This window comes from Neobacillus sp. NPDC093127 (assembly GCF_044754175.1).
GTDB lineage: Bacteria > Bacillota > Bacilli > Bacillales > Cytobacillaceae > Neobacillus.
The window spans coordinates 1-43,457 of sequence record NZ_JBIVOP010000033.1; the positions used below are offsets into that span (position 1 = coordinate 1).

The 43,457-nt window shown below is 41.2% G+C and carries 38 protein-coding genes and 4 tRNA genes; 9 read left to right on the forward strand and 33 right to left on the reverse strand.

What is annotated here, in order from left to right; all coding sequences use genetic code 11:
* Positions 1 to 538: 538 nt before the first annotated feature.
* The 6 genes from ACIQCO_RS26485 to ACIQCO_RS26510 form a co-directional block, all read right to left on the reverse strand.
* The gene (locus tag ACIQCO_RS26485) at positions 539 to 1,333 is read right to left on the reverse strand and encodes an MBL fold metallo-hydrolase (RefSeq protein WP_400434973.1); all 795 of its coding nucleotides are present in this window, start codon (positions 1,331 to 1,333) and stop codon (positions 539 to 541) included.
* A gap of 6 nt (positions 1,334 to 1,339) precedes the next feature.
* Positions 1,340 to 2,134 carry a two-component system regulatory protein YycI gene (locus ACIQCO_RS26490; RefSeq protein ID WP_400434975.1) on the reverse strand — a complete coding sequence of 265 codons (795 nt, stop codon included), beginning with the start codon at positions 2,132 to 2,134 and terminating at the stop codon, positions 1,340 to 1,342.
* Positions 2,121 to 3,443: a YycH family regulatory protein gene (locus ACIQCO_RS26495; protein ID WP_400434977.1), complete on the reverse strand. Its 1,323-nt coding sequence runs from the start codon at positions 3,441 to 3,443 to the stop codon at positions 2,121 to 2,123. Before ACIQCO_RS26495 ends, ACIQCO_RS26490 begins: the two co-directional genes overlap by 14 nt.
* Positions 3,440 to 5,266, reverse strand: a complete 1,827-nt coding sequence (walK, locus tag ACIQCO_RS26500) for a cell wall metabolism sensor histidine kinase WalK (RefSeq protein WP_400434979.1) — start codon at positions 5,264 to 5,266, stop codon at positions 3,440 to 3,442. The genes ACIQCO_RS26495 and walK overlap by 4 nt, the downstream gene beginning before the upstream one ends.
* Positions 5,267 to 5,274: 8 nt before the next feature.
* The gene (yycF, locus tag ACIQCO_RS26505) at positions 5,275 to 5,985 is read right to left on the reverse strand and encodes a response regulator YycF (protein ID WP_400434981.1); all 711 of its coding nucleotides are present in this window, start codon (positions 5,983 to 5,985) and stop codon (positions 5,275 to 5,277) included.
* Between the two features lie 215 nt (positions 5,986 to 6,200).
* The gene (locus ACIQCO_RS26510) at positions 6,201 to 7,649 is read right to left on the reverse strand and encodes a peptidoglycan DD-metalloendopeptidase family protein (protein WP_400434983.1); all 1,449 of its coding nucleotides are present in this window, start codon (positions 7,647 to 7,649) and stop codon (positions 6,201 to 6,203) included.
* 461 nt (positions 7,650 to 8,110) lie between these two features.
* Between ACIQCO_RS26510 and ACIQCO_RS26515 the strand changes: the two genes are divergently transcribed.
* Entirely contained in the window at positions 8,111 to 9,280 is a 1,170-nt protein-coding gene (locus ACIQCO_RS26515) for a uracil-xanthine permease family protein (protein WP_400434985.1), read from the forward strand.
* A gap of 106 nt (positions 9,281 to 9,386) precedes the next feature.
* On the opposite strand, the gene ACIQCO_RS26520 is transcribed toward ACIQCO_RS26515, so the two are convergent.
* The 16 genes from ACIQCO_RS26520 to ACIQCO_RS26595 all read right to left on the reverse strand — a co-directional run bounded on the left by ACIQCO_RS26520 (position 9,387) and on the right by ACIQCO_RS26595 (position 22,384).
* Positions 9,387 to 9,459: transfer RNA gene (locus ACIQCO_RS26520), tRNA-Phe, on the reverse strand.
* A 7-nt stretch (positions 9,460 to 9,466) separates the two neighbouring features.
* Positions 9,467 to 9,543: transfer RNA gene (locus tag ACIQCO_RS26525), tRNA-Asp, on the reverse strand.
* Between the two features lie 8 nt (positions 9,544 to 9,551).
* Positions 9,552 to 9,623, reverse strand: a tRNA-Glu gene (locus tag ACIQCO_RS26530).
* A gap of 13 nt (positions 9,624 to 9,636) precedes the next feature.
* Positions 9,637 to 9,712 (reverse strand) — tRNA-Lys (locus tag ACIQCO_RS26535).
* Positions 9,713 to 9,969: 257 nt separating this feature from the next.
* Positions 9,970 to 11,262 carry an adenylosuccinate synthase gene (locus tag ACIQCO_RS26540; RefSeq protein ID WP_400434987.1) on the reverse strand — a complete coding sequence of 431 codons (1,293 nt, stop codon included), beginning with the start codon at positions 11,260 to 11,262 and terminating at the stop codon, positions 9,970 to 9,972.
* A 190-nt stretch (positions 11,263 to 11,452) separates the two neighbouring features.
* Entirely contained in the window at positions 11,453 to 12,808 is a 1,356-nt protein-coding gene (gene dnaB / locus ACIQCO_RS26545; RefSeq protein WP_400434989.1) for a replicative DNA helicase, read from the reverse strand.
* Between the two features lie 146 nt (positions 12,809 to 12,954).
* The gene (gene rplI / locus ACIQCO_RS26550; protein WP_400434991.1) at positions 12,955 to 13,404 is read right to left on the reverse strand and encodes a 50S ribosomal protein L9; all 450 of its coding nucleotides are present in this window, start codon (positions 13,402 to 13,404) and stop codon (positions 12,955 to 12,957) included.
* Positions 13,401 to 15,374 (reverse strand): DHH family phosphoesterase, encoded by a 1,974-nt coding sequence (locus ACIQCO_RS26555; protein WP_400434993.1) that lies wholly within the window; start codon positions 15,372 to 15,374, stop codon positions 13,401 to 13,403. The genes rplI and ACIQCO_RS26555 overlap by 4 nt, the downstream gene beginning before the upstream one ends.
* Positions 15,375 to 15,399: 25 nt before the next feature.
* Positions 15,400 to 16,344 carry a YybS family protein gene (locus ACIQCO_RS26560; RefSeq protein ID WP_400434995.1) on the reverse strand — a complete coding sequence of 315 codons (945 nt, stop codon included), beginning with the start codon at positions 16,342 to 16,344 and terminating at the stop codon, positions 15,400 to 15,402.
* A 120-nt stretch (positions 16,345 to 16,464) separates the two neighbouring features.
* Positions 16,465 to 16,704, reverse strand: coding sequence for a 30S ribosomal protein S18 (gene rpsR / locus ACIQCO_RS26565; protein ID WP_024030263.1), 240 nt, complete (start codon positions 16,702 to 16,704; stop codon positions 16,465 to 16,467).
* Between the two features lie 54 nt (positions 16,705 to 16,758).
* Positions 16,759 to 17,274, reverse strand: coding sequence for a single-stranded DNA-binding protein (gene ssb / locus ACIQCO_RS26570; protein ID WP_400434998.1), 516 nt, complete (start codon positions 17,272 to 17,274; stop codon positions 16,759 to 16,761).
* A gap of 75 nt (positions 17,275 to 17,349) precedes the next feature.
* Positions 17,350 to 17,637: a 30S ribosomal protein S6 gene (rpsF, locus tag ACIQCO_RS26575; protein ID WP_024030261.1), complete on the reverse strand. Its 288-nt coding sequence runs from the start codon at positions 17,635 to 17,637 to the stop codon at positions 17,350 to 17,352.
* A gap of 200 nt (positions 17,638 to 17,837) precedes the next feature.
* Positions 17,838 to 18,938, reverse strand: a complete 1,101-nt coding sequence (gene ychF, locus ACIQCO_RS26580) for a redox-regulated ATPase YchF (RefSeq protein ID WP_400435000.1) — start codon at positions 18,936 to 18,938, stop codon at positions 17,838 to 17,840.
* Between the two features lie 315 nt (positions 18,939 to 19,253).
* Positions 19,254 to 21,251 (reverse strand): molybdopterin-dependent oxidoreductase, encoded by a 1,998-nt coding sequence (locus ACIQCO_RS26585; protein WP_400435002.1) that lies wholly within the window; start codon positions 21,249 to 21,251, stop codon positions 19,254 to 19,256.
* 42 nt (positions 21,252 to 21,293) lie between these two features.
* The gene (locus tag ACIQCO_RS26590; protein WP_400435004.1) at positions 21,294 to 21,494 is read right to left on the reverse strand and encodes a DUF951 domain-containing protein; all 201 of its coding nucleotides are present in this window, start codon (positions 21,492 to 21,494) and stop codon (positions 21,294 to 21,296) included.
* A gap of 26 nt (positions 21,495 to 21,520) precedes the next feature.
* A complete protein-coding gene (locus tag ACIQCO_RS26595) occupies positions 21,521 to 22,384 on the reverse strand; it encodes a mechanosensitive ion channel family protein (RefSeq protein ID WP_400435006.1) in 864 nt (287 codons plus the stop codon).
* Between the two features lie 169 nt (positions 22,385 to 22,553).
* Here ACIQCO_RS26595 and yyaC point away from each other — a divergent pair, with 169 nt between their 5' ends.
* A complete protein-coding gene (gene yyaC / locus ACIQCO_RS26600; protein WP_400435008.1) occupies positions 22,554 to 23,171 on the forward strand; it encodes a spore protease YyaC in 618 nt (205 codons plus the stop codon).
* Positions 23,172 to 23,219: 48 nt separating this feature from the next.
* Here the strand turns inward: yyaC and ACIQCO_RS26605 are convergent, their stop codons facing one another.
* The 11 genes from ACIQCO_RS26605 to rpmH form a co-directional block, all read right to left on the reverse strand.
* Positions 23,220 to 23,936, reverse strand: a complete 717-nt coding sequence (locus tag ACIQCO_RS26605; RefSeq protein WP_400435010.1) for a DUF554 domain-containing protein — start codon at positions 23,934 to 23,936, stop codon at positions 23,220 to 23,222.
* 90 nt (positions 23,937 to 24,026) lie between these two features.
* Positions 24,027 to 24,875: a ParB/RepB/Spo0J family partition protein gene (locus tag ACIQCO_RS26610; protein ID WP_400435012.1), complete on the reverse strand. Its 849-nt coding sequence runs from the start codon at positions 24,873 to 24,875 to the stop codon at positions 24,027 to 24,029.
* The gene (locus ACIQCO_RS26615) at positions 24,868 to 25,629 is read right to left on the reverse strand and encodes a ParA family protein (protein WP_400435014.1); all 762 of its coding nucleotides are present in this window, start codon (positions 25,627 to 25,629) and stop codon (positions 24,868 to 24,870) included. The genes ACIQCO_RS26610 and ACIQCO_RS26615 overlap by 8 nt, the downstream gene beginning before the upstream one ends.
* A 228-nt stretch (positions 25,630 to 25,857) precedes the next feature.
* Positions 25,858 to 26,721, reverse strand: coding sequence for a nucleoid occlusion protein (gene noc / locus ACIQCO_RS26620; protein ID WP_400435016.1), 864 nt, complete (start codon positions 26,719 to 26,721; stop codon positions 25,858 to 25,860).
* 98 nt (positions 26,722 to 26,819) lie between these two features.
* A complete protein-coding gene (gene rsmG / locus ACIQCO_RS26625; protein WP_400435018.1) occupies positions 26,820 to 27,536 on the reverse strand; it encodes a 16S rRNA (guanine(527)-N(7))-methyltransferase RsmG in 717 nt (238 codons plus the stop codon).
* A gap of 12 nt (positions 27,537 to 27,548) precedes the next feature.
* Entirely contained in the window at positions 27,549 to 29,438 is a 1,890-nt protein-coding gene (gene mnmG, locus ACIQCO_RS26630) for a tRNA uridine-5-carboxymethylaminomethyl(34) synthesis enzyme MnmG (RefSeq protein ID WP_400435020.1), read from the reverse strand.
* Positions 29,439 to 29,530: 92 nt separating this feature from the next.
* Positions 29,531 to 30,916, reverse strand: coding sequence for a tRNA uridine-5-carboxymethylaminomethyl(34) synthesis GTPase MnmE (gene mnmE / locus ACIQCO_RS26635; protein WP_400435022.1), 1,386 nt, complete (start codon positions 30,914 to 30,916; stop codon positions 29,531 to 29,533).
* Positions 30,917 to 31,373: 457 nt separating this feature from the next.
* Positions 31,374 to 31,997 (reverse strand): RNA-binding cell elongation regulator Jag/EloR, encoded by a 624-nt coding sequence (gene jag / locus ACIQCO_RS26640; protein WP_400435024.1) that lies wholly within the window; start codon positions 31,995 to 31,997, stop codon positions 31,374 to 31,376.
* Positions 31,994 to 32,764, reverse strand: a complete 771-nt coding sequence (gene spoIIIJ / locus ACIQCO_RS26645; RefSeq protein WP_400435026.1) for a YidC family membrane integrase SpoIIIJ — start codon at positions 32,762 to 32,764, stop codon at positions 31,994 to 31,996. The genes jag and spoIIIJ overlap by 4 nt, the downstream gene beginning before the upstream one ends.
* A 169-nt stretch (positions 32,765 to 32,933) precedes the next feature.
* Positions 32,934 to 33,281 (reverse strand): ribonuclease P protein component, encoded by a 348-nt coding sequence (gene rnpA / locus ACIQCO_RS26650; RefSeq protein WP_400435028.1) that lies wholly within the window; start codon positions 33,279 to 33,281, stop codon positions 32,934 to 32,936.
* A gap of 50 nt (positions 33,282 to 33,331) precedes the next feature.
* Positions 33,332 to 33,466: a 50S ribosomal protein L34 gene (rpmH, locus tag ACIQCO_RS26655; RefSeq protein WP_035446353.1), complete on the reverse strand. Its 135-nt coding sequence runs from the start codon at positions 33,464 to 33,466 to the stop codon at positions 33,332 to 33,334.
* Positions 33,467 to 34,139: 673 nt separating this feature from the next.
* On the opposite strand from rpmH, the gene dnaA reads away from it, so the two are divergent.
* The 7 genes from dnaA to gyrA all read left to right on the forward strand — a co-directional run bounded on the left by dnaA (position 34,140) and on the right by gyrA (position 43,090).
* On the forward strand, positions 34,140 to 35,486 hold the full coding sequence (gene dnaA, locus ACIQCO_RS26660; RefSeq protein ID WP_400435030.1) for a chromosomal replication initiator protein DnaA: 1,347 nt from the start codon (positions 34,140 to 34,142) through the stop codon (positions 35,484 to 35,486).
* A 184-nt stretch (positions 35,487 to 35,670) separates the two neighbouring features.
* Positions 35,671 to 36,807, forward strand: a complete 1,137-nt coding sequence (gene dnaN / locus ACIQCO_RS26665) for a DNA polymerase III subunit beta (protein WP_400435032.1) — start codon at positions 35,671 to 35,673, stop codon at positions 36,805 to 36,807.
* Positions 36,808 to 36,952: 145 nt separating this feature from the next.
* A complete protein-coding gene (gene yaaA / locus ACIQCO_RS26670) occupies positions 36,953 to 37,168 on the forward strand; it encodes a S4 domain-containing protein YaaA (RefSeq protein WP_024031126.1) in 216 nt (71 codons plus the stop codon).
* Between the two features lie 16 nt (positions 37,169 to 37,184).
* Positions 37,185 to 38,300, forward strand: a complete 1,116-nt coding sequence (recF, locus tag ACIQCO_RS26675) for a DNA replication/repair protein RecF (RefSeq protein WP_400435035.1) — start codon at positions 37,185 to 37,187, stop codon at positions 38,298 to 38,300.
* Between the two features lie 12 nt (positions 38,301 to 38,312).
* Positions 38,313 to 38,561, forward strand: a complete 249-nt coding sequence (gene remB, locus ACIQCO_RS26680; protein WP_400435037.1) for an extracellular matrix regulator RemB — start codon at positions 38,313 to 38,315, stop codon at positions 38,559 to 38,561.
* 58 nt (positions 38,562 to 38,619) lie between these two features.
* Entirely contained in the window at positions 38,620 to 40,542 is a 1,923-nt protein-coding gene (gyrB, locus tag ACIQCO_RS26685) for a DNA topoisomerase (ATP-hydrolyzing) subunit B (protein WP_400435041.1), read from the forward strand.
* 25 nt (positions 40,543 to 40,567) lie between these two features.
* Positions 40,568 to 43,090, forward strand: a complete 2,523-nt coding sequence (gene gyrA, locus ACIQCO_RS26690; RefSeq protein ID WP_400435039.1) for a DNA gyrase subunit A — start codon at positions 40,568 to 40,570, stop codon at positions 43,088 to 43,090.
* Positions 43,091 to 43,457 lie beyond the last annotated feature (367 nt).

A 43,457-nucleotide genomic window follows, 5' to 3' on the forward strand; every position in this document is an offset into this window, starting at 1 on the left:
TTTATAATTTTATTATAAAACAAAAAAGCAGTTTAAAGGTCGATAAAATCTACCTTTAAACTGCTTAAAAAGTGGACTTTTTCAGTGGCCTCGCTTAAGCGCCTGCGGGGTCTCACCTGTCCCGCTGCTCCCGCAGGAGTCTCGCGCCCTCCACTTCAATCAACTTTGTGGCAATAATCAACCTTAAGCTTTAACATAGCTAAAATTTTTAAAAAATGGCTCTGTTTTACCTGAATGGTGATTTCACTTTGTTTGAAAAATAAAAGGCATTATTCCGCTTAAATTGGGAAATACCCATATTTCCTTAAAAATAAAAGGAGTTTTTCCGTTTATATTATCCAAATCATTGGATTTTGCCTTATTTAGAGCAGTTTATCGGAATATCTCCGCTTATCTGCTTCTTTAGCTTCCTCTATATACATTAGCCGGAAATTCTCCGCCTATGAATTCTCATACCTACACGAAAAAATCAACAATGAATAATAACAGAGCAAAAAAAATAAAGCACCAGGTAAATGGCGCTTCTTTTCATTAAAATCTATACCGCTGTTAAAGTTGTTGGTGTTTTTGGGTCGGTGTCGTAAAGCCCGAATTGTTCGCCAACAATCAATCCCTGGCTCTCGAGGGTTTGCGTCACCGCCATCTTCGCTAAATCCTTCATATTATTATCTAAGCTAAGATGGGCAAGATAGACCCTTTTGGTATTGTCTCCAACCACATCGCTCATCGCAATTGCTGCATCTTCATTGGACACATGGCCGACATCACTGAGAATTCTCCGTTTGATGTTCCAAGGATATCTCCCCATCCGGAGCATTTGCACGTCATGATTGGATTCAAAAATATAAACATCGGCATTGGAGATGGTCCCCTTCATCCGGTCGCTTACATAGCCTGTGTCGGTTATCAGCACAAGCTTTTTCCCTTCATTATGAAAGACGTAAAACATCGGTTCCGCCGCATCATGCGATACCCCGAACGATTCTATATCAACAGAACCAAAGCTCTTTACCGTTTCCATATTGAAAACAAACTTTTGCTCCGTTGGGATGGTTCCCACGGAATTGTCCATTGCCCGCCAGGTTTTTTCATTCGCAAACACAGGCAAATGATACTTACGGGCAAGCACCCCAATCCCTTTAATGTGATCACTGTGTTCGTGAGTAACAAAGATTCCAGAAAGCTTACTAAGGTCACGGTCAATCTGCCCGAAGAGAGACTCCATCTGCTTGCCGCTAAAGCCGGCATCCACTAGGAAGGAATGTTCATCAGATTCGACATAGAGGGCGTTCCCCGTACTCCCGCTTGCAAGAATGCTATATCTTAACGACATACTGCTTCACTCCACTTTACTATTTTCATCGCTGTTAAATTGAATAATCTGGCCCTCAAACGCATTCACAAATAAACTTTCCTTATCATTGACGACAAAACGCCAGGTTGGTGCTAATACTTGAGAAGCAGCCAGTTGAATAAGGGTCGAATAGCCAAGCTCTACCTTGGTAATTTTACTCTTCGGTTTCAATATCCCCTTTTGATGCAGGGTTTCAATTGCCTTTAAAGGAAGCAGAATTTCTTCTGCCGTCAGTTTTTCGATCTCCTCCAGATAGGTTTGTTGATAAGAAACAATTTGATTATCTGAATTATAAGTGAAAGTTATCATCCCATTAATATTTTGATAAAACGTGAAATTATCATATTGTTGAAAGAAGGTGATGGTATTTTTTTTGTCATCCTTCTCCCAAAATTGATAATCCTCACTATTAAGGACATTATCCTTTAAAAAGCCCGATAGTTCAGCCGGTTCGAACTTTGAACTTAACTGCAATGGCTTCTCAAGTGTTACTTGAAGCTTCGAACCTTGGTCCATAATAGTGGCAGACTGACCTTTTAATTTCGCAAGATCGCCTTTATTAAATATCTTTGGCTTTGCACTTAAATATTGATCCTTGATTGGTGCCTTGGGCAGGTCGTTATATTGAATTTCATCCGCCTTCAGTTTTTCTTCAAACGAAGCCTCATTTGCGACCTCGTATTTATTGGCATCACGGATTTTCATAAATTGAAATAAGAGATAAACATCCAATATCAGAAAGGTTATAATAAAAATCGTTTTAATTTTACTCCAATCCATGCTGTAATCCTCCCAGGTCATCCATCGTGATCTGCCCCCATGCTTTATCATAGCGATAGAACCAGGTAGGCTCTAAGAGAATAAGCTTATTCTGATCTGAATCCCTTTCCATCCGATAGCCTAATATCATTTCTTCGAGAAGCTCTGGTTTAAAGTTTTTTTGCTTTTGTAAAAATTCCAATGCGTCGTGTCCTGATGGCCGCGATACTTTTTGCATTTCGGTCGTTAATGGCAGCTCCAAGGAAATATTAGGGCGTACATATTTATTAATGGTATCCCGGCCCCAAACCTCTTTGATTTCTGAAAGGCCATTATCGTTAAAAACGGGATACCCTTCAATGCTGTATAAACGAAAGGTAACGGACCGGCTAAATTCACTTTTTGACACAAAACGATACGAGTCCGTCCATCCACCGTGCTCATTGACAAAATCAATGCTTCGCTTGACTAAATCGTACGAGTTATCAATAAAGTCATCATCTGCCGTTGGATTGACATATGAAAGCATATTGGTATTATAATTCACGGTCATTTTACTGTAACCATTTGTGTATTCTTCACCTTGCGATATGGTGCTTTTTTGAACAAAGCTGGGATCACTAAAAAGCGCCTCTTTAAATTCCTCAGAAAAAGGGTTACCAGGTATATACTTATAAGTCATCATTTTCGTCTCGTTTTCAGGCAGGAAAAGCGTATGTTTCTCAGATGTTTTATAGGCAAAGAATTCAGGATACCGAACAGCATTTTTAAAGAAATCACGGTTAAACGCGCTTAAATTGGCCGCTGATATGTGACTTATATGGACTTGCTGGTTTTCGGTTGAAACAAAGTAAACAATCCCATCTTCCTTTTCTGAGTCCTCGACATTAATAATAATTCGATTGAAGTTGAAAGATGGCAGCTTCTTTCCTTCCATAGTTAAGACACTGCGGTATAATTCAATTGGGACTTCCCCTGGAAAAATAATTTCAGCATTACCGCTTCCGTGCGATAATTCTTCTATATTTCCGACTTTGTCGGTCACACTTTTCACATCGTAAAAGGCCCAGCCGCTTAATTCTTTGATTACCTTTTCAAGCTCTTCTGTATTATTGGTTCCGTAATGCTCACCTTTAACATGAAACAATATCCGGTCAGGCCGAACAATCTTTTGAACCTCCTGTTTTTCACTTACAGTGACCTCTTCTACGATCTTGCTATTTTCCATGGTCTCGTAATTGGGCTGGTATGTCCAAAGATTCCAGGTTAACAGGGCGCTGACCATGACTAATATCGTTAATATCCATGATTTAATATTTTCGTATCTCATGACCACTCATCCTCTTCAGAACGCTCATACGGTAATGAAAAGGAAATCACCGTTCCCTTTCCTTCTTTACTTGTCGCCCAAATAGCCCCGCCATGAACATTGACCATTTCCTTGGCAATCGCCAGCCCCAGTCCCGTACCGCCCAATTTTCGGGTTCTCGCTTTATCCACACGATAAAAGCGGTCAAATACTTTGGCAATATTCTCTTTTGGAATCCCCATCCCTTGGTCCGCGATGCTGACGATAATCTTATCTTCCCGTTCTTTGATGGAGAACGTGACCTGTCCGCCTTCCGGTGAATACTTTAACGCATTTGAAATTATATTGTATAAGACCTGAGTCATTTTATCTTCATCAATTTCAACAAAAATGGCATGGTCAGGAAGCTTACGATTGAAGGTAACATTCTGCTCCTTGGACATTTCAAAGCGGTCAATGATGCGATGATAGAAATTGACAAAGTTCACCCATTCCTTATTTAGCTTGTAATCCGTACTATCCATTTTCGATAGCTGCAGGAGGTCATTCACAAGCCGAATCATCCGTTCCGTTTCTGTCCGCGTCACTTCCAAAAAGTTTGGCGCAATTTCCGCGTCTTGCCATGCCCCGTCAGCAAGTGCCTCTAAATAACTTCTCATGGTTGTTAACGGTGTTCTTAGTTCGTGCGAAACATTGGCGACAAACTCTCTTCGTTCAGCATCAATTTTTTCCTGTTCTGTGATATCATGCAGCACGGCAATCAAACCGTTAACAAAGCCAGTTTCTTTTTGAATGACAGAAAAATTGGCGCGAAGAATATAGCTTTTTGTATTTGTACTATAGTCTAAGATTAACGAATCCTTCTCCTCTAATAGATCCTCAAAGGAATTGGTATCATCCAAACTCAATAACGACACAATCGGCTGGGAAAGAACTGTTTCACGTGAAACATTCAGCATGTCGGCTGCAGGCTCATTGATTAAAATAACTCGTCCTTTTCTGTCGGTAGCAATGACGCCATCGGTCATATACGATAACACCGATGACAGTTTTCTTCGTTCCCCTTCGGTCATGGCCTGCGCTTCTTGAAGCTTCTTCGTCAGGTTGTTAAAGGCGACCGCAAGCGTACCGATTTCATCATTGCCATATACTTTAACCTTGCGGGAAAAGTTCCCTTTTGCCATCGCTAATGCCTGCTTCTTCATATCCGATATTGGCCTTGTGATGGTTTGGGCCAATAAAATTCCGAGAATAGCCGTAATCGATAAGGCAATCGCTGTTCCGGTCGCAAAGATTCCATTAATTGTTTTCATTTGTTCAAAGACATTTTCAATTTTTGCGACTAGATCGATTGACCCAATCACTTTTTTACCGGACTTAATCGGGGTAGAGAGGACCCAAATCCGATGTGTGGTTTGCGGATCAATCTTAATTGCACTTTGGTCCTCTTCTAACACCATCGATTGCTTTATCCTCAGCTCTGTTGTCCTTTGTCCGACCACTCCTTGATTACTTGATTGAGAAGTCCCAAGAATTTTAAGGGACCGGCTTTCAATGACGCGAACTTCAGAAATATCACCTGCATTAAAATCTCTAAGGATTTTCTTAATATCGTCTTCAAGTGTCGGGTCTTCAGGTGTTCTTTCCTTTTCCATTTCCTCACGCACATTATAGGCAAGCAAATTAACACGCTGCTTTAACGATGTCTGGAAATTTGCTCGTAACGTTTCTTCCAGCTGGCGGACAAAATAAACACCGATAATTTGCATCGCCACTAAAATAAGGAGGACATAGATGATAACAAACTTTACATGTATTGAGCGAAAGAAACCAACCTTTTTCATCAAAGAAATTACTCCTGTTCAGGATTCCGCAAGTAATATCCAACCCCGCGGCGAGTGACAATCCACGTTGGATGACTAGGGCTATCCTCAATTTTTTCACGCAGGCGTCTAACGGTTACATCCACTGTCCTGACATCGCCGTAATAATCGTAACCCCATACCGTTTGTAAGAGGTGCTCTCGTGTCATTACTTGGCCGATATGCTTGGCCAAATAGTAGAGCAGTTCAAACTCCCGGTGTGTCAGTTCAATCGTTTCACCGCGTTTTGAAACGACATAGGCATCAGGATGAATCACTAGCGAACCGATTTCAATTTCATTCGTTTCATTCTCAGCATCTGGCTGAGCCAGAATCTGTTGGTGCCGGCGTAAATTGGCTTTAACTCGGGCTATGAGTTCCCTTGTACTAAATGGCTTGGTTACATAATCATCGGCACCCAGTTCAAGACCTAAGACTTTGTCAATTTCAGAATCCTTTGCCGTCAGCATAATAATCGGCATTTCATATTTCTTGCGGATTTCCCGGCAGACTTCCATCCCGTCCTTTTGTGGAAGCATTATGTCTAAGAGAATAAGGTCAGGCTGAATCTCTTCTACTAATTGCAGCGCTTCGTTGCCATCATAAGCACAATAGACAACGTAACCTTCTTTTTTTAAATTAAATTGCAAAATATCTGCAATCGGTTTTTCATCATCAACAACAAGAATCTTCTTCTCCATACAATTTCTCCTTTTTAGTAAAATAATCTATACAATCAATAGCTGCTAAAAGACATAACTATACTATCTTACTTTACCATTTTATTAGCTTTAATTCACCTATAAGTAGCATTTGGCAGGAATGGAATAACATTTTTTACCTTTAGATACTAGTGATTCCAAATGCAATTAAAAGGAAAAGCCTCTAGTTCCAACTAGAGACTTTTGATTCGTAATTACTTTAAATAGGAAAGCGGGTTTACCAAGCTGCCGTTTTTATACACTTCAAAATGCAAATGGACACCGGTAGAATCGCCTGTAGAGCCCATTATTCCAATTTGCGTGCCTTTTGAAACCGTTTGGCCGGCTTTTACATTAAGCGATGACATATGGCCATATAAAGTGCGGAAGCCGTTTTGATGGTCGATGACCACTTTATTTCCATAGCCGCCGCCCCATCCAGCAGAGACAACGACGCCATTATCAGCAGCCTTGATCGCTCTATTGCTTGGGCCGGCAATATCAATTCCTTTGTGCATCTTGCCCCAGCGATAGCCCATTTGACTGGAAACATAACCGCCAACAGTCGGCCAGGCAAAGCTGCCTTCACCACGAGAAGGAATCGCTTTTGTTCCCTTGATGACAATATGATCTACTGCCTGCTGCAGGATTTGTTCGCTAGACTTATCCTTCTTAACGGTTACACCGTTTTGTTCTGTAATTGCATAAGTTACCGAGCGCGATCCGTTTTGACCCTTTTGTTTTTCCTTTGTATCGCCCTTCGGCATCGAAGAATCCTCAACTACTTGATTGGCAAAAGGAATTTCTTCCTTTTGATTTAATTCTTTATCAACGATTACTTCAATATACGGTTTTAGGGCCGTTATATTGATTTCCTGACCAATCTTCAAAAGTGCTTCCTCAGTTAGGCCTGGGTTTAATGCCAGGATATCAGCTAACTTCAAATCATAATCCTCGGCAATCGTTTCGAGGACATCCCCCTCTTGGATGGTATATTTCTTTTCTTCTAATGTGCCCTTTTGTAAAAAAGTAACAGCGTCCGCAGCCGACATAATTTTGTCAGGGGCTACATTTACAGTTTCAACTGAAACTTTTTTCGATAGATGGACGTCTAAAAGACGAGTCACATTTTCTTGCAATGGCGGCAATGCCTTTTCCGCAGATGCCTTTCTTGTTTCAAGTTCTGTTAGTTGATCCTCAGTGACATATTGCAGCTTGAGATTCTGTATTACTTGTTCGGCTGTTTCTTTATGATCCAAGTAAACAACTGGTATACCGTCGATGACGATAGCAGATGCCTCAGCCTGGATTTGAAAAGAGTTTTGTATATTTTGGACGGCTTCCTGATTATTTTCTGCTGAACGGAAAACCTGCTCAGGGATGTATTGAACCTGAGGACCTATTTTTATATTGACGTCCTTAAAGGATTTCTTTGCTGTGTCTACTTTATCTGTAACGAGTTTATCGATGATATCTTTATCCGTGACATTTCCAATGTATGTACCATTAAGATAGACGTGATATATGGTTGTTAACTTTGGTGATGTGGCAAATGCAACTGGACCGTTACTAAAGGCAATAACGGATGCAGCCATGGTTGTAATAACGGCTGTTTTTAAAAATAAAAACCTTTTTGACTTCGAAACTTTATTCGAGAATAACATTCTTTCCTCCTAAACCACGGTAAAAACCTCTTAATCTTGAGTTGTTGACAAGTAAGGAATTATCCAGAATTTTAGACCTTCTTTACCTTATCATAATTTTATTTGAAAAGTTTAATAGTCTCTATAATGTAACAAAACTGTATAATTACTGACATTTTCCTACTGTTTTTGAAATATGCTAGTCATATTTTCGTAGTTTTTGTTTGGTTTTTTTAAAAAAACGGGGAGGAATTCCTATTATATCAAGGGTTTTACTAGTTCGAGAGTAATAGATTCTTATTATACAAAATAGGACAAACTTCGGGGATTATTTGTAAAATAAAGGGAGGTTTGTTTCATTTTTGTAACAATACCCATTGATTTAAAATCGAAATATATAGAAAATACTTTTTAAATTTATTCTAAAAATAAATAGTAAAAATATATGATATATGAAGGAACTATTAAAGGGGGGAAAACGATTGAAAAAATTTTTAAGCGCAATACCATTATCATTCCAGCATTTGTTTGCGATGTTTGGTGCAACAATTTTGGTGCCGGCACTAACTGGGCTTGATCCAGGAAGTGCACTTATTGCCAGTGGTTTAGGAACATTGGTTTTCCATCTAATTACACGCGGAAAGGTTCCTACGTATCTAGGTTCATCTTTTGCCTTTATTGCTCCGCTTGCGTTGTATGTGGGGGAGTTACATTCACCTGGTCAAGCCGTTGCAGGTCTTATAAGCGTTTCCATTGTTTATGCCATTGTATCTATGATCATTTCCTTTGTCGGTTTTGAAAAAGTCCGCAAAGTAATTCCTGCAGTTGTCGTCGGACCTGTTGTAAGTATTATTGGTCTTTCGCTAGCAACCACGGCGGTGACCAGCATGGCTTCAACCCATTGGGATGTCGCAATCGTCAGCCTTCTGGCAGCGGTCATCGCAACGCTTGCGGGCACAAAGGTGATCCGCCTCTTTCCACTCATCATCGGTCTTGCAGTAGGGTATGCATATGCTGCGGTGCGTGGGTTTGTTGAATTTCATACCATTGCCACTGCACCGACCTTTGCTCTTCCGCATGTTGTCATGCCGGAATTCACGTGGGTCGTGATCCTCGGAATGGCGCCGATAGCACTGGTTACCATCATCGAAGACCTTGGACATATGTTTGTGCTAAATGAGATTACAGGAAAAGATGTGACAAAGAATCCTGGATTTTCAAGCATCCTATGGGGGAATGGCATTGCAACATTAATCTCGGGCTTCATCGGCGGACCTGCACAAACAACTTACGCGGAAAACCTCGGAGTTCTAGCCATCACACGCCAGTTTTCCAGTCGGATTATTCAAGGCGCTGCTGTTATTGCCATTCTTCTTGGCTTGTTCGCTAAAGTTGGAGCTGTTATTCAATCCATTCCAGTTGCAGTGATGGGCGGCATATGTATCCTGTTGTTTGGTATGATTGCTGCAATGGGGATCCGTCATCTCATTGAGGAAAAAGTGAGTCTGGCGAATATGAAAAATTTGGTCATCGTCGCGATCATCTTCATTATCGGGGTTGGCTATGCCCATAATGGTATCGCCTATGCTACCATTGCCGGATTGCTCATCTATTGGCTCGTACCCGATTTTACGACAAAGAACGAACGGTAAAATGAAATAAACATAATTTCAAGTAAAGTTTGCAAATCAAATATAAAAAATGGCTTAGTTCAAGTGAACTAAGCCATTTTATGTTTATTGAATGCTTCTTTTTTTATGGCTCAGGACGGAATCGAACCGCCGACACAAGGATTTTCAGTCCTTTGCTCTACCGACTGAGCTACTGAGCCACTTTAGTGGCGGTCTGGACGGGACTCGAACCCGCGACCTCCTGCGTGACAGGCAGGCATTCTAACCAACTGAACTACCAGACCAAAACCAATGACCCCTACGGGATTCGAACCCGTGTTACCTCCGTGAAAGGGAGGTGTCTTAACCACTTGACCAAGGGGCCATATTTTTAAAAATGGTGAGCCATGAAGGACTCGAACCTTCGACCCTCTGATTAAAAGTCAGATGCTCTACCAACTGAGCTAATGGCTCGTACACAAATTGTTACCTAAACTTCGATTTCTGCCGGATGCTCAAAATCCCTTGCGGAATTTCTCGCAGATTGCCCGCGGAAGCCTATTCAAGAAGTCCGCAATCTGCTCTACCAACTGAGCTAATGGCTCGCTTTATGTCGTATTGTGACGACGCTTTTTATAATAGCATGGATAATAGATTTAAGGCAATACTTTTTTTAAAAAATTTTTAAAATAAATGAAAGCCCCCAAAATGAGGGCTCCTTTAAAATTGATTTAGATCTGTCTCCAAGGGCTGCGGACGACGTTTGTTTGGTTTCGATCTGGGCCGACAGAGAAGGTTGTCAGCGGAACTCCTGTAAGCTGGGTGACACGCTCAATATAATGGCGGGCATTGGCAGGCAATTCATCTAATGATTTAACGCCTGTAACATCCTCCGTCCAGCCTGGAAGTTCTTCATAAACAGGTTCACACTCCGCCAATACCTTTAAGCTCGCCGGATACTCTGTAATGAGTTCGCCTCTATAGCGATAGGCCGTACATATTTTCAACGTTTCAATACCAGTTAAGACGTCAATCGAATTAAGGGAAAGATCCGTTAACCCGCTGACACGGCGGGCATGACGAACGACGACGCTATCAAACCAGCCGACACGGCGCGGACGTCCTGTTGTAGTACCGTATTCACGCCCAACCTCACGGATGCGATTTCCCGTTTCATCATGCAGCTCAGTAGGGAACGGTCCGTCCCCGACACGGGAAGTGTAGGCCTTACAAACGCCAACGGCATGGGTGATTTTAGATGGTCCAACACCTGAACCAATCGTCACTCCTCCAGCAACCGGGTTAGACGATGTAACAAACGGGTACGTACCTTGGTCAATATCTAACATAACACCCTGAGCACCTTCAAAGAGGACCCGCTTACCTTCATCTAGGGCATCATTTAACACGACTGATGTATCACAGACATATTGCTTAATCTGCTGCCCATACTCAAAATATTCATCTAAGATTTCTTCTTTCTTAAAGCCGGCAGTCTCATAAATCCGTTCAAATAAGCGGTTTTTCTCAGCAAGGTTCCGCTCCAGCTTTTCCTCAAACACATCACGCTCAAGCAAATCAGCAATCCGGATTCCGACGCGGGCGGCCTTGTCCATATAGGCAGGGCCAATTCCCTTTTTCGTCGTACCAATCTTATTAGCGCCCTTACTTTCTTCTTCCACTTCATCCAATTTTAAATGATAAGGAAGGATCACATGGGCACGATTACTTATCCGAAGATTCTCAGTTGTAACGCCCTTTTCATGTAAATAGGCCAATTCCGTAACCAGCGCTTTGGGATCAACAACCATTCCATTACCGATTACGCTTATTTTTTCTTTATTAAAAATCCCCGACGGAATTAAGTGTAATTTGTAGGTTTCTCCGTTAAATTTGATGGTGTGGCCTGCATTGTTTCCACCTTGATAACGCGCAATTACCTCTGCATTTTCAGACAAAAAGTCAGTAATCTTTCCCTTGCCCTCGTCTCCCCACTGCGTACCAACAACCACTACTGATGACATTTAACGCACCTCCGAAATTTTTGTTTCCCGTTTTTATTTATTAACACCACCATAGTTTAACAACTTCCCACTTAAAAATCAATAAAACACGAACATTTTATATAAAAATACTAAATATGTTCGTATATATAGCAATCTATAAAAATAAAAAAAGCCAGCCATAGTATTAGGCTGACTTTTCATATCGACTTTATGCTCCTGGAGGAGATTCATAACGAGTCTCAATGTTGACGAATTTATTATATTCCTTCACAAAGGCTAGTGAAACAGTACCAGTTGGACCGTTACGCTGCTTAGCAATGATAATTTCAATAATATTCTTATTCTCTGATTCTTTATCATAGTAATCGTCACGATATAAGAAGGCAACGATATCGGCATCCTGCTCAATACTTCCTGATTCACGAATATCAGACATCATCGGGCGTTTATCCTGACGCTGCTCGACACCACGGGAAAGCTGGGAAAGGGCAATTACAGGGACTTGCAGCTCACGAGCCAATTGCTTAAGCGAGCGGGAAATTTCCGATACTTCCTGCTGACGGTTTTCACCAGAACGGCCGCTCCCTAAAATAAGCTGCAAATAGTCAATTAAAATCATCCCTAAGCCATGCTCTTGCTTTAAGCGGCGGCATTTAGAGCGAATATCACCGACGCGAACGCCGGGGGTATCATCAATAAAGATTCCCGTGTTTGACAAGCTTCCCATCGCCATCGTCAGCTTTCCCCAGTCATCCTCTGTCAGCGATCCGGTACGAAGCCTTTGCGCATCGATATTCCCTTCAGCGCACAAGAGACGCATGACAAGCTGCTCAGCACCCATCTCAAGACTAAAGATGGCAATATTTTCACCCGTTTTTTTGGCAACATTTTGCGCAACATTTAAGGCAAATGCTGTTTTACCAACGGAAGGACGGGCACCAACAATGATTAAGTCATTGCGCTGGAAGCCTGCTGTCATCCGGTCAAGTTCAACAAATCCGGTCTCAAGTCCTGTTATTTCGCCAACGCGGTTGTGCATCTCCTCAATATTGTCATACGTCCTAACAAGGACATCTTTAATATTGTGGAAGGCACCGGCATTCTTTCTTTGCGCAACCTCAAGGATACTTTTCTCCGCTTCGCTCAAAAGCGCTTCGACTTCATCCTCACGCGAATATCCATCAGTGGCAATTCCCGTTGCCGTCCGAATCAACCTTCTTAATAAAGACTTTTCTTCTACGATTCTAGCATAATACTCTATATTTGCGGCTGTTGGAACCGAACCCGACAGCTCGTTTAAATAACTAACCCCGCCTGTATCCTCAATAAGCTTGGCTGCTGCCAATTCTTCTGTAACCGTAATTAAGTCTACCGCTTTACCGTCATCGTTTAGCTTCAACATAACATTAAAGATTTTTTGATGGGAGGCACGGTAGAAATCCTCAGGAATTAATATTTCTGAAGCTAATGTTAAGGCAGATGGCTCTAAAAAAATCGCCCCTAAAACGGCTTGTTCCGCTTCAATGTTTTGCGGCGGCATGCGATCCGCATATAAATCACTCATCTATTCAAAACCTCCTATATGAGAGGATGATTTATAAATATCAATCTTATAAAGAAAAAAGTGACCAGTCAATACCGATCACATCCCGTTGCTTACTTTTCTATTCTATCATGTTTATCCTAAAATTGAACTGGCAAATTTTTATCTTATTTTATTTCCTTCACTGCAACAGTAAGGGTTGCAACTACTTCATGATGAAGCTTCACTGGAACCTTCGTATGGCCAAGGGTGCGGATGGCATCTGTTAATTCCATTTTCCGCTTATCAATTTTAATCCCATGTTTCTTTTGCAGCTCTTCGGCAATTTGTTTCGTGGTAATCGAACCGAATAGTCTGCCGCCCTCTCCTGCTTTGGCCAATAACTCCACCGTAATTTGATCCAATGTTTCTTTCAGCTTTTTCGCTTCAGCGAGCTCTTCAGCAGCAGCTCTTTCCTGCTTCTTCTTTTGTGCATCTAATGAACTAATGCTGGCATTATTTGCTTCTACCGCTAATCCTTGCTTAATTAAGAAGTTTTGCGCATAGCCGTCAGCGACATTTTTAACTTCGCCTTTTTTTCCTTTTCCTTTAACATCCTTGAGAAAAATAACTTTCATTCCTTTTTCACTCCTTCAAAATAATCATCAATCGCTGTTTTTAATTGTGCTTCCGTTTCGTCAATTGACAGCCCTGTCAGCTGGGTGGCCGCATTTGTTAAGTGACCGCCGCCCTTTAGGCTTTCCATAATCACTTGAACATTGATGTTTCCGAGGGACCTCGCACTAATACCAATGACTCCTTCGCTCCGTTTTGAAATCACAAAGGAAGCAAGGACACCGTCCATCGTTAACAAAGTATCGGCCGCTTGGGCAATAATCACTTGATCATTAAGCTCATCTTCAGTTCCTTTGGCAATCGCAACCCCTTCACGGTAAAAGGTAACTGATTCTATTAACTTCGACCTTTTGATATATGTATCGACGTCCTCTTTCAAAAACTTTTGCACGAGAACGGTATCAGCACCGTGTGCCCGCAGGTAGGAGGCAGCATCAAATGTTCTTGCGCCAGTTCGTAATGAAAAGCTTTTTGTATCAACGATGATTCCTGCTAACAGCGCCGTCGCTTCAATCATTTCAATTTTAGCTCGTTTCGGCTGATATTCCAAAAACTCTGTTACTAACTCCGATGTAGAAGAGGCATATGGCTCCATATAAACGAGCAATGGGCCCTCAATAAAATCTTCACCGCGGCGATGATGATCAATCACCACAACATGATCAATTTTGTTTAACAGCCGTTCTTCCATAACGAGAGAAGGTTTATGGGTATCAACAACAACAAGCAGCGTCTTATCCGTGGCAATTTCAAGCGCCTCTTCAGGGCTGATAAAGTGAGAAAACAATTGCTCTTGATGGCGGATTTCATTCATCAGTCTCGTGACACCATTGTCCATTTCCTGCGTATTAACAACGATATAGGCTTCCTTCTGATTCATTTGCGCTACTTTATAAATGCCAATGCTTGAGCCAATCGAATCCATATCAGGATTTTTATGCCCCATAATAATCACTTTATCACTGGCAGTAATTAAATCCTTCAAGGCGTGGGAGATGACCCTTGCTCTGACTCTTGTCCGTTTTTCAATTGGGTTTGTTTTGCCGCCAAAGAACTTCACTTTCCCATTTGGCAGTTTAATCGCTACTTGATCTCCGCCTCTACCTAAGGCCAAATCGAGACTTGATTGCGCCAGGACACCTAATTCAGGTAAGGATGCGACCCCGGTTCCAACCCCAATACTCAAGGTAAACGAGACATTCTGCTTTGAGGTCATTTCCCGCACCTCATCGAGGATGGCAAATTTTCCTTTTTCCAGCATATGAAGAATACCTTCGCTAAAAACAGCCATAAAGCGTTCCGAGGAAATCCTTTTTAAGAAAATACCATTATCAGTTGCCCATTTATTTAGGATGGACGTAACTAAATTATTGATACTGCCGCGCATCTGGTCGTCCATTCCCTGGGTTAAGTCATCATAATTATCTAAAAAGATTGTCGCAATAACGGTCCGTTCTTCATGATACATTTTCTCAATCTCTTTTTGTTCGGTTACATCAAAAAAGTATAACAGCCGTTCTTCACGTTTATGGATGACACGGAATTTCCGGTCATGCAGCGTGATGATTTCCGTTTCTACTTCCTGCTTAATTAACGGTACCAAAGTGTCTGCTACGTCATAAAGCGACCTTCCGACAAGCGTGTCCTCATCAAAACAAGAGGATAGAAACGGATTTGCCCATTCAATATAATACTCATCATTAATAAGCATAATTCCGATAGGCATCCCCAGAAGCGCTTCTTCGCCCACTCTTTTTACCCGGTAAGAAAGTGTCGAGATATACTCCTCCATTTCCACCCTCTGGCGACGGTCGATGACAAACATATAGTAGATAGGGATAAACATTAATAACAGCCCGGCCACACTTATGATCCAATTATATAAAAATAGGACAATGAGCACGACCACTGTCACGCCTATTAACCCATAAAAGGGGTAACGAATTGACCGCTTTTCTAAAAATGCAGGCAAAGTTTTCAGCTCCTAGTCACAAGTCTTACTCTTTCTTCTTAAAACGCTTTCGATAATCGAATCCTAAATCCATAATTCCCAACATTAATATTATATAATGAACAATTGGAATCATGAAAGCAAGAATTACCACAAGAGCGTTAAAACCCTTGGAAACGGACTTTTGATAAAAAATAAAAAAGATAAACGCAAGACCTTGAATTAGCAAAAACATATTCAATATATAAGTCGCATTAGTGACGACCGTATATAGGTAGGTTCCCTCTTGGGGATGGGCCAGTATATTCACTCCCAAAGCAATTAAATAGTACCATAAAAGACTTCTTGGCAGGGTAAGATTGCGAAAACTGCCCCACGGCTGAACACTCACACCAAACCGCTTTAATATTGGGAAGCTGACCCACTGGATAATAAACACAGACGTAATTGACATCATAATCAAAAAGTAGGGGACCAGCGTTTCAAGCATTTTAAGCAGGTCTGCATTTTGCTTTTTTATCTGTTCAATTTGATCTTCTTGTCCAAGGGCTTTAAGGATATCTTGAGAATTATTGACGGCGTCATTTAATGCTGCAGTCAGCTCATGAATGATATTTAACTTCAAAAAGGCGACAGAAATTACATAATAAATGACCAGGCCTGCCATAAAGATCAGCGAATTTAAAATTAATATCGATGTCCGGCTCTTATTTTTTTGAATCATAAACCCGATGACGACTCCGATTGTCCCATAAAGAAGCATAAGTCCAAGTCCCAAGAACGAACCGGCAAGAAAGGAAAGGAATATCGCTGCTAGAAAGAAGGCCAATATATTTTTCGGCTGGTTTTTTGCCGAAAACAACATGAACGGCAACGGTAAGACCAAGTTTAAAAAGGCTCCAACAGGCGGTATGTATATGGTGATTAATAATAGAACGGTAAATACCGCTAAAAGAATAGCACCTTCTGTTAATTTACGAACATTTTTCACTTCTTCACCTCTAATTTTCTAACCCTATCTCCTTATATTAGCTAGTTACGCGTAAGCTTTCAAGCTAAGGAAATTAAAAAAGGCAGCAAGGGCGTGCGCCCCTGCTGCCTTTCACTTAAATTACTCACCTGCAACGAATGGTAATAATGCCATTTGACGTGCACGTTTGATAGCAACTGTTAGTTTGCGTTGATATTTAGCGCTTGTACCAGTTACACGACGTGGTAAAATCTTTCCACGCTCAGAGATGAATTTTTTAAGTAAATCCACATCTTTATAATCGATGCGAGAGATGCCATTTGCTGTGAAATAGCACACTTTACGGCGCTTCGCGCGTCCGCCTTTACGTCCTCCTGCCATGAAAATTCCCTCCTTTTGATATATTTTTATATAAACGCGTTCAAAAAGGTTTGTTTAAAATGGCAGATCGTCATCAGAGATGTCGATTTGACCATTTCCTGCGAATGGATCTTCATCCATTTTGGTAAAACCTTTATTTTGGTTCTGATTCTGGCGTTGATTCTGATTGCTGCTGCCATATGGATTACCTTGTGGTTCCATTGGAGGAGCTCCGTAATAATCGTTGCTTCTTCCACCGCCTCCGCCAGAAGAGCCCTTAGGTTCAAGAAATTGAACGCTATCCGCTACAATCTCAGTAAAATATTGACGTCTTCCATCTTGCTCGTAAGTACGAACTTGAATTCTGCCGTCTACACCTGCTAAGCTGCCCTTCTTCAGGAAGTTTGCAACATTTTCAGCAGCCTTACGCCACACAACAATGTTAAGGAAGTCTGCTTCACGTTCACCTTGCTGATTTGAAAATTGACGATTTACTGCAAGAGTAAAGGTAGCAACTGCAATGCCGTTTGGAGTGAATTTCAATTCAGGGTCTTTTGTTAAACGGCCAACAAGCACGACACGGTTTATCATCAGAATCAACTCCTTTTCTTTCGGTGGATGTTTCATGTGAAACATTCTGCACCAGAAAAATTTTTTATATTAATATTAAGCTTCTTCTTTAATAACTAAATGGCGAATGATATCTTCGCTGATTTTTGCAAGACGAGAAAACTCTTGTACTGCAGCAGCTGAAGATGTTGTTTTAGCGATTTGGTAGTATCCGTCGCGGAAATCGTTGATTTCGTATGCTAGACGGCGCTTACCCCAATCCTTTGTTTCAGCAGTTTCCGCACCATTGTCAAGAAGAATTGTGTTAAAACGCTCAACAAGAGCCTTTTTCGCTTCATCTTCAATATTTGGGCGGATGATGTACATGATTTCGTACTTATTCATCACAGTCACCTCCTTTTGGTCTAAACGGCCCGAATGGGCAAGGAGCAATTATTCATTACTCACAATTTGAAATTATAGCACACAAATATAAGTAATGCAATATTGTTCACAGGAATGTGATTTTTTCCTCTCATTACATAAAGGATCAGCCCCCACTGCCATTGATAGACTAAGGGGAGCTGACCCTTTTAAAAATTCTTTTATACGTTAAAACGGAAATGGATGACATCGCCGTCTTTTACTTCGTATTCTTTTCCTTCTAAGCGTACTTTTCCTGCTTCTTTTGCAGCATTGTGGCTGCCAGCTGCAAGTAAGTCATCATAAGAAACTGTTTCTGCGCGAATGAAGCCGCGTTCGAAGTCTGAATGGATAACGCCGGCACATTGCGGTGCTTTCATGCCTTTTCTAAATGTCCAAGCCCGAACCTCTTGTACACCTGCTGTAAAGTAGGTAGCTAAACCGAGCAAATGGTAGGCAGCACGGATTAATTGGTCAAGACCGGATTCCTCAATGCCAAGTTCTTCAAGGAACATCTGCTTTTCTTCGCCTTCAAGCTCAGCAATTTCTTCTTCAATTTTGGCACAGATGACGATAACCTCAGCATTATCAGCATCGGCGAATTCACGAACCTTTTGAACATATTCATTTCCTGATGGATCTGCTACATCATCCTCGCTAACGTTTGCCACATAGAGGACAGGTTTGATCGTCAAAAGATGCAGTCCTTTTACCAATTTCATTTGCTCTTCGGTAAAATCAACCGTACGTGCAGGCTTTTCAGCTTCAAAGGCATCACGCAGCATCGCAAGGACTTCAAATTCTGCTGCCGCATCCTTGTCTTTTTGCTTGGCCAATTTTTCAACACGGCCAATTCGCTTTTCGACGGATTCCATGTCAGCAAGGATTAATTCAAGATTAATCGTTTCAATATCATCGATTGGGTCAACTTTCCCTGATACATGGGTGATGTTTTCATCGGCAAAGCAGCGAACTACCTGGCAAATGGCATCCACTTGACGAATATGAGAAAGGAACTTATTTCCAAGTCCTTCTCCTTTACTTGCACCTTTAACAATCCCGGCAATATCGGTAAATTCAAAAGCCGTTGGCACGGTTTTCTTCGGCTGCACAAGTTCCGTTAATTTTTGCAGGCGGTGGTCAGGAACCTCAACAATTCCGACATTCGGGTCAATCGTACAGAAAGGGTAATTCGCTGATTCTGCCCCTGCCTGTGTTATTGCATTAAAAAGAGTAGACTTACCAACGTTCGGTAACCCTACGATACCAGCTGTTAAAGCCATTCACGTTCACTCCTCAATAAAATTGATCTATTTAAATAAATGGTTGTGTTAAAGGGGGATGTTGATTTCCGTTCCAGGCGCTTCGCTTTCCGCGGGGCGGGCGGTGAGCCTCCTCGGCGCTAAAGCGCCTGCGGGGTCTCACCTGTCCCGCTGCTCCCGCAGGAGTCTCGCGCCTTCCACTCCAATCAACATTGTACTCAAAATCAACAATGTGCTTTAACACAGCCAAAAAAATAAAGTTCAGAAATTTAAAATGCCTTCCACAATTATAGGCATTTGTTAGGAAAAAAACAACTGCCGCCGTATTGGCGACAGTTATTGAACCTTTTCTAGATTTACAAGACAATCGTATAACGTGCTTCCGAGACCATTATCGGATTCACCACTTGAAGTCAGCTGATTGACAGGCCCTCCAAACTCTTTCCAAATACCTTCATCGATATTAATCGTGTCCGGGTGGGCACGAGCTAAAATCGAAATAAACCCTTTTATTTCACCGCGGTCATTCCAAACCTTGACGAAATCACCATTTTCCAGGCCCAAACCTTCGGCAATATTTGCGGCAATCTCCACTTTTAGTTTTGGCTTTGATGCCAACAGGTGATAGTTCTGCGAGTGATTTGAGCGCAGCGGATGAATCGTGAGCAAATGATACGGATATTTCACTGCAAGCTCGGGATTTTCCCATTTCGATTCATCCGGGACGGCTAAAGTTAACTGCCCTTGATGACCTTCTTTCTGGGCAGTAAATTCGTACTTACCGGTTGGCGTTTGAAATTGATGGTCATGCCATGGGATTTTTTCAACTGGAAGTTCCATTGTATGCTGCGACTTTAATTTTTCAAGCGTCAAACCCTTATCCGCTAACGGTTTAAGTACCATCTGAAACCATTCATCTCTTGAAAAATCAAAATCCTCACCAAAGCCAAGCCGCTTTGCCAGCTGTGTCCAAATCCATAAATCTGGCTGTGCCTCACCAGGGGCTGAAACAAGTTTCGGACCGTAGTTTAAATAGTGATGATACATCGATGAATAGTAGAGATCTTCTTCTTCAAAGGCAGTTGTCGTCGGCAGCACATAGTCCGCAAGCATGGCTGTATCGGTCATAAATTGTTCCATCACGACAAGCGTCGGAGCAGAAGCAAAGGCCCGTTCGACCACATGGGTATCAGGCACCTGTGTCAATGGATTGCCGCAGCTCACGATAATCATCTTTATTGCTGGGTCATGTGCGGCAAGCACTTCTTCCGCTTGCTTCATGATGGAGAATCGCCTATGGTTTTGCCGGCGCTCCGGAAGTGTTAATTCCTCAAACGTAAAGCTTTGCCCAACCTGGAGATTTGCATAATTAGCCCCGCCGCCGGCAATGCCAATATTCCCGCTGATGGCAGCTAGGGCATCAATTAAGCGGATGGTATTACCACCGTTTTTATAGCGCTGCAGTCCTAAGCCCATATAGGTTGCCGCCGGCTTCTCTCCATAAACACGGGCTAATTTTGTCATAACCTCACAGGCGACTTCCGTCATTTCACTAATTTTTTCTAAGGAAATGCTATCAACCAGCCGCACTACATCAGCAAACCCGTGGGTAAATTGATCAATAAAAACGCGGTCCTCTAAGCCTAGTCTCAGCATTTCCTTGATAATTCCAGCCGCCAATAATCCGTCCATACCAGGTTTAATCGTAATATATTCATCAGCGATTTTGGCTGTCGCATTATAAAGCGGGTCAATGACGTAAAGTTTGGCACCATGCTGCTTAGCTTCCAAAAGCTTTTCATAAAAATGCATATTAGTCCGGGCCACATTTCTTCCCCAAATGACGATATTTTTGCTATTGAAAATATCATCAGGTTCATGGCTCCAAGCATTGCCAAAATCCCACTTCTGCGCTTCAATCCCAGCCCCCCAGCAAAGCGAGCCGTAAAGCTCGGTTACACCGCCATAGCAATTAAAAAAGCGCTGATCTAGATTTTTCAAGATCCCGTTATTGGCATAATCATGACTGTGGAGGACGGCAGTGGTCCGATATTTTTCTTTAATATCTGTTAATTGAGCAGCTATTTCATCGAGCGCCTGCTCCCAGGAGATTGGCACAAATTTCCCGTTTACCTTTTTTAAGGGATGCAGCACCCGCGCAGGCGAGTTGGTTCTAGTTTCAAGCATCCGGCCCCGGCCGCAGATTTTCCCCTTGGTAATTGGATGGGAGGGATCACCGTCCACTTTTGTCACTCGATTATTTTCTACTGTTACATGAAAGCCGCAGCTATCCCAGCAATTTAACGGACAGGCCGCCTTTCGTACCTCAGCCAAAATCGTTTCCCCCTCTTAACGCAATCGTTCTATTTCTACTTATTATTCACCCTCATGCTTGACCAAGATTTTCTTCATCTTGCGCGAAAACTCCCTTCTTGGAATCAAGACGCTATGGGCGCAGCCTTCACATTTAATTCGTATATCCATTCCTAAACGGATGATTTTCCAGCGATTTGTTCCGCACGGGTGCTGTTTCTTCATTTCAACAATATCATTTAAGGCATATTCTTTTTCTTCCATAACTTTCACCACCATTTCAACTTAGATTATGAGGAGCCATTTTTGTACATATAAAGTCTTGGATCTGGAGCTTTAATGCCATTCTCGTCCAATAATAGCTTGATATCTTTCCGAATCGCCCGGGTTACTCCGAACTGCTTCATTGGCAATGTTTCAGCTACAATTCGAAAAACGATTTCGGCTGGGTCCATTGTTTGAATCCCTAACAGCTCAGGTGCTTTCGTTAACTCTTCATATTTCAATGGCATTGTTTGAAGAGCCTCGCCAATCACTTTTTCCGCCCGAACAATGTCTTCTCCAGAGGAAATCGCAATATCAATCATTGCCACGCTATTATTTAATGAAAAATTGGTTACTTGGGTAATGCTTCCGTTCGGTAAAATATGAACCTCGCCTGTCCCGCTTTTTATTTTTGTTGTCCGCAGCCCAATTGTTTCGACTTTTCCTTCTAATACTCCAACTCGAATTTGATCACCGACTGAAAATTGATCTTCAAAAATAATAAAGAAGCCGGAAATTACATCTTTCACAAGACTTTGGGCACCAAATCCGACCGCTAAACCAACAACCCCGGCGCCGGCAATAAGCGCCTTTACATCAATCCCTAATACAGAAAGAATCATCATAAACGCAATAAAATAAACGACATACGAGAGAATGTTATCGAGAAGCTTAGAAAGCGTCTCTTCCCGTCTTACCGAAGTATTAAGCGGTGAGAGGTTTCTAATTTTAAACATATTATGAATGGCTACTTTTCCAATTCGAATTAAGATATTTGCAATGACGATAATCGCAATTATTTTAAGAAGGCCTTCACCGATAGTGAGCCATGTGCTTTGATCTTGAAATTTAGTCACTTGTTCCTGAATATTCTTTTCATTAATATCCATTTTCCACCATCCTCTTAACAAGCATATAAATTAACATCTATTTTAACAATTTTTTTCTGTTCTTGATAGCCATCTGAATTTTTCTTTTTCTTCCAATACTCATGTATACATTTCCTGAATTTTCCGTATACTAGTAAGACTTATTTACGGTATGGGAGTGGACCTTTATATGAATCTTAAATCAGGCCTTTTTGAGCGGAGGGCAGGGAAACAATTTTTTTATGATGATACACAGGCAGCTGAAAATCTTGCGGCGGAACTGCTTTCCACTATTCCTAAAGTGACAAGCCGGCCCATTGTATTTGTTTGTATTGGAACGGACCGCTCTACAGGGGATTCATTAGGACCGCTTGTCGGGACACTTTTAGAAGAAAAAGAGCTGAAATCGTTTTATGTGTACGGGACATTAGATAAGCCGATCCACGCCGTTAATCTGGCTGAAAAAATCGCTGAAATCCATACAAAACATGTTCATCCCTATATTGTCGGAATTGATGCCTGCTTAGGGCGGATCAAAAATGTTGGTAACATCCAGGTTGGAAATGGTCCCGTTAAGCCGGGAGCAGGCGTTAACAAAGACCTGCCCGCTGTAGGAGATATACATATTACTGGCATCGTTAATGTCAGCGGGTTTATGGAGTTTTTCGTTTTGCAAAACACCCGCTTAAATCTTGTCATGAAAATGGCCAAAACAATTGCCAGCGGCATTTACGAAGCAAGCCTGCTTTACCCAAAACTATCCTGGAACGACCTAAAATGGTTAGAAGAAGAAGAGAAGACCAATTAAAAAAGAGCGTAAAGTGTTAATGACTCCGTACGCTCTTTTTATTTCCATTTATAGGAAAAATATATTATAAATATAAACACCCGTTACAATCACTCCCGTTACGACAATCCCCGGAAGCAGGTTGGCAACCTTTATCTTTACCATTCCCGTAAGATTTAAACCTATTGCAAAAATCATGATTCCGCCCGCAGACGTCATTTCAACAATAAATTGATCCATTAATGCCTGAGGAACAAACCGGTCAATCTGGGTAGCAAATAAAGCGATTAACCCTTCATAGAGAACGACAGGTATCACAGAAAAAATCACGCCAATTCCAAGGGTAGTCGTTAAAATCAACGCTGTAAATCCGTCAATAAAGGATTTCATGTACAAAACATCATGATCGCCGCGAATCCCGCTGTCAAGGGCACCAAGAATCGCCATTGCTCCAATCACAAAAATTAATGTAGCGTTCACAAACCCTTCTGATATGCTTCCTTTTCCGCTTGAACCAATCTTCCGCTCAAGCCACAGACCCAACTGATTTAATCGATCTTCTAATCTTAACAGTTCCCCGATTACCGCTCCGGCTACGAGGCTGATGATGACAATGATGAAATTTTCACTCTTAAATCCCATCTGTAAGCCTAAGACCATCACAGACAGTCCAATCGCATACATTACCGTCACTTTCATACCTTCAGGGATGCGGTTTAGCAGCTTTCCGATCAAAGATCCAATAATAATTAATAGTCCATTTACAAGTGTTCCTAGTAAAAACATCGTGTTTTTCGCCTTTCGAAATAGTAATAGTATTAACCTATCATGTTTTCCTTCTATTGGAAAGAAAATAAACCATCGACGCACGATGGTTTATAATGAATCCTCTTGATTGAGCATTTCTAAGATGCGCTCCAGATCCTCTTTTGAGAAAAATTCAATTTCAATTTTCCCTTTATTTTTGTTTTGTTTAATATTTACAGTCGTCCCAAAGCGTTCGCGCAGGAAATGTTCCCTTTCTTTGATGAAAACATCCTTTTTCTTTTCCGGCTTTTTTGTTTCACGTGAAACATTTTCATTTAATTGCTGAATTAATTTTTCTAATTGACGGACATTCAGCCCTTCATTGACAACCTTTTCAACTAAAACTGGCACCTTTGCCTTTTGCCTAAGCCCTAATAATGCTCGGCCATGGCCCATTGATATTTTCCCAGCTGAAATCAGTTCCTGAATATTTGCCGGAAGGGACAGAAGCCGAATGTGATTGGCAATATGCGGCCGGCTTTTCCCTAACCGCTTTGCTACTTCTTCCTGTGTCAGTTTCAGCTTTTCCATTAACGTTTGATAGGCTTGTCCTTCTTCAATCGGGTTTAAATCTTCCCTTTGCAGATTTTCGAGGACCGCTAATTCCATCATTTTCTGTTCAGAAAGTTCACGTACTACTGCCGGAACTGTTTCAAGCTTCGCTTCTTTAGCTGCACGAAAACGCCGTTCCCCCACTACAATTTCGTAGCCCTTAATACTTTTTCTCACAACGAGAGGCTGTAAGATTCCATGTTCTATAATTGAATCCTTTAATTCATCTATTGACTCTTGTTGAAAGGTTTTGCGAGGCTGGTAGGGGTTGGGACGCAGATCCTTAAGTTTGATCTCTTGGACAGTTTCTTCCTTACTGACATCATTAAAAAAAGCATTTAGGCCCTTTCCTAAACCTTTAGCCATTCGCTACCACTTCCTTTGCTAAATCTAAATACACTTCAGCACCGCGGGATCTCGAATCATAGGTAATGATTGGTTCCCCATGGCTTGGAGCTTCACTTAGACGCACATTTCTTGGAATAATGGTTTTATAAACTTTATCTTGGAAGTATTTTTTCACTTCTTCAATGACTTGGATGCCGAGATTTGTTCGTGCATCAAGCATTGTTAATAATACTCCTTCAATTTTCAAGTCCTGATTTAAGTGTTTTTGTACTAGTCTAACCGTGTTTAATAGCTGACTTAAGCCTTCCAGCGCATAATATTCACATTGAACAGGGATTAACACTGCATCAGAAGCTGTTAACGCATTGATTGTCAACAAGCCTAATGATGGCGGGCAATCAATAATAATGTAATCAAACTGATCTTTGACTTCTCCAAGAGCCCGTTTTAGGCGGACTTCTCTTGAAATAGTGGGAACCAATTCAATTTCTGCGCCTGCTAACTGAATAGTAGCCGGAATAGCATATAAATTCTCAACAGATGTTGGCTTAATAACAGCTTTCGCTTCGACATCGTCTACTAAAACATCATAGATACATTGTTCTACTTCTGCTTTTTCAATGCCGATGCCGCTGGTTGCATTGCCTTGAGGATCTGTATCTACCAGTAAGACCCGTTTCCCAATATAGGCTAAGCAAGCGCCTAGGTTGACAGAGGTAGTTGTTTTGCCGACTCCGCCTTTTTGATTCGCGATTGCAAGGATTTTGCCCACGTTGTCACCTACCCTTTAATTCTCAAAAGATATTATTCTCAAATTCTATCAAAAGTGTCGAATATCACCAATTATCTACCATAAAACAAGGAATGTAAAATTCCATTCCTCTATTTTATCATGAAATGAATGAGTTGTTGTTTTTTTTCCAAAATAATTATAGCTTGCTGAGCCACGCAAAAACAGGGGAGCAGACTAAAAGTCGTTTGCTCCCCTGATACTATTTATCTATTTTTTCTTTGGAATCCGAATGGTAAATTGGTAAAATTCGTCAAATTCTTCTTCCTCAGCATCCAAGTTAATGCCGCTGTCCGTTACCATCGTTAACGATTGACGAATGGTATTGACAGCGATTCTCATATCTTTACTGAAGGCCTTCCTTTTCGGCTTAGGTTTTTCATGCTTTTGTTCAAGCATCCTGGCAACCCGTTCTTCAGTCTGCTTAACATTCCAATTCCGTTCCATCACTTCTGTTAAAAGAGTCACTTGTTTTTCCGGATCTTTTAATGGGATAAGTGCTCGGGCATGACGTTCAGTAATGATCTTATTTAATAAGGCATCCTGAACCGGCTGCGGTAATTTAAGAAGCCGCAGTTTATTGGCAACAGTCGACTGTCCTTTACCAAGGCGCTGTGCTAAAGCCTCCTGTGTCAAGTTGTGAAGCTCCAGCAGCTTTCCGTAGGCGTGAGCTTCTTCGATTGGGGATAGCTCTTCCCGCTGTAAATTCTCGATAAGGGCCACAGAGGCCGTTTCCGTATCGGTTAAATTTTTAATAATGGCTGGCGCTTCGGCCCAGCCAAGTAATTTCATCGCACGCCAGCGGCGCTCCCCTGCGATAATTTCATACTTATCGGCAGCAAACTCTCTGACGACAATCGGTTGAATAATACCGTGTATATGAATCGTTCTCGATAACTCTTCAATTTTATCTTCATCAAATACCGTCCGCGGCTGGAATCGATTGGGCACAATCTGATCAATCGGTATTTTTTTTATTTCCTCGTTTCGTTCGATATCCAGCTCTTTCTCAAGCTCAACCTCTTGTTCTCCCTTATCGCCGAGGCCAAAAAAGCGTGTAAACGAACTCTTCATCCCCCAACACCACCTTTACGAAACTCCCTATTACTTATTCTCTATGCAATCTAATTCTTCCTGCCAAGGATAACATTTTTGTCTTAAAATTGTAAGCTTTATTCGATTGGCATTTTACCGGGTGTTCCTGGCTTCCGGGGGTATTTCTTTGGTGTCTTACCATCTTTTTTTATGATTAGGATTGTTCGTTCGCTTTCCTCCATTGGCAGCGTAAAGGTAAACTCCTTTTCCACCTTACCACCTAGAGTGGATATGGCCTTTTGACCCACTTCTAATTCATCCTTGGCATGGGCTGCCTTCATAGCAATAAAATGCCCTCCTACTTTTACAAGCGGTAAACAGAATTCACTTAATACGGACATTCTTGCCACTGCCCTTGCGGTTACGACATCAAATCTTTCCCGGTAGTTTGGATTCACCCCAAAGGTTTCCGCCCGATCATGAACAAAATGAACGTTTTCCAAATTTAAGATGTCAGCAAGATGATTTAAAAATGAAATTCGCTTGTTTAATGAATCGACAATGGTCACTTCGATATGTGGATAAATGATTTTTAACGGAATGCTTGGAAATCCTGCACCCGCCCCGACATCACAAAGATGAAAGGGCTTGGTAAAATCAAAATAAAACGAAGCTGTAATCGAATCATAGAAATGCTTTAAATACACATCTGCTTTTTCCGTTATTGCGGTTAAATTCATTTTTTCATTCCACTCAACCAAGGTTGAATAGTACTTTTCAAACTGCTCCAGCTGCTTTTCAGAAAGGAAAATCCCTTTTTCCTTTAAACTCGCTTCAAATTGTTCGATATTCATTGATAAATCTTCCTATTCATTTGAGATTCTGGCCACGCGACCTTGCTCCAGGTAGACAAGGAGAATCGAAATGTCGGCTGGATTTACCCCGGAAATTCGCGATGCTTGGGCTAGTGATAGCGGTTTGATTTGCTTTAATTTTTGCCTTGCCTCGGTTGCGATTCCTGAAATTGCATCGTAATCGATATTCTCAGGGATTTTCTTATCTTCCATTTTCTTTAAGCGCTCAACCTGCTGCAATGATTTTTCAATATAGCCCTCATACTTAATTTGGATTTCTACTTGTTCCTTGATTTCATCATCCAAAGGATCATTTGATTTCGTAAGAGTCTCCAGCAATTCATAGGACATTTCCGGTCTTTTTAACAAATCAGAAGCACGGATCCCATCCTTCAATTCACTGCCGCCAATACTGCGGATTAGTTCTTGGACTTCGGCAGAAGGTTTTAAAATGACTGACGATAATCGTTGCTTTTCTGCTTCAATCGCTGCCCTTTTCACTAAAAATGATTGATAACGTTGTTCACGGATTAGGCCAATTTCATGCCCTGTCTCTGTTAACCGGAGATCGGCATTATCATGACGTAATAAGAGCCGATATTCCGCTCTTGATGTTAACAAACGATACGGTTCGCTTGTTCCTTTTGTAATTAAATCATCAATCAACACACCAATATAGGCATCGGAACGGCTTAACACTAATTGTTCGCGGCCGAGTGCATTCAAACCGGCATTAATACCGGCCATTAACCCTTGACCTGCGGCTTCTTCATAGCCAGAAGTACCATTAATTTGACCTGCTGTATATAAATTTTTGACAACCTTTGTTTCCAGTGTCGGCCATAGCTGTGTCGGTACAATCGCATCATATTCAATCGCATAACCGGCTCTCATCATTTGGGCATTTTCAAGGCCGGGAACCGTTTTGATGATTTGCTGCTGTACGTCTTCCGGCAGACTTGTTGATAATCCTTGTACATAGACTTCCTTTGTATTTCGTCCTTCAGGTTCGAGAAAAATCTGATGGCGCGGCTTGTCATTAAACCGAACAACCTTATCTTCAATTGACGGACAATACCTTGGTCCTGTGCCTTTAATCATTCCAGAAAACATTGGTGAACGATGGAGGTTCGCGTCAATTAATTGATGGGTTCGGTCATTTGTATAGGTCAGCCAGCATGGCAGCTGGTCGGTAATATATTTTGTTGTTTCATAGGAAAAGGCGCGTGGCATTTCATCACCAGGCTGGATTTCCGTCTTGCTATAATCAATCGTGTTGCTATTTACCCGTGGCGGTGTCCCCGTTTTAAACCGCACTAGTTCAAAGCCAAGCTCCTCTAAATGCTCCGAAAGCTTTATCGATGGCTGCTGGTTATTCGGACCGCTTGAATATTTTAATTCACCAAGAATGATTTCGCCGCGCAAGAATGTTCCTGTAGTAATAATGACTGTTTTTGAACGGTAAATCGCACCTGTTTTGGTAATGACACCTTTTGAAACACCGTCCTCGACGATCAATTGCTCGACCATGCCTTGGATTAAGGTTAAATTTGCCTCTTCTTCCAAAGTCTTTTTCATTTCATGCTGGTAGGCAAATTTATCAGCTTGTGCTCTTAGGGCGCGGACAGCCGGCCCTTTACCGGTGTTCAGCATCCGCATTTGGATATAGGTTTTATCGATATTCTTTGCCATTTCGCCGCCAAGGGCGTCGATTTCCCGAACGACAATCCCTTTTGCCGGACCGCCGACAGATGGGTTGCATGGCATAAAGGCAACCATATCTAAGTTGATCGTAATCATTAATGTTTTTGCGCCAAGCCGTGCCGCCGCAAGGCCCGCCTCACAGCCAGCATGGCCGGCACCAATGACAATGACGTCATAATTTCCTGCTTCGTATTGCATGTATTTCCTCCTTTTCCGTATAAAACGGAAAAAATTGCGTTAAATAATAAAATGTCCAGCTCCAGCGCCGCAAACAGGGCGCTTCCGCTTTTCTATTTCCCTAAACAAAACTGCGCAAATAACTGGTCAATTAGACTTTCATGGACGCTTTCGCCGATAATTTCGCCAAGCAGTTCCCATGTTCTTGTTAAATCAATTTGGATAATATCAATCGGAGTGCCGATTTCCACCCCTTCAAGCACCTCTTCAATTGCATGAAGACTTTGATGCAGTAAAGCAATATGGCGGCTGTTGGAAACGTATGTCATATCTCCCGCTTCAATCGAACCAGCAAAGAATAACGAAGCAATTGCTTCCTCGAGCTCATCGACACCGCGATCTTCTAATAGTGATGTCGTCACAACTTTATGTTCCATTGCTAATTCACGAACGCGTGTCATATCAATTTGCTGCGGCAGGTCTGTTTTATTAACAATGACGATTGTGTCCATTCCTTCAACAACCTTAAAAAGATTTTCATCCTCTTCTGATAGCTGATCAGAATAATTTAATACAAGTAAAATTAAATCTGCCTCTTTCAATACTTGACGGGAACGCTCGACACCAATCCGTTCGACGATATCCTCCGTTTCTCGAATACCGGCTGTGTCCAATAGTCTGAGCGGTACGCCCCGGACATTGACATACTCTTCAATCACATCACGCGTTGTTCCAGGAATATCGGTAACAATTGCTTTGTTTTCCTGGACAAGGCTATTTAATAAGGACGATTTCCCGACATTTGGGCGTCCGACAATGGCTGTAGATAAGCCTTCTCGTAAAATTTTCCCTTGCTGTGATGTTTGCAGCAGCTTATTTATTTCTTCGTGAACGAAATGAGCCTTTTCATTAAGCATTTTATGGGTCATTTCTTCGACATCATCGTATTCAGGATAATCAATATTTACCTCAACATGGGCGAGGATTTCTAAGATTTCCTGGCGGAGTCTGCGTATCAGCTTCGATAAGCGTCCGTCCATTTGCCCGAGAGCCACGTTCATCGCCCGATCTGTTTTCGCTCTGATTAAATCCATGACCGCTTCTGCCTGCGATAAATCGATGCGTCCATTTAAAAAAGCCCGTTTCGTAAATTCACCGGGTTCAGCAAGTCTGGCGCCATTCGTTAATACATGCTGTAATACTCGATTCACGGAAACAATTCCGCCATGGCAATTTATTTCAACTACATCCTCTTTCGTAAACGTCTTCGGTCCTTTCATGACAGAGACCATTACCTCTTCCACCACTTGCCCGCTTTTCGGATCTACAAGATGCCCATAGTGAATCGTATGGGTTGCCACTTCAGCTAGCCTTTTGCCCCCGATACTCTTAAATAGCTTATCTGCTATTTGAATGGCCTCTTCACCGCTCAAACGAATAATCGCAATGGCACCCTCCCCCATCGGCGTCGATATCGCTGCAATCGTATCAAATTCCATTTTCTTCACCTCACAAATAAAAAAATCCATCTATATTTTAAAAATAACTTTTTCTCCAAATTACTAGAATACCACATGAACTTTTATTTTTACTACGGAAATTATCCACAACCTGATCATGTCCTTGTATTATTTTAACTTATCCACATGTGAATAACAATAAAACAAGAAACGAAACAAAGTTATCGACAGATGAATTATTTAATTAAGGCAAAGGCTGTGTTAAAAGTGAATGTTGATTTCCGTTCCAGGCGCTTCGCTTTCCGCGGGGCGGGCGGTGAGCCTCCTCGGCGCTAAAGCGCCTGCGGGGTCTCACCTGTCCCGCTGCTCCCGCAGGAGTCTCGCGCCTTCCACTCCAATCAACATTGTGCTCAAAATCAACAATGTACTTTAACACAGCCAAAGCAAAAAAAAGACACTCTGCTTAAATATAAGCTGGATGTCTTTTTTTAAAAATTTACTTTCTCACTGGTGTAATCACAATAAATCGATGTGGTTCGGAGCCATCTGAAAATGTTTTCACCCGTTTGTTATCGGCTAAAGCGGTATGAATCACTTTACGTTCATAGGATGGCATTGGTTCTAATGGCACATCTTTTCCTGACTTAACAGCCTTTAGCGCCAGGCGGTGTGCTAATTGAATTAGCGTTTCGCTGCGTCGATTGCGGTAATCCTCAGCGTCTAAAATAACCGTTAAATATTGATTGGAAAAACGATTAATGACGAGCTGTGTCAAATATTGCAGCGAATTTAGTGTTTGACCTCTTTTCCCAATCAAAAGAGCAATCTTTTCCCCCGTCATTACAAAGTGAACCTGTTTGCCGTCACGTTTGATTTCGATTTCCACCGGAGCGCCCATTTGTTCACTCACTTGGGTTAGAAATTTCTTTGCTTCCTCAAGTGGATCGATGATGACTGTTACTTTGACGACAGCCGGACGTGAACCAAAAATACCGAAAAGCCCTTTTTTTCCTTCGTCTATGATGTCTACCTCGGCGCGGTCTTTTGTTGTCTGTAATTGAGCTAAAGCTGATTCTACTGCTTCTTCGACATTTTGTCCTGTAGCAGTTACCTGTTTCACTTCTTTTCCCCCACTTTACCGGTTGCAGTTGCCCGTAAATCCGGTCCTTTAATAAAATAGGTTTGCACAATCATAAATATATTTCCGACAACCCAGTACAAGGAAAGAGCTGCTGGGAAACTAAACGCGAAAAAGACAATCATAATCGGCATCATCCATAACATCATTGCCATTTGCGGGTTTTGCTGCTGACCAGCCATCATCATTTTTTGCTGGATAAAGGTGGTGATACCGGCAACAATCGGCAAAATATAATATGGATCTGAATGACCAAGCTCAAACCAAAGGAATGTTCCTACCTTAAGCTCTGGTGTTCTAGAAATGGCATGATAAAAACCAATTAAAATTGGCATTTGCACGATTAATGGGAAACAGCCTGCCATCGGATTAACGCCATGCTTGGAAAACAGCGCCATTGTTTCTTGCTGCAGCTTTTGCTGTGTCTTTTGATCTTTAGAGCTGTATTTTTCTTTCAGTGCCTTCATTTCTGGCTGCAGGGCCTGCATCGCCTTTGAGCTCTTTGTCTGCTTAATCATCAGCGGCAATAGCACTAATCGAATTAAAATCGTAACGACAATAATCGAAAAGCCATAGTTGTCTCCTAGAAAATGAGCAACCTCCTTAATCAGCCAGGACAATGGATAGACAATGTACTCATTCCAAAAACCTGTGCTCTCTGACGTAATCGGCTTCTTAATCTCACTGCATCCTGCTAAAAGAAAGAATACAGAAAGCATGCCGAATAAAAGTAATATTCGCTTTTTCAACCAAATTTTCCTCCTCACGATCGTCTACTTATTGAAAAATCGCTGTTATCAAAAACTCTATGTATCCGTTTTCTAAAGAAAACAATATTTCATTGGTATTTTATCATTTTCCCAACTGAATTGTCTTCAAAACGGAGCTATATTTTGACTAAATCGTAAACATTTACCTTCATCTGCTTTTCTTTAGGACCTTACCCACTTTAAGGACATGAGTGATACTTTTTTTCACCTCAAAAAAGTCCATCTCGGCCGTTGGCTTCCTGGCAATAATCACATAATCATTCCCGATTGCTAATTGATCCTTTAACTCAAAAACAGCTTGTCTTACATACCTTTTAATTCTGTTTCTAGTCACAGCATTGCCAATCTTCTTACTGACAGACAGGCCAATGCGAAAAAAGTCCTGGTCCTCTTTTTTTAATGAATAGACTACAAACTGCCGATTGGCAAAAGAAGTTCCATTCTGAAAGGCAGCTTGAAATTCTTTATTCTTTTTTATTCGTAACTCTTTTTTCATCATAACACCCTCAGACGGATTAGAAAAAAGACCACTGACGTTGCAGTGGCCTAAGCTGATAATACTTTTCTTCCTTTTAGACGACGACGAGCAAGAACCTTACGTCCATTTGCTGAGCTCATGCGACTACGGAAACCGTGAACTTTACTATGTTTACGACTATTTGGTTGATATGTTCTTTTCATTATATGACACCTCCCTGAGGAATAGCTCTCAAATTAAACAGAGTCTAGACTATTATAAAGACGGCAGCATAAAAATGTCAACCACTCTCCAAATATTGTTTCCTTTTTTTATTTTTTTGAACATGATCGAAACTACTTTCCAGAAATTCCATCCTAAAAGAAAATCCCCTTTATTTTTATACCTGTGGATAAAAAATCGACAAGTTTTTCATTGTCCCCACAGGATATTGACAAGTTTTTCACAGAACTTTACCTTGTGGACAATTTCTATGCACATAATGTTAAGTTGTGGATAAACTACGAAAAACCATTGCACCTATTGCTATTATTTGATATTATATTTGTGTTTTCACTCTGAATAACTTTATCCTAAATTAAATTTATCCACAGTTTGTGGATAACATGTGGACATGTTATTCTATAGCTCTGTAGAAACTTGTCCACAAGCGGTGGATATTGTCGAAACTCCACTTAATTTCCTTATTATACGTTTTCCACAACCTGAACTGCCATTAATGTTATTGTATATTTATAAATTACTAGGCTGTGTCCTGTTGTATGACAGCTATTTTCACGGAACTTTAGTCGATTAGGTTACCGGGTGGAGAAAAAAATACTAAATAAATTCGGACAGCTTTTTAGATAAAAAGTAAGAAAAAAGGAGGGATATTCGTTGGAAAATATTGCGGATCTATGGAATGCGGCGCTGGGCAATATTGAGAAAAAGATAAGCAAGCCTAGCTTTGATACCTGGCTTAAGTCGACAAAGGCTCATTCCCTTCAAGGCGATCTGCTAGTCATCACCGCCCCGAATGAATTCGCTCGCGATTGGCTGGAAGAGCGTTATTCTCAGTTAATCTCAGGAATACTTTACGAAATCACTGGAGAAGAACTTTCAGTGAAGTTTATTATTCCGCAAAATCAAAAAGAGGAAAGCCAAGACGTGCCAACACCCCCAAAAAGGGCAAAAAAGGACGACGATCACAGCGATTTCCCGCCAAACATATTAAATCCGAAGTACACGTTTGATACGTTTGTAATTGGTTCCGGCAACCGATTTGCCCATGCAGCCTCACTTGCTGTTGCAGAAGCACCGGCAAAAGCGTACAATCCATTGTTTATCTATGGGGGCGTAGGCCTAGGGAAAACACACTTAATGCATGCGATCGGTCATTACGTCTTAGACCATAATCCGTCTGCAAAGGTAGTTTATTTATCATCAGAAAAATTCACCAATGAGTTCATTAACTCGATTCGTGACAACCGAGCGGAGAATTTTCGCAATAAATATCGAAACGTGGATATCCTGCTCATTGATGATATTCAGTTTTTGGCTGGAAAAGAATCAACACAGGAGGAATTTTTCCATACATTTAATGCGCTGCATGAGGAAAGCAAACAAATTATTATCTCCAGCGACCGGCCGCCAAGGGAAATTCCGACATTGGAGGACCGTCTGCGCTCACGGTTTGAATGGGGCTTAATTACCGATATTACTCCGCCGGATTTAGAAACCAGAATTGCCATTCTCCGGAAAAAGGCGCGGGCAGAAGGTTTAGATATTCCAAACGAAGTAATGCTTTATATTGCCAATCAAATTGATTCCAATATTCGTGAACTAGAGGGTGCACTCATCCGCGTTGTTGCCTATTCATCGCTAATAAATAAAGACATCAATGCCGATCTTGCTGCGGAAGCATTAAAGGATATCATTCCAAGCTCTAAACCACGGGTGATAACCATCCTTGAAATTCAAAAGATCGTCGGTGAGCACTATAGTATTAAACTTGAGGATTTCAAGGCAAAAAAACGAACAAAATCTGTCGCCTTCCCAAGACAAATTGCCATGTACCTCTCACGTGAATTAACCGACCACTCTTTGCCTAAAATAGGGGAAGAATTTGGCGGACGCGATCATACAACTGTTATTCATGCCCATGAAAAAATTTCAAAACTCCTTCAATCAGATTCACAGTTCCAAAAGCAAATGAAAGAACTGAATGAGCTGTTGAAAATTTAATATGATTGTGAATAACTTTTACCTTTCTGTACACAGTCTGTCCACATGTGGATAGACTGTGTTTCTATTGAAAACAAGTAGTTATCCACATACTAACAGGCCCTACTAGTACTTCTACTATTTTTTTTAAAAATAATATTATATGTTTATGCTTTTAAAAATATGCTCACAAGGGGGATAAAAAATGAAATTTATAATCCAACGCGACCGTCTGGTGCAAAGTGTCCAAGATGTTATGAAGGCGATCACAACTAGAACAACGATTCCGATCTTAACGGGAATTAAAATTACCGCAGCCGCAGATGGGGTAACCCTAACCGGAAGTGATTCAGATATCTCTATTGAATCGTTTATTCCTAAAGAGGAAGCTGGGGATGAAATTGTCGAAATCAAACAACCCGGTGCAATTGTACTCCCAGCCAAATTCTTTAGTGAAATTGTCAAAAAACTCCCTACAGATTCAGTCGAAATAGAAGTACTGGGATCACTCCAAACTGTGATCCGTTCCGGAAAATCAGAATTCAACCTAAACGGTCTGGATGCAGAGGAATATCCGCACTTGCCGCAAATCGAAGAAAATAATAAATTTCATATTGCGACAGATCTATTAAAAGCAATGATCAGACAAACGCATTTTGCGGTGTCCACCTCAGAAACACGGCCCATCTTGACAGGTGTCAACTGGAAGATTGAAAATGGGGAACTAAACTGTATTGCAACAGACAGCCATCGTCTGGCGCTCCGGAAAGCAAAAATTGAAACGGAAATGAATGCAAGCTACAATGTCGTGATTCCAGGCAAAAGTTTGAACGAGTTAAGTAAAATTATTGATGACACAAATGAACTAATTGATATTGTCATTACCGAAAATCAAATTTTATTTAAAGCAAAGCACTTATTATTTTTCTCAAGATTGTTAGAAGGCAATTATCCAGATACATCTAGACTGATTCCAAGTGAAAGTAAAACGGAGATAACGGTTAATACGAAAGAATTCCTTCATGCAATTGACCGTGCCTCCCTTCTTGCACGTGAAGGAAGAAACAATGTCGTCAAGTTTTCAACAATTGCCGACAAAATCATCGAAGTTTCTTCAAATACCCCTGAGGTTGGCAAGGTGGTTGAAGAGATTCAAAGCCAATCAATTGAGGGAGAGGAATTGAAAATTTCCTTTAGTGCGAAATACATGATGGATGCCCTAAAGGCACTTGAAGGCACGGATATTAAAGTTAGCTTTACTGGAGCCATGCGTCCTTTTGTTATTCGTCCCCTGCATGACGAAACCATCTTACAGCTGATTTTACCGGTTAGAACCTACTAAAATTTATCATATTCCTCCATTGCCGCCAGTAAAATGGCGGCTTGGTTTATTTTTTAAACAAATTCTTTTTAGTTTTCTTTGTATCTAAACGAATTGTTTAGTAAAATAAAGTATTGAGACCATTTTAGAAATGAGGGTGACAATTGTGCCTGAAAAAATAAAGCTGAACACGGAATATATTACATTGGGGCAATTTTTGAAATTGGCTGACGTAATTCAAACGGGTGGCATGGCAAAATGGTTTTTAAGTGAACATGAGGTCGTAATAAATGGTGAACAGGACCAAAGAAGAGGAAGAAAGCTTCGTGCAGGTGACAAAGTCCAAATTGCCGGCTTTGGGGAGTTTGTGATTACCGAGTAGCTAAAGGATGTTTGCCATGTATATTGAAAAGTTAGCGCTGCAAAATTACCGTAATTATCAAGAATTATTCATTGAATTTGAAAATAAAGTAAATGTCATCCTTGGCGAAAACGCCCAAGGGAAAACAAACGTCATGGAATCTATTTATGTGTTAGCGATGGCAAAGTCACACCGAACCTCGAATGATAAAGAACTTATTCGCTGGGACCAAGAGTATGCTAAAATAGAGGGCAGAGTTCAAAAGCAGCACAGCTCTTTACCGCTGCAATTAATTATCTCCAAAAAGGGAAAAAAGGCCAAATGTAACCATATTGAGCAGCAACGGTTAAGCCAGTATGTCGGAAATATGAACGTAGTTATGTTTGCACCAGAAGACCTTAACATTGTGAAAGGCAGCCCGCAGGTCCGAAGACGGTTTATCGATATGGAAATCGGGCAAGTATCCCCCATTTATTTACATGATATGAGTCAATATCAAAAAATACTTCAGCAGCGTAATCATTATTTAAAAATGATGCAAATAAAAAAACAAACGGACCAAACGATGCTCGAAATTTTAACGGAGCAATTTATTCAAACAGCCGTCAAGATTGTGACCAAAAGGTTTGAATTCCTTCGTTTACTGCAAAATTGGGCCAAACCGATTCACCAAGGGATATCAAGGGGGCTGGAATCGCTGGAGATTACCTATAAGCCTTCAGTTGAGGTATTAGAAGAGCAAAATTTGTCGAAGATGGTAGCAAGCTTTATGGAAAAGTTCGCAAAGGTCAGAACGAGGGAAATTGAACGGGGCACTACCCTTTTCGGCCCTCATCGTGATGACTTGTTATTTCTTGTCAATGGCAGGGATGTTCAAACATTCGGATCCCAAGGGCAGCAGCGAACAACCGCCCTATCCGTCAAACTTGCTGAAATTGAATTAATCCACAATGAAATTGGAGAGTATCCTATTCTCCTTCTTGACGATGTTTTATCGGAATTAGATGATTACCGCCAATCCCATTTGCTTAATACCATTCAAGGAAAAGTCCAAACGTTTGTGACAACAACAAGTGTTGAGGGAATCCATCATCAAACATTAAAAGAAGCCTCAACCTTTGTAGTTGAAGCAGGTGCGATTGTAGAAAGTTAATTGAGGTGGAGCATGTATATTCATATTGGGGAAGATCTGAACATAAGGGCGAAGGATATCATTTCAATCTTGGATAAAGAGAGTGTAAACCATTCAAACCTAATTAAAGAGTTCTTACATCGTCATCAGGAAAAGTTAATTAATTTGTCCAAAAGCCCCTTTAAGTCGGTCATTATTACATACGACAAGGTTTATTTATCCCCAATTGCTTCTGGAACATTAAAGAAACGTTCAAATCAAAGGAATATACAGGGATTTTAAAATCATTTTGGAATATAGATGTATTTTTGTAAGAAGGTGCAGGTGAACTAGCATGACTATGGAACAAAAAGCAATCGATGAAGAAACATATGGTGCCGATCAGATTCAGGTGTTAGAAGGACTGGAAGCTGTTCGAAAAAGACCTGGTATGTATATCGGTTCAACCAGCGGTAAGGGTCTCCACCATCTTGTTTGGGAAATTGTTGATAATAGTATTGACGAGGCACTCGCTGGGTTCTGTGACGAAATTAATGTCATTATTGAAGAAGACAACAGCATTACGGTTAAGGATAATGGCCGTGGAATCCCAGTCGGCATTCAGGAAAAAATGGGCCGGCCAGCGGTGGAAGTCATCATGACAGTTCTTCACGCCGGCGGTAAATTTGGCGGCGGAGGGTATAAAGTTTCCGGTGGTCTCCATGGCGTTGGTGCTTCAGTTGTAAATGCCCTTTCCACCCAGCTTGAAGTTTACGTCCATCGCGATAACAATATTTACCAAATAAAATTTGAACGAGGCGTCGTAGTTTCTGAGTTAAGTGTAATCGGAACGACTGACAAAACCGGTACGATTACACACTTTAAACCGGATAGCGAAATTTTCACCGAAACATTGGAGTTTGAATATGACATTCTCGCCACTCGCCTTCGTGAACTGGCATTCTTAAATCGCGGCATCAAGATCACGATTGAAGATAAGCGGGTAGAAAATAAACAAAATGAATATTACTACGAAGGCGGAATTAAATCCTATGTTGAGCATTTAAACCGTACTAAAGAGGTTATTCATGAAGAACCGATTTTTGTGGAAGGAGAACGTGACGGAATTAGTGTTGAAGTCGCCCTCCAATATAACGAGGGCTATACAGATAGCATTTACTCCTTCGCAAATAATATCCACACGTATGAAGGCGGTACACACGAATCAGGTTTTAAAACAGCTTTGACAAGAGTCATTAATGATTATGCAAGGAAAAATGGTTTAATCAAAGAAAATGATACAAATCTTTCAGGGGAAGATGTTCGAGAAGGAATCACAGCCATTGTGTCAATTAAACACCCTGACCCGCAATTTGAAGGACAAACGAAGACAAAGCTTGGAAACTCTGAAGTCAGGGCGATTACAGATACCGTGTTTGCGAGCACATTTGAAAAGTTTTTGTTAGAAAATCCAACTGTAGCCAGGAAAATTGTCGATAAAGGCTTAATGGCCGCACGTGCAAGACTTGCAGCCAAGAAAGCAAGGGAATTAACCCGCAGGAAAAGTGCGTTAGAGGTTTCCAGTTTACCTGGGAAGTTAGCTGACTGTTCATCAAAGGATCCGGCGGAAAGTGAAATGTATATCGTTGAGGGAGATTCTGCTGGAGGATCGGCAAAACAAGGCCGTGATCGGCATTTCCAAGCCATTCTGCCGCTTCGAGGGAAAATTCTTAATGTAGAAAAAGCACGTCTTGATAGAATTCTTTCTAACAATGAAGTCAGGGCGATGATTACTGCGATTGGAACAGGAATCGGAGAAGATTTTGATATTGCTAAAGCTCGTTATCATAAAGTCGTCATTATGACAGATGCGGATGTCGATGGTGCTCATATTCGAACGCTGCTCTTAACGTTTTTTTACCGTTTTATGAGGAAAATTATCGAAGCAGGTTATGTTTATATTGCCCAGCCACCGCTTTATAAAGTTCAACAAGGTAAACGAATTGAGTACGCCTATAATGACAAAGAATTGGAGCAGATCTTTTCAGTGCTGCCAGCTACGCCAAAGCCTAATATCCAGCGGTATAAAGGTTTAGGTGAGATGAACCCTGAACAATTATGGGAAACAACGATGGATCCTGCGCAACGAAGCATGCTCCAAGTTAGTCTTAAAGATGCCATTGAAGCAGATGAAACCTTTGATATGTTAATGGGTGAAAAGGTAGAACCGCGCCGGAACTTTATTGAAGAAAATGCACAATACGTTAAGAATTTAGATATATAAAACTTTTCGGAGGGAGGTACTAAATATGTCTGAAACACCCAATCCTCAAATAAAAGAGATTAATATCAGTCAGGAGATGCGTTCATCATTCCTAGACTATGCGATGAGTGTTATTGTTTCTCGTGCCCTTCCAGACGTTCGTGACGGGCTAAAACCAGTTCACCGCCGTATTTTATACGCCATGCATGACCTCGGTATCCATGCGGATAAACCGTATAAAAAGTCTGCTCGTATCGTTGGGGATGTAATTGGTAAATATCACCCCCATGGTGACTTAGCAGTATATGAAACAATGGTTCGTATGGCACAGGATTTTAACTATCGCTACATGCTCGTCGATGGCCACGGGAACTTCGGATCTGTCGATGGAGACAGTGCGGCAGCGATGCGTTATACAGAATCTAGAATGTCAAAGATTTCAATGGAATTATTAAGAGATTTAAATAAAGATACCATTGATTATCAGGATAACTACGATGGTGAGGAAAGAGAGCCGGTTGTACTGCCCGCACGTTTTCCCAACCTTCTAGTCAACGGGACAACCGGGATTGCTGTTGGGATGGCGACTAATATACCGCCGCATCAGCTTGGAGAAGTCATTGATGGAGTTTTAGCTATTTCACGAGACCCTGAAATCACGATCCCAGAGTTAATGGAAATTATCCCCGGTCCGGATTTTCCAACAGCTGGATTAATTCTCGGTCGAAGTGGTATTCGAAAAGCATACGAAACAGGCAGAGGATCGATAACTCTTCGTGCAAAAGTAGAAATTGAACAAAAATCAAACGGTAAAGAAGTTATTATTGTTAAGGAATTGCCGTATCAAGTAAATAAAGCGAGATTAGTCGAAAAGATAGCTGAATTAGCACGTGATAAAAAAATTGAAGGCATTACAGATCTGAGAGATGAATCCGATCGTAAAGGGATGCGAATTGTTATTGAGGTTCGTAAGGATGCCAATGCCAATGTTCTTTTAAATAATTTATATAAACAAACGGCACTGCAAACTAGCTTCGGAATCAATACATTAGCCCTTGTTAATGGACATCCGAAGGTGCTGAACCTTAAACAATGTTTGGTTCATTACTTGGATCACCAAAAAGTGGTCATTCGCCGCAGAACAGAATTTGAATTGCGTAAAGCAGAAGCACGTGCCCATATTTTAGAAGGCTTAAGAATTGCTCTCGATAATTTAGATGCTGTTATTACTCTTATTCGCAATTCGCAGACAACCGATATTGCCCGTGAAGGTTTAATGACTCAATTTAATCTATCCGAGAAACAAGCACAGGCCATCCTGGATATGCGCCTGCAGCGTTTAACAGGATTGGAACGCGAAAAAATTGAGGACGAATTCCAAAACTTGATGAGGCTTATTGCCGAATTAAAGGCGATTTTAGCTGATGAAGAAAAAATCCTTGAAATTATCCGGGAAGAATTACTGGAAATTAAAGAACGTTTCAATGATAAACGCCGAACAGAGATTGTAACCGCCGGATTAGAAAATATTGAAGATGAGGATTTAATCCCCCGCGAAAATATTGTTATTTCGTTAACCCACAATGGATACATTAAGCGTCTTCCGGTTTCTACTTATCGGGCGCAAAGACGCGGCGGCCGCGGGATACAAGGGATGGGAACGAATGAAGATGATTTCGTCGAACATTTAATTACGACATCGACACATGATACGATTCTCTTCTTTACAAACAAAGGGAAGGTCTATCGTTCAAAAGGCTATGAAATACCAGAATTCAGCCGAACAGCGAAAGGGATCCCGATTATTAACCTTCTTGGCATTGAAAAAGGAGAATGGGTGAACGCCATTATTCCTGTTGAGGAATTCGTGGATGATTGGTCCTTATTCTTTACCACAAAAGAAGGTGTCTCTAAACGTTCCCCGTTAACATCATTCGCTAATATTCGGAACAATGGTCTAATTGCCTTAAGTTTGCGTGAGGGTGATGAATTAATCTCCGTTCGTCTAACGGATGGCAGCAAGCACATGATTATTGGTACAAAGAACGGCATGTTGATCCACTTCCCTGAGACCGATGTAAGATCGATGGGACGTACAGCAACAGGTGTTAAAGGTATTACCCTTGATCCTGGTGATGAAGTGGTCGGAATGGAAGTATTAGAAGAGGATAATGATGTTCTAATTGTAACTAAAAATGGTTATGGTAAACGAACACCAGCATCTGAATACCGCATCCAGGGTAGAGGCGGTAAAGGGATAAAAACCTGCCATGTAACGGAGAAAAACGGAAACCTTGTTTCCATGCGCGCCGTTACTGGAGAAGAAGATCTGATGCTTATTACTACTGGCGGGGTCCTCATTCGGATGGATGTAGCCGGTATTTCAAAAATGGGCCGAAACACACAAGGTGTGAAACTCATTAGTATGAAGGAAAGTGAAAACGAATTTGTAGCAACAGTGGCAAAAGTAGAAAAAGAAGAAGTCCATGAAAATGAAACCAATGGTGAAATCGAAGACACCTCTTCTGAAGATACCACAAATGAAAGCACAACAGAAAATGAAGAGTAAGTAACAGGGAAGGAGCACCGCTTGGTGTTCCTTTTTCTTTTGGCTCTGTTAAAGAATATTGTTGATTTTGATCAAATGTTGATTGGAGTGGAAGGCGCGAGACTCCCGCGGAACGCGAAGCGCCTGGAACGGAAATCAACATTCACTTTTAACATAGCCTTTCTTTTTAAAATTTTGTTTCTAAGATGTTTGTTGTGAAAATACAAAAAAGCTGTTGACTTACTATAAAACAGATGGTATATTAATTAAGTCGCTTACGAGTGATTCAAAAAATTGTTCTTTGAAAACTAAACAAACAAAAACGTCAACAAACAATATTTTTTAGTTTTTTTATAAAACTAAGCCAACGTAACATTTATGAGCTAAT

What these genes read in the sequence shown, in the direction of transcription:
- remB (WP_400435037.1), top strand. Translation starts at nt 38,313, where the DNA reads ATGTATATTCATATTGGGGAAGATCTGAACATAAGGGCGAAGGATATC.
- ACIQCO_RS26540 (WP_400434987.1), bottom strand. Translation starts at nt 11,262, where the DNA reads ATGTCATCAGTAGTGGTTGTTGGTACGCAGTGGGGAGACGAGGGCAAG.
- noc (WP_400435016.1), bottom strand. Translation starts at nt 26,721, where the DNA reads ATGAAGAGTTCGTTTACACGCTTTTTTGGCCTCGGCGATAAGGGAGAA.
- rsmG (WP_400435018.1), bottom strand. Translation starts at nt 27,536, where the DNA reads ATGAATATCGAACAATTTGAAGCGAGTTTAAAGGAAAAAGGGATTTTC.
- ACIQCO_RS26490 (WP_400434975.1), bottom strand. Translation starts at nt 2,134, where the DNA reads ATGGATTGGAGTAAAATTAAAACGATTTTTATTATAACCTTTCTGATA.
- ACIQCO_RS26495 (WP_400434977.1), bottom strand. Translation starts at nt 3,443, where the DNA reads ATGAGATACGAAAATATTAAATCATGGATATTAACGATATTAGTCATG.
- rplI (WP_400434991.1), bottom strand. Translation starts at nt 13,404, where the DNA reads ATGAAAGTTATTTTTCTCAAGGATGTTAAAGGAAAAGGAAAAAAAGGC.
- rpmH (WP_035446353.1), bottom strand. Translation starts at nt 33,466, where the DNA reads ATGAAAAGAACATATCAACCAAATAGTCGTAAACATAGTAAAGTTCAC.
- mnmE (WP_400435022.1), bottom strand. Translation starts at nt 30,916, where the DNA reads ATGGAATTTGATACGATTGCAGCGATATCGACGCCGATGGGGGAGGGT.
- mnmG (WP_400435020.1), bottom strand. Translation starts at nt 29,438, where the DNA reads ATGCAATACGAAGCAGGAAATTATGACGTCATTGTCATTGGTGCCGGC.
- rnpA (WP_400435028.1), bottom strand. Translation starts at nt 33,281, where the DNA reads ATGAAAAAAGAGTTACGAATAAAAAAGAATAAAGAATTTCAAGCTGCC.
- ACIQCO_RS26510 (WP_400434983.1), bottom strand. Translation starts at nt 7,649, where the DNA reads ATGTTATTCTCGAATAAAGTTTCGAAGTCAAAAAGGTTTTTATTTTTA.
- ACIQCO_RS26605 (WP_400435010.1), bottom strand. Translation starts at nt 23,936, where the DNA reads ATGTTTTTACTAGGAACACTTGTAAATGGACTATTAATTATTATTGGA.
- ACIQCO_RS26595 (WP_400435006.1), bottom strand. Translation starts at nt 22,384, where the DNA reads ATGGATATTAATGAAAAGAATATTCAGGAACAAGTGACTAAATTTCAA.
- dnaN (WP_400435032.1), top strand. Translation starts at nt 35,671, where the DNA reads ATGAAATTTATAATCCAACGCGACCGTCTGGTGCAAAGTGTCCAAGAT.
- dnaB (WP_400434989.1), bottom strand. Translation starts at nt 12,808, where the DNA reads ATGAGTGATTTATATGCGGATCGCATGCCGCCGCAAAACATTGAAGCG.
- rpsF (WP_024030261.1), bottom strand. Translation starts at nt 17,637, where the DNA reads ATGAATAAGTACGAAATCATGTACATCATCCGCCCAAATATTGAAGAT.
- ssb (WP_400434998.1), bottom strand. Translation starts at nt 17,274, where the DNA reads ATGATAAACCGTGTCGTGCTTGTTGGCCGTTTAACAAAAGACCCTGAA.
- ACIQCO_RS26590 (WP_400435004.1), bottom strand. Translation starts at nt 21,494, where the DNA reads ATGGAAGAAAAAGAATATGCCTTAAATGATATTGTTGAAATGAAGAAA.
- recF (WP_400435035.1), top strand. Translation starts at nt 37,185, where the DNA reads ATGTATATTGAAAAGTTAGCGCTGCAAAATTACCGTAATTATCAAGAA.
- gyrB (WP_400435041.1), top strand. Translation starts at nt 38,620, where the DNA reads ATGGAACAAAAAGCAATCGATGAAGAAACATATGGTGCCGATCAGATT.
- ACIQCO_RS26485 (WP_400434973.1), bottom strand. Translation starts at nt 1,333, where the DNA reads ATGTCGTTAAGATATAGCATTCTTGCAAGCGGGAGTACGGGGAACGCC.
- walK (WP_400434979.1), bottom strand. Translation starts at nt 5,266, where the DNA reads ATGAAAAAGGTTGGTTTCTTTCGCTCAATACATGTAAAGTTTGTTATC.
- yyaC (WP_400435008.1), top strand. Translation starts at nt 22,554, where the DNA reads ATGAATCTTAAATCAGGCCTTTTTGAGCGGAGGGCAGGGAAACAATTT.
- yycF (WP_400434981.1), bottom strand. Translation starts at nt 5,985, where the DNA reads ATGGAGAAGAAGATTCTTGTTGTTGATGATGAAAAACCGATTGCAGAT.
- ACIQCO_RS26610 (WP_400435012.1), bottom strand. Translation starts at nt 24,875, where the DNA reads ATGGCTAAAGGTTTAGGAAAGGGCCTAAATGCTTTTTTTAATGATGTC.
- rpsR (WP_024030263.1), bottom strand. Translation starts at nt 16,704, where the DNA reads ATGGCAGGAGGACGTAAAGGCGGACGCGCGAAGCGCCGTAAAGTGTGC.
- ychF (WP_400435000.1), bottom strand. Translation starts at nt 18,938, where the DNA reads ATGGCTTTAACAGCTGGTATCGTAGGGTTACCGAACGTTGGTAAGTCT.
- gyrA (WP_400435039.1), top strand. Translation starts at nt 40,568, where the DNA reads ATGTCTGAAACACCCAATCCTCAAATAAAAGAGATTAATATCAGTCAG.